Origin of the sequence: Paenibacillus sp. FSL R5-0490, assembly GCF_001956215.1 — a bacterium.
GTDB lineage: Bacteria > Bacillota > Bacilli > Bacillales > Cytobacillaceae > Cytobacillus.
On the sequence record NZ_MRTQ01000019.1, the window covers coordinates 57,672 to 108,569 of the forward strand.

Genomic DNA, 50,898 nt, shown 5'->3' on the forward strand with positions numbered 1-50,898 from the left:
TACAAAACCACTTGAACACTGCCTTCATTTTTCTTAAATAATTCTTTGAGCAAACGAAGATTTTCCGTTGTCTCCCGATCCTCAGTAATCCTTAAATACAATACGGGATCTTTATTTTGCATTTTTTCAACGGCTTCCTTCACATCATCCAGGTGCTGTACAATCAGCTGCTTTTTTCCGTCCCGTTCCTCCAGCTTTCCCTCCGCTAAGACGATGTTTCCCTGAGAGCAGAGCATGGAAAACCGGTTAAACACCTTTGGAAATACAACTGCCTCCATATCCCCCGTCTGATCGCTCAAGGAAAGAAACGCCATTGGTTCGCCTTTTTTCGTACGGATTTTTTTCACTTCGGATAAATAAGCAACTGTCTTTGCCTTTTTAACCGTTTTTTCGAGTTCAGTCAGCGGACAGGCTTCCAGCAGGGAAAAATAGGATTCGTAAATTGAAACAGGATGATCTGATAAATATAGGCCGAGCACCTCTTTTTCAAATCTCAGCTTGTCCTCGGAACGGATCGGATCTACTTCTGTATATTTAGGCTTAGGAAAAAATTCATCATCTTCAAAGAAATCAGCTTGATCATCTTCCGGCAAAACAAGCTGGGCATGCTCCGCAGCTACATCCAGGCTTGCCAGAAGAACAGCTCTATCTTCTCCAAATTCATCAAAGCTGCCTGAATGTACCAGCGATTCAAGGATTTTGCGATTTACTGCTTTTGTTGAAACCCTTATGCAAAAATCAAACAGATCTTCAAAGCGCTTGTTTTTTCTCGCCTGAAAAATATCTCTTAAAGCTGCAGCACCAATTCCTTTTATAGCAGCCAGGCTATATCTGATAGAATTTTTCTCTGCCAGAAAGGAGTAGCCGCTTTTATTAATGGAAGGCGGGCTGAGCGTTAAGCCCATCTGCCTCAGTTCTCCGATATATTGGGCAATCCTGCCTTCATTTCCGATAGCAGAAGTCAGCAGGGAAGCCATAAAGTGAAGAGGATAATGAGTTTTCAAATAAGCCAGCTGATAGGCTATGAAGCTATATGCAACAGCATGGCTCCGGTTGAATCCATAATTTGCGAACCGGACGATTAAGTCATATATATCATGAGCGGTTTGCTCATTATAGCCTTTATTGACTGCTCCCCCAACGAAATGGACACGCTCACGGTCAAGCACTTCTTTTTGCTTCTTGCTGACCGCTCTCCGAAGCAAATCTGCTTCACCCAATGAAAATCCGGCCATTTTTGCAGCGATTTGCATAATTTGTTCCTGATACACGATGACTCCATACGTATTTTCAAGAATAGGCTTCAAGTCAGGATGAGGATATATGATTGGCTTCCTTCCGTGCTTCCTGTCAATAAAAAGAGGGATATTTTCCATTGGGCCTGGGCGATAAAGAGCATTGACAGCCACTATATCCTCAAACCGCGTTGGCTGAAGCCTTGTCAGGACACTGCGCATCCCATCAGATTCAAGCTGGAAAATACCTGTTGTATCTCCTCTTCCCAATAGACTGTATACATCCTCATCATCCAGGGGAATTTGTTTTATATCAATCTGTGTGCCTGTCTTTCTCTGTATAGAGCTTAGGATATTCTCAATTAATGTCAGGTTTCTAAGACCGAGAAAATCCATTTTTAAAAGGCCGACATCCTCGAGATGCTCCATTGAATATTGGGTCAAATAAACATTTTCATGCCCTTTTTGTATAGGAATGGCCTCAACAAGCGGATGTTCGCTGATGACAACCCCGGCTGCATGGGTCGATGTATGTCTTGGGAGTCCTTCCAGTTTGACAGCTGTTTCAAATAGTCTCCTATTTAAATCGGATTCCTGGGTAAATCTTCTTAAAGGCTCAGATTCTTTGTAGGCCTCTTTGAGAGTGATGCCTAATTTGGAAGGTATTTTTTTTGAAAGCATGTCCAGCTCTTTAGGATTAAGGCCAAATGCCCTGCCGACATCCCGGAGTGCCGCTTTGGCAGCAAGGGTCCCAAATGTAAGAATTTGTGCCACATGCAGTTCTCCATATTTTTGGGATACATACCGAATTACCTCATCCCTTCTGTGATCCGGGAAATCGATATCAATATCAGGCATGGAGATTCTTTCCGGGTTAAGGAACCGCTCAAATAGGAGTTGATGCTCAATGGGATCCACATCTGTTATGTAGAGGACATAAGCAACCATCGAACCGGCTGCAGATCCCCGTCCCGGACCTGTTAAAATGCCATTTTCCCTCGAGAATTTCATAAAATCCCAAACGATTAGAAAATAATCACTGAATTTCATGTTCCTGATTATGTTCAGCTCATACCGCAGCCGATCCTTATGCTCATCATTGCCATCCGGATATCTGTCAGCAAAGCCCTGCCGGCACACTTCTTCCAACAGCTCATCGGCACTCATTCCTCCTGCAGCAGGGTACTTAGGGAGATTCTGTTTATCCAGCTCAAGCATTACATTGCATTGCTCAGCAATCATAATCGTATTCTCTAATGCATCCGGATACTCTGATAACAGTTCCGCCATTTCCCCGGATGACTTTAAGTAATACTCATTGCTCTTCAGCCGTTCTCTTTCTTCATCCTGGAGCTTTTCACCATTTTTAATGGCCAGCAGACACTCATGGGCAAAAGCTTCCTCTTTTTTTATGTAACAGACACCATTTGAAGCCGCCAGGCCAATCCCGGCTTCTTCTGAAAGCTTAACCAGAGTGTCGTGGATTTTTTTTTCATCATGCAGCCCATGATCCTGTAAAGCGAAGAAGAAAGAATTTGGCCCGAAAATGCTGCCGAAAAGGTCAGCTGTTCTTTTTGCCTGGCCGTATTCACCTGCCACAAGAGATTGTTCGATCTCCCCATCCAAGCCTGGAGTTAAAGCAAACAATCCTCCGGCATAGTGTTTAAGCCATTTAACAGGAATGCCTCCAGGCGATTTTGTCTGGACCGTGCTCGTGATTTTTAATAGATTCTGAAACCCCTGCCGGTTTTTAGCCAGGAGGACCAATGGATAAGCTTCGCCTTCAGATTTCTCGCTTAGTACATCCACAGTGAGTCCCAGGATCGGCTTTATGGACTGCTTAAGACATTCTTTATAAAAGGCGACTGCCCCGTACATGACATTTCGGTCCGTCAGAGCCAGGGCAGGAAACCTATTTTCCCTTGCGCCCGTCACAAGCTGCTCTATTCTTGCCGTGCTCGACAGCAGGCTATACGCGCTATATACATGAAGGTGAATAAATGACATGTTTCTCACACCCTTAATTTCTGCTATTTTCATTATAGAACGCCCGTTTCCAAAAAGAAAATATGTTCTCTTTTTAACAGCACCTAAAAAACATATTTTATTAAGTTTGTCCATATGATGAAGTATCAAGATAATTCTGGCAGGACCATTCCTGCAGCGAGGATGGATGATATGAATACCCAGCCCTTTTTCTCCACTTTAATTGAGAGCTATTTCATTGCGTTCGGTGTTTTAATTGGAGGTTCAATCATTGGCGGCATGGCTGCTTTTCTGACAGGAAAGCCTCCTTTAAATCAAATCTTCCAGATTTCCAGTATGATTCGCATTTGGGCCATCATTGCAGCGATAGGGGGGACCTTTGATACAGTTTACAGCTTTGAAAGAGGCGTTATGGACGGACAGACTAAGGACATCTTCAAGCAATTTATGCTGATTCTTTCTGCTCTCGGAGGGGCCCAGACCGGCGCCATGCTCATTAACTGGCTGACTCAGGAGAACATTTCGGCATGAGGATACCGCCTTACTACCGATTGCCATCCTGGCAGCGTTTTTTTGCAGGAATGGCGCTGGGAGGCATCATCAGCTGGTTTATTTTTTTATTTATCTTTGGGCAATGGCAGGAGAGATACAGCAAAGAAATCAAGCTTCAGCAGGATGCTATTTATGAATTGGAAAAAGATAAAGAAATCTGGCAGGAGGAATTTAAAAAATTAAATAAAGAAAACCAGAAAAAACTGACTGTCCAGGATATTTCCATTAAAATTGTCAACGGCGACAAATATAAACTGGATTCCTTCAGTGTTTTCCAGCTGGAAGATAAAATAAAAGAGGATATCAGCATGATGATTGCCAAAGACATGGATACTGTATATAAAAGCAGTGAACTGATCAAAAAAATCATAGAGAATAAGACACATCGCGTAAACGAAAAAAGGTACCGGGTGGAAGTTAAAGAATTGGTCATCTATACCACTGTCTCAATTGAATTGAATATAATGCTGGATTAATGCCCGGCTTTTTTTGCCGGGCATTATATGTCAGTTGTCTCTGCAGACAGCCTCAAGGTCACTTACAACGGTTTCCATCTCATCCCATGAATAAATGGAAGCTCCGGCAGCAAGGGGGTGTCCTCCGCCTTTATACTTCCTTGCAATTTCATTAATTATTGGACCCTTAGAACGGAACCGTACACGGATTTGATCGCTTTCCTCGATAAAGAAAACCCATGCTTTTATTCCCTTCACATCGCCAAGAGTGCTTACGAGCAGGGATGCTTTGGAAGGCACCGCCTGAAATTCTTCGAGCAATTCCTTTTTCAGGATCATGACAGCAGCCCCGCTGGATCTCATCTCAAAATTCTGCAGCACATATCCCTTCAGTTTAACAATATTTGCGTCCAGCTCGTACATCTTATCAAACAGTTCCGGACGTGAAAAATTATAATGAATCAGTTCACCTGCAAAGGCAAACGTCTTTTCTGTTGTGCTGGGATAAAGGAAACGGCCGGTGTCGCCAACTATTCCAGCAAATAAAAGCCTGGCCGCCTCATCAGACATTTTTAGTCCCTGTTCTTTGCCGAAAAGATAAAACTCATAAATCATTTCACTTGTAGAGCTTGCATCTGTATCCACCCACATTAAATCCCCATACGGATCCATATTAGGGTGATGATCAATTTTAATCAGCTTGCTGCCCGTTCCATATCTGCCATCACATATCCGCTCTGCATTTGCTGTATCACAGACAATGACCAGCGCACCTTTATATGTATCATCAGATATTTCATCAAGCCTTCTCATATAATGAAGTGTTTCTTCTTCCTGCCCGACAGTAAAGATCGCTTTCTCCGGAAATGAAGCCTTAAGGATTTCAGCAAGGCCCCCCTGTGAACCATACGCATCCGGGTCCGGACGGACATGCCTATGAATAATGATTGTTTCATATTTTATTATTTCATCTAATATCTTCTGTTTCATGGCGCGCTCCTTTTATTCTGAATACTATATTTTTACCATACCACCATGAAAAGAAAAAGAAAACACTGCACGCTTATGGCATTTTTTTAATAATGAAGGTAGAATAATAAGAGATTGTCGAAACTTGGAGGTTATGAAATGCCTATATTTGTTATCCTGATTATACTCTCTTTTTCTTTCTATATTTTCTACAAAGTAAAGTTCTTCAGAAGCAGACAGCCGGCTGAAAGACAATGGATATCAGCCAAGTCCAGAATTGCCCTGGGTTCATTTGTTGCCATATTTGGCCTTAATCAGCTGTTTTTATACGACACAACAACTGCTCTCATTGTGGCGATTGTGTTTATTCTTATTGGCGGTCTAAGCATATGGGGCGGCATAAAAGCATATAAATTTTACACGCCTCATGCTGTGAAAGAAGCTGAAGCAGCAAGGAAAAATTAAATACCCGGCTCTTCAGAAAGGGCCCTGCAAAAAAAAGCCGTTCATTTTTGAGCGGCTTTTTATCATTTCTCTATTAATGTCTATCAATCAGCTGGCACATCATCATGGCTTTGCCAACAAGGACACCTTCGTTAAAAACTTCAACATCCACTTTACCAAACTTCCGCCCTACTTCCAGGACTTTGGGATTGATTTCAAGCATGCTGTCAATCTGAACAGGTTTTATAAAGTAGACAGTCATATTTTCAACTACGAGATCTCCCTTTTTATAGCTTCTTAACACTCTGTTTGCCGCTTCCGATACAATGGTTGTAAAGACTCCATAGGAAATCGTTCCAAGGTGGTTCGTCATCTGCGGAGTAACCTCGCAGCGATAGACGTCATCCCCTTTTGTTTTCCCCCGTGTCATAACCAGCTGGCTGGTGACAATATCGTCAATTGTTTCACCCACCTGCGGCTGCCTTTGTATCATCTGCAAAGCTTTCAGCACATCCTGTCGGCTTACAATGCCTTCGAGTTTATTCGCTTCATCCACGACTGGAAGCAATTCAATTCCTTCCCACACCATCATATGCGAGGAAGAAGCAACGCTCGTTTTCCCGCCAACTGTCATTGGGTTTTTAGTCATGATTTTTTCGATAAGCGTTTCCTTGTCATGTCCCATGATATCCTTGGAAGTAACTACTCCCTGCACCTTGAGATTATTATCGACAACCGGGAATCGGCTGTGGCCGGTTTCGCGGTTATATGTCATCCAATCTGCGATTGTATCGGTTGTTTTCAGGAAAATTGCCTCTTGCAGAGGAGTAAGGATATCTTCAACAAGTACAATCTCTTTTTTAATCAGCTGGTCATAAATAGCCCGATTGATCATAGTCGCCACTGTGAAGGTATCATAACTGCTTGAGATCACAGGCATCTGCAAATCGTCGGCCAGCTTTTTGACATGGTCTTCGGTATCAAATCCCCCGGTAATTAATACAGCAGCGCCAGCCTTCAAAGCTAATTCGTGTGCCTGTGTCCGGTTTCCGACGATCAGCAGATTTCCGGCATCTGTGTATCTCATCATTGCTTCAAGCTTCATCGCCCCAATAACAAATTTGTTCAATGTTTTATGAAGCCCTGCTCTTCCACCGAGCACCTGGCCGTCAACGATATTAACAACTTCTGCAAAAGTAAGCTTCTCAATATTCTCTTTCTTTTTCCGCTCGATTCTTATGGTCCCAACACGTTCTATTGTACTGACATATCCCTTATTTTCAGCATCCTTAATCGCTCTGTATGCCGTCCCTTCACTCACAGCGAGCGCCTTGGCGATCTGTCTGACCGATATCTTTTCTCCAATTGGCAGTTCATCAATATATTGTAATATTTGCTCATGCTTAGTAGCCAAGACTTTCACCCTCTACAAATTATTCCTTATTTTCATTATAAGGGTAAAGAGGCCTTGATACAATTGACTCCGGCAATCTTCATTACCTGCCTAAGGAGTGCGCCCGCTTCCTGTCTGCCAATTTGCGCACCTGCTTCCCCGAAACAGCCGCTTTTTTCGGCGCATAGAGCAATGCAGTCAGGTTTCCGGCAATGACAAAAAGGGCAAGTGCCAGCCAGCTGATGGCAAAGATCCCTTCCGTCCCTCCATTAAATACGCCCATTCTTGGAGCTGCATAATAAAGCATCAAGCCGCAAAGCAGCAAGCATAGCAAATATCGGTTTTTGTTCACTTTCGCTTCCTCCTTTATCCTGTCCTCCCTAAAATGTATGCGGACAGGCCGGGATTTAGTTATAAAAAAACAAACGCAGCCTCCATCAGAAGCTGCGTTTTCATATTACAATTCGATTGATTCCCCTGCTTCGAGAACCTGCCCGACTCCACCTTCGAGCATGCTGATGAATTTATGCGGATCCTGCCTGATTGGCGAAAATGTGTTGAAGTGAATGGGAACAACCTTCTTGGCGCCCAGAAGTTCTGCTGCATATGCTGCATCATCCGGCCCCATTGTAAAATTGTCTCCAATCGGCAGAAATGCCAAATCGATCGGATGACGGTCGCCAATTAACTTCATATCAGAGAAAAGCCCTGTATCCCCTGCATGATAAATGGTTTTTCCTTCTAATGTGATGAGCACACCTGCAGGCATTCCCAGGTAGATGATTTCCTGGTTTTCCGTCTCGAGACCTGTCCCATGAAATGCAGGTGTCAGCTTCACTCTTCCAAAGTCAAAATTATATCCGCCGCCGATCGACATTCCATGCGCTTTTACTCCCTGCCACTCAAGATAGGTGGCAAGCTCAAAGTTGGCAATGACAAGAGAATCATTGCGTTTTGCCAGCTCAATCGTGTCCCCGAGATGGTCACCATGTCCATGGGTAACAATGATGACGTCCGGCTTCTGATCCTCAGCTTTTAAGTCTGTCGAACCATTTCCGGTAATAAAGGGGTCTATTAAAATGGTTTTTCCCTGTGATTCGATTTTTACTACTGAATGGCCATGAAATGATACTTTCAATTTGATGCTCCTCTCCTATTTTCACTTATGTAAGTTACTTCAACGAAAAATAAATTATTCCTGCTTCCTTTTTATATATACCCGAATTGGCAATCTTTAAAAAGTTTACAATATCTAAGGTTAAAGGTATATTTCTGAAGTTAGATGACTGTCTAGCGCAAGCCGCCTACCCCCTCGAGGTCACAAGCCTGTCTTGTTTCGGCTCCTAGGGACTCGCGACATAAACCAATCCCTTCCAGAAGGAAAGAACACCTTCTTGCAGGGCTCGTCTTATGCTTGTCGTCCCTGGGCAGTCGCCTCCACATTTCGGGCAACCCTCCCAAAAAGGCAAAGAACGCCTTTCCGGGAGGCTCGTCCTGTGCTTGAGGCCCCCAGGACAAGGAAGGCTTCGTCAGCATAAACATCGCACGACCGAAAGCGACAGCTTTTGGGAGGATGGGAGTCATGCAGACGTTGCCACAGGACGTGGCGCTTTTAGTCTGCGTTCAATCGTGACCAAGGCGCTTGCGCTTTTCGTTTTTAGTTGCTACTCTCAAAGTATGAATATATAAGGAGGTTCACAATGAATAACAGATTGCAGAAACTGTCACAGTGGATGAAGGACAATGATATACAAGTCACTTTTGTCACATCACCGGATAATGTATTTTATTTAAGCGGCTTTTTAAGCGACCCTCATGAACGCTTGCTTGGACTGGCTGTTTTCCAGGAAGAGGAGCCATTCCTCGTATGTCCGGCTATGGAAACAGAAGATGCCAAAAATGCCGGCTGGAGCCATGAAATTATTGGGTACAGCGATATTCAAAACCCTTGGGAATTTATCCAGACATCCATACATAAAAGAATCGGAACAGTAAATAAAACAGCAATTGAAAAAGAGCATATGAATGTGGAGCGTTATGAAGCCATTTCCGGCCTGTTCAGCGGTGCTTCATTCGTTTCGGCTGAAGCAAAGCTGCGTCAGCTTCGTATGGTTAAGGATGAAAAAGAATTGGAAATCATCCGCGAAGCATGTGCACTGGCTGATTTTGCGATTGAAACAGGCTGTGCCGAGATCCAGGAAGGAAAAACAGAACTGGATGTTCTGGCTGCCGTAGAGTACGCATTAAAGAAAAAAGGCGTTAATGAAATGTCCTTTTCTACCATGGTCCTGACGGGGGCTAACGGAGCTTCCCCTCATGGCACACCAGGAATGACCAAGATTCAAAAAGGGGACTTAGTCCTGTTTGACCTCGGAGTTGTCTGGAATGGCTACTGCTCAGATATTACAAGAACTGTAGCTTACGGTGATATCAATGATAAACAGAAAGAAATTTATGATACAGTCTTAAAAGCTCAGCTTGCAGCTGTGGAAGCGAGCAAACCGGGAGTCACTTGCGCAGATATTGACCTGACAGCAAGAAACCTGATAGCAGAAGCCGGATACGGCGACTATTTCCCGCATCGATTAGGCCATGGGCTGGGTGTGAGCGTGCATGAGTACCCTTCATTAACAGAAACAAACCCGCTTTTGCTTGAAGAAGGTATGGTCTTCACCATCGAACCGGGTATCTATGTTCCAGGTGTTGCCGGAGTGAGGATTGAAGATGACCTTGCTGTAACAGCAGACGGAGTAGAAATTTTGACCAAATTCCCGAAAGAACTTCAAATTATTAAATAGAGAGTTGAACAAATTCCACAGAAAATCCGGGGCTAATCAGCCCCGGATTTTTTATATAAATTCTGTATTAGATCAATATCATCAATAAACGGGCGCCTTCAGCTTTTTCTATTGCTGCTCCAATTGTGTTCTCGCATCTGAGTAGTCAAGACTATGGGCCTCAGCTACCGCCTTGTATGTCACGTAGCCATTTAATGTATTGACTCCCTTTAATAAAGCTTCATTATCCAGACATGCCTGTTTGCAGCCTTTATTTGCTATTTGAACTGCATAGGGAACCGTCACGTTTGTCAGTGCCATTGTTGATGTTCTCGGAACTGCCCCCGGCATATTAGCTACCGCATAATGAACGACGCCATGTTTTTCATATGTGGGATGGTCATGGGTAGTAATTCGATCAGTTGTTTCAAAAATCCCTCCCTGATCAATGGCGATATCCACAATAACAGAACCCGGGCTCATCGTTTTGATCATTTCCTCCGTCACAAGCTTAGGAGCTTTAGCACCCGGAATCAGTACAGCTCCAATGACGAGGTCTGAATCCTTAACAGCTTCAGCGATATTATAAGGATTTGAGATTAAAGTTGTTACTTCTCTTCCAAAGATATCATCAAGCTGCCGAAGGCGATCTGGATTCAAATCGATCATAGTCACCTTGGCACCAAGACCAATTGCCATCTTTGCCGCATTAGTTCCAGCAACACCGCCGCCGATTATTGTAACTTTCCCACGCTGTACACCCGGGACCCCCGATAGAAGAATTCCTTTCCCGCCATGTATTTTTTCAAGGAACTGTGCGCCTACCTGAGCTGCCATTCTTCCCGCTACTTCACTCATTGGAGTCAATAGAGGCAAAGTCCGGCTGGGAAGCTGGACTGTTTCATAAGCAATGCCTGCAACCTTTTTATTTATTAAAGCATTTGTCAAATCAGGTTCAGCAGCCAAATGCAAATATGTAAAGAGAATTAACCCTTCCCGAAAATACACATATTCGCTCTGTATCGGCTCCTTTACCTTCATGACCATATCCATGGCCCATGCCTCTTCCGCAGACTGAACAATATGTGCACCTGCACTCATATAGTCGCTGTCAGAAAAGCCCGATCCGATCCCGGCACCCGATTCTATATAGACTTCATGGCCAAATTGGATAAGATTCATAACACCGGCAGGAGTCATGGCAACCCTGTTTTCATTGTTTTTTACTTCCTTTGGAACTCCGATACGCATTCTGCATACCTCCGTATTTTTAATGATACCGCTATTAACTTTATATGGCTATTTTAGGGAAAAGTATACAATTCCATCGCCTATTTTTCTCTTCCCAAACAAGCATATAAAAAGCCCTCATGTATTTATGAGAGCTTTGCTTTTCTTATTGCAGATTGCCTTCATTCCGTTCGTGAGCTTCCATGTCAAACTCGGCATTTGGCTGATCAATAACACCGCTGTTATAAGCATTCATGATTTGTGCGCTAACCTCATTTGTACCCTGCTCATCAAAAAAATATCCGGATTCTGCTTTTGGTTCTCTCTTTTCCATCTTCATCTGCTCCTCTTCATAAAATTTTTATCAGCCTTACTATTGTTCGATTTTCTGTTACAGATATTCAGTTTTTATAGATGTATAATATAGGTAAAGGAGGAGATTCAAATGGGCATGAAGTATAAAAACATATTAGTCGCTGTAGATGGTTCAACTGAAGCAGAATGGGCTTTTAAAAAGGCAATTGAAATTGCCAAGCGCAATAACGCTTCTCTGATATTGGCGCATATCATTGATACCCGCACGTTTGCCACTGTTGAAGCCTATGACCGTACAATAGCTGAAAGGGCTGACCGTTTCGCAACAGAATTAATGGAAAAATACAAAAGAACGGCTATGGATGCAGGCATCGAGAATGTAACATATGAAGTTGACTATGGTTCTCCTAAAGTGAAGGTTCCAAAGGATATTGCCAGAAAGCACAATGTTGACCTGATCATTTGCGGAGCAACAGGCATGAACGCGGTTGAACGTTTCATCATCGGCAGTGTTTCTGAACATATTACCCGCTATGCCCGCTGTGATGTCCTCGTAGTCAGAACGGATAAAGAAGAAGAGTAGAAAAAATGGCGCTGCCTGATGCAGCGCCATTTTTCACTATTTATTGGCAACCTCTTTAGTGCCGGCGACGTATTCCTTCGCTTTTTCAATCGCGATGCTTACTTGTTTGAATCCTGTTCCGCCTGCACTATTTCTTCTTTTGACAGCTGTATATGGATCCAGCACTTCATAAATATCTTCTTCGAACAATGGATGGGCACTCTTAAAATCATCAAGCGGCAAATCTCCAAGGAAGCATCCCTTTTGTACACAGACAAGGACCAGTTTCCCGACAATCTCATGTGCTTCTCTGAATGGAATGCCTTTATCAGACAGATAATCCGCCAGTTCAGTAGCATTAGAAAAGTCATTTTTAGTCGCTTTTTCCATCTGCCCGGTTTTAACCTTAATGGTGCGGATCATCCCGGCAAAGATTTTAAGTGATCCTGTGACTGTCTTTACAGTATCAAACATCCCTTCCTTATCTTCCTGCATATCTTTGTTATAGGCAAGAGGCAGACCTTTCAATACTGTCAGGAGACCCATGAGGTTTCCGTAGACACGTCCTGTTTTACCGCGTATGAGCTCCGCCATGTCGGGGTTCTTCTTCTGCGGCATGATGCTTGAGCCTGTTGCAAAGCTGTCATCGAGTTCAATGAATTGAAATTCCTGGCTTGACCAAAGGATGAATTCTTCACTTAAACGCGACAGATGCATCATCAGGATGGAGCTTGAAGACAGGAACTCCAAAATAAAGTCTCTGTCGCTGACAGCATCCAGGCTGTTCTCATAAATGCCTTCAAAACCGAGAAGCTCAGCCGTATACTCACGGTCAATCGGGAAAGTTGTGCCAGCCAGCGCCCCAGCTCCAAGAGGTGATACGTTAATTCTCTTTAGACTTTCAGCAAAGCGCTCTTTGTCCCTCTCAAGCATCCAGAAATAAGCCATCAAATGGTGGCCGAAAGAGACCGGCTGTGCCCGCTGCAAATGAGTATAGCCCGGCATGATGGTTTCCACATTCTTTTCAGCCTGGATGATTAACTCCTCCTGCATTTCCTGGATCAATTCAACAATTTGCTCCACCTGCTTGCGGAGATATAAATGCATGTCTGTTGCCACCTGGTCATTTCGGCTTCTTGCTGTATGAAGTTTGCCGCCGACAGGTCCCGTCAGTTCAGTCAAATGGCTCTCTAGATTTAAATGAATATCTTCAAGCTTTACTGAGTAATCCAGTTCATCCTTGGCAGCCTTCTCTTTTAGCTGCTGAAGGCCTGTTTTGATTTTTTCTGCTTCTTTCTCAGTAATAATTCCTGTATTAGAAAGCATGGAAACGTGGGCCATGCTTCCTTCGATATCTTCCATAACCAATTCCTGGTCAAACGAAATCGATGCTCCGAATTCATCTACCCATTCTTCAGCAGATTTTGTGAATCTGCCTCCCCATAGTTTTTTCACACTGTCACCTTCTTGCTGTTTTGAACAATGCTCTGCACTTTTGTCGGCAGCCCCCATAGCTTAATAAAGCCAACTGCCGCATTATGGTCAAATTCATCATCTGAAGTATATGTTGCTAACTTTTCGTCGTACAGGGAATAAGGGGATTTTCTTCCTTCAACAATTGCATGGCCTTTAAAGAGCTTTACTCTGACTGTTCCTGTTACAAATGTTTGTGTTTCTTTCAGGAAAGCCGATAACGCATTGTTAAGCTGAGAGAACCACAATCCTTCATATATAAGTTCAGCCACTTTTTTCTCAATAACCGGTTTAAAGTGGGCCATTTCTTTAACCATTGTTAAGTCCTCAAGCTCTTTATGGGCTTTCAGAAGTGTCATCGCACCCGGGCACTCGTATACTTCACGGGATTTGATGCCGACTAGGCGATTTTCCACATGGTCGATACGCCCAACTCCATGCTTGCCTGCCAGCTCATTCAGGTCGGCAATAAGTTCGGAAAGCTTCATGCTATTGCCATTCAAGCTGACTGGCACACCCTTTTCAAAACCGATTTCAACCGTATCAGGTGTATCAGGAGCTTTTTCAAGAGAAACGGTAAGATCGTATGCATCTTCCGGAGGAGCAGCCCATGGATCTTCCAGTACACCACACTCATTGCTTCTTCCCCATAAGTTTTGATCAATGCTGTATGGAGAATCCAGGTTGATTGGGATAGGTATATTATTTTGTTTTGCATATTCAATTTCTTCCTCACGTGACCAGCTCCATTCACGAACCGGAGCTAATACCTGAAGATCAGGGTTAAGAGCCTGAATTGCCACTTCAAAACGAACCTGGTCATTTCCTTTGCCGGTACATCCATGCGCGACTGCTACAGCACCTTCTTTTTCTGCTACTTCAACAAGCTTTTTGGCGATCAGCGGGCGTGAAAGTGCAGAAATCAATGGATACTTGTTTTCATATAAAGCATGTGCCTGAAGTGCAATTAATGCATATTCATTAGCAAATTCCTCTTTTGCATCAATCACATAAGATTGGACTGCTCCAACAGTTAAAGCTTTTTTCTGGATAAAGTTCAGATCTTTTCCTTCCCCAACGTCAAGGCAGCAGGCAACAACAGCATAACCTTGATCCTGCAGCCATTTAACCGCAACTGATGTATCCAGACCGCCTGAGTATGCAAGAACAACTTTATTTTGTGACATTTATATTTCCTCCTTAGAATATACGTATAAATATACATTTAAATTATGTTTTTATTCATTTATTATTCTCTTACTTTAACAACCTTTTATTTAAAAATCAATACTTATTCGTAAAAATGTATAAAAATAAATACAATTTTTCCATTAAAAAAAGGCAAAAGCCCTGTATTTAGCTTTTGCCTTCAGTATAGGTTAATGTTTTAATGCTTCATATACCGCCGATATTACACTTCCATATTGACTGATACTGTATGTGTCACCCTGAAACTTATGCGGATCTTTTAATGGATCGATGACAGGAGAATGTTTTTTATTTGTCAGGAGAGCGATTGCTAAATTATTTTCTCTGTCTATAACCGTTACTGTTCCTGTCCAGCCGGTATGCCCAAATACTTCTTTCCCGGCATACTCGCTGAACATCCACTCCATACTTGAATCTCCGTTCAAACGCCATCCTAACCCATATGTAGGATTAATATCATAAGGTTCTACAAATTTATCTATTGTTTTTTTATCAAATAACTTTATATTTCCATAGCCCCCATCATTAAGCATTACCTGCATCAGAACAGCAAGATCTGAAGTCGTGGAAAAAAGACCTGCATGCCCTGATATTCCATCCATTGAATAAAAGGACTTCTCATCATGAACCTCTCCCTGGAGAGTATAAGTCCTGATATTCGGAAAGGAAATGACGCCATCCCTGGTGTTGCCGTGCAGTTCAGTTGCAGCGAAATCCTTTTCTTTAAATCCCTTGCGGAGAGGATTAAATAAAGTATGCTTTAACCCTAAAGGCTTATAAATATGGTTCTCAGTATAACGGTCAAGCTGCTCTCCAGTAATTTTTTCAATAATAAATCCCAGCAGCATATAGTCAATATCACTGTAAACCTGTTTGGTGCCAGGTTCATACTGAAGGGGAGTTTTTAAAATCATGGAAAGCGTTTTACTGCGTTCCTGGGAATACAATTCTCCCGCTTTTTCAGGATTATGATAATGGACGCTTGAAGGAAATCCGGCTGTATGATGAAGCAAGTCGATGATCCGGAGTTCACCTTTCCCTTTTATCTCATCGTCCGCTGAATCTTTAAATTCAGGAAAATAATGCTGAATTTTTTCTTCAAGATTGATCTTTCCTTCACTGACAAGATGCTGCAGTGAAAAATTAACGGCATACATTTTCGTATTTGATGCTAAATCAAACATGGTTTTTGTTTTCATTTTCTGCGGGTGATTTAAAGGATCAGATTCATCAAAGACTTTGGCTGAACCATATGCAGAATTTTTAACAATCTTGCCATCTTTAATAACGACTAATGCCGCTCCTGGAAAACCATTTTCGATTTCCTCCTCGATCAGCTTATCAACCTCTTTGAGCTTTTTGGAAGAAAAGCCTGCATCCTCGGGGCGCTTTGCTTTTGACAAGGTTGGATATTCTAAAGCTTTTTTATGCTTAAATACTTGCTCTGCCGGGCTGTTTCCTGTTCTGCCCAATTCTTCTCCCAGGGCTGCAGCGGGGTAAGGCAATAGCAAACCCAGCACCAGACCTAAAACTGTTAAGTGCCCTAAAAATCTTTTCATATTCTCCCCCAATTATTTGTTTTAATATTCTTAATAGTCAATATACTATCGATATCTATTAAAGCTGTAAACCAATACCTTAGCCTTTCTATTAAATCAGTACTTGTGAACCAGGTTCATTTATCTTCATATTAGTTCCATAGTAGTATCTGCAGAAAACGATTGAATACTAAAACATCCATGCACCGGAAACATCTTTATAGTAAAATAAAAACAAGATTATTGTTTGGGGGATTCATAATGGAGGAGCATTTTTCACATAATGGCCGTCTTGGCATTCCTATACCTGCCTTTGATCGGGAATGGGATGAATATTCACCAAAAACACAGCAGATGATCCTGTTTCAATGGGAAAAAATAAGAGGCAGGATTCCTGACCGCATTGCCGAGCTTGAAGCGGATATTAACAGAAAACAGGCTGAGCTGTCAGATGAAGGCAATTTCGAAAGGTCATGCAGACTCAACAGTGAAATTTCAGAGCTGGCTTCCGTCATAAATGATTTGTGGCTATGGTATCGAACGAATCAGGATATTTCAGGGAAGATGCATTCATAAGAAAAACCTTTCCGCAGCGGAAAGGTTTTTGTCCTTTATAAATCTTTTCTTAGTTCCCTGACGATATGTCCGAGTTCAGGCAGAATCAGCTTATTCATTGCCAGGCGGACTGCCCCGGATGATCCTGGTGTTGAGAAAACTGCTTTGTTTTGCACTGTGCCTGCAGCAGCCCGTGAAAGAATGGCCGCAGACCCGATATCTTCAGTGTAGCTCAGCATCCTGAACAATTCACCGAATCCGTCAATTTCTTTATCAAATAATTCTCTAACCGTTTCGATCGTTACGTCCCGGAGGGCTATACCTGTGCCTCCATTCGTAAGTACAGCGTCAACCCCGGGGTTTTCGCAGCCTTTTAATACGGCCTGTCGAATGAGAGTTTTTTCATCCTTGACGATTTCATAATCAACAATAATATGCCCTGCCTCTTCAAGCAGCTGAATCATCAGCTTTCCGCTTTTATCCGTTTCTTCATCTCTCGTATCACTCACGGTGATCACTTTGCATCTTACTTCTTTTGGCGCTTCTTTTTTATGCTCTAATGTACTCATTTTGGCACCACCTCTACTTAAAGATCCTATTTATCCTTGAGTTCACTGCTGATCATTCTTTCTATGCAGATATCTCATCTGATAATATTTATGGGCAAATTCAGTTACTTTTCTTGTCAGCTGGTAATTGGCCCCTGCTCCAATAGCCATGCTGATGAAAGGAATTCCCTGAATCGATTTTCTTCGGAAAAAGAAAATAGCCATTCCTTTAAAAAGCTGCTTCATTGGCTGCTCAATCCAGGTGATATCAGTCAACTCTTCTTTTCCTTCATAAAAGTAGAATTCTTCCTGATTCTTCAGCTCGTTCATTAATTCTTCCCAAGCACTGCCCTGCATGCGGGGCGGCAGTGTGGCTGCGTGAAAAACCTTAAGAGAGCTCATCATTTCGAATGGAGTATTAACCTCAAAACCATAGGTCATGGCAATCAGCTGTACGGCACGAAGATTAATAACTGCCATTGCAGGAATATCTGCCCCCAGCATGAGAGAGCTGCCTGACCCGGAAATGCCGCCCTGTGCAAAAGAATAAAGACGATGCCGGGCAATTTGCTGATGAGCTATGTATTGAAGCTGGTCGATATTTAATTGTTTTAGATCTTCGATCGTCTCGATATCAGAATGAAATACACGCCCTGCCGTCAAAATTCGCTCTTTCGCATCCATTTGAAGCTGTGAACCTTGAATAAGCGCATGAAGATGAAACAGCCAGCTATCCATTGCCGAAAAAAATTGTTGCTGAACTTCTTCTGGCAACAGTGAAAAAGACCCCTCTAATGACTTATCATAAACCATTTCCAAATCATTGGGCTCATAACTCAACAGCTTGTTTTCCCACTCCTGAATACCTGCCAAAACGCTTTCTTCCCGTTCGTTCAATGGCACCGCAATTCCTCCCAAAAACATTTTTTCTTGGACTCAGTATAGCATAAGTTGGATGGGGAATTCTCCTTCAGCCTGATTGTGCCATATTCCCGATACAATAAAAAAGACAAGAGCTATTAAGCCCTTGCCTTACTATGAGTCTTATTTAGCTAATCTCACAACATCACGTGCAATCATAACTTCCTCATTTGTCGGGATAATCATGACTTTAACTGGTGAATGAGGGTAGTTGATGAATGCTTCTTCACCGCGCACTTTGTTTAATGCTGGATCCCAGTATACGCCCATGAATTCCAGTCCCTGAAGAACACGTTCACGGATGACATCACTGTTTTCACCGATTCCGGCTGTAAAAATGATAGCATCTACGCCATACATGCGGGAAGCATAAGATCCGATATATTTATGGATTCTATTTGCAAATACTTCAAGAGCCAATTCTGCTCTTTCATTTCCTTCGACAGCTTGAATTTCAATGTCGCGAAGATCACTCGAGAAGCCGGAAACACCTAGCATACCGCTCTTTTTATTAAGAACGTCAAGAACTTCATCTGCATTCAAGCCTGTCTTTTCCATAATGAATGGTATAAGAGCAGGGTCCAGATTACCTGATCGCGTACCCATTGTAACACCCGCTAATGGAGTGAATCCCATTGATGTATCGATTGATTTTCCGCCTTCAATAGCTGTAATGCTTGCTCCATTTCCTAAGTGACAGGAGATGAGGCGAAGCTGGTCAAGCGGACGGCCAAGCATTTCTGCTGCACGCTCTGAAACATATTTATGTGAAGTTCCATGGAAGCCATACTTGCGAATGCCATATTTTTCATAATACTCATATGGCAAGCTATATAGGAAAGAGCTTTCAGGCATCGTCTGATGGAACGCAGTATCGAATACTGCCACTGCAGGGACATTTGGAAGAACCTGCTGGAACGCCTTTATTCCTGTAATGTTAGCCGGGTTGTGAAGAGGTGCAAGCTCAGATAGTTCATCTATTTTTGCAAGCACTTCATCCGTAATAACAACTGAATCATTGAAAGCTTCGCCGCCGTGAACAACACGATGGCCCATGCCCTCGATTTCATCAAGCGATTTAATGATCCCCAGATTTGTTAATTTGTCCAGAAGAATTTTAACTGCTACTGCATGATCTGGAATATCTGTTACTTCCTTGATTTTTTCACCATTTACAGAAATATTGAAGACTGCGTTATCCAGCCCAATACGCTCGATTAAACCTTTAGTAATAACTTCTTCACTCGGCATGTCAAATAATTGAAATTTTAATGAAGAACTTCCGGCGTTAATTGCAATGATTTTTGCCATAAAGCTACCGCTCCTTTAGAATGTTCAAAGGGACTGATCTGTCACTTTAAACTCATACTTTTATATAATAATGTGTGATACGGCGAAATAAAGTCATACAACTTTATTTTGTGCATCGGCCACAATTAATATCTCTCAATTTTCCATTTAAACACTGTATGCCAAACATTTCAAGAATCACCTTGCAATGATATCGTTTACATGTTAAATTAAATATTTTCTGATACTTCCTTATATTTATTCATTTAAAAAGAAGCCGGCAAATGCACAGCTTCTTTTTCGTTTATCCTTATTTGTTTTCTTTAAACCAGACATCAATTTTCTTGAGGATTTTTTCTGCTTCTGCTGTTTTGGACAAGCTTGGCAAGTTGACCAGGAGCGCCTGCTTAGGGGGATTGACTCCTTCCCCTTTCTTCTGAAGGATGAATATGCTTTTGGCTGCTTTTTCATTTTTGAACATAGTGAGCGGCAGCTGTATCAATCCCTGAATGTAGGCATTTTCCTTGATGAACTCATGAAGCTTTGGAGCCTGATCACTTTCGAACATCCCATTAGGAATGATAAAAAATAAATAGCCGCCAGATCTCACATGATTCATACTCTGCTCAATAAATAAGTGATGAGAATAGGAATGCCCCTCATCTGATTTTAGCTTATACTCTGCCGAACGGACATCATTCGGATAATACCCGACAGGCAGATCACTTACTGCAGCATCAGCAGATTCGATAAACAGCGGTTCAAGACTATCCTGATTGAAGAATTGAATGGGGTGCTCCTGTAAATTGGCATTGATATAAGCAAGCTTAATCAATAAGTCATCAATTTCAATCCCTGTTGCCTCAATCACTTTACCGCTTTGGTGATTCATAACAGTGGTCAATAAATTTCCTGTTCCTACCGCAGGATCAAGCAGGCGGTAGCTTTTATCCTGAATGAACTTTTCCACAAGATACCCCATCAGCATTCCGACTGCGTCAGGAGTCATTTGATGATTGGGCTGCACATTTTCTTTCATGCCTTTTAATATAGCAAGCTGAAAGGATTTTCTGATTTCTTCTTTTGTGCAGCTGCTTAAGTCAATGGATTCATAACTCTTCCTGAGCCTTTTAACTGTTAATTCACTGAGCCCATCCTGAAGAATACTTTCATGAAATAAATTCTCTCCTGTTTCAGCAAGAGCTTCTAAGTATGTACAATGCAGTTCTTCCTGCATAATTACAGCCGTTTCGTTTAAAATCGTAAATAAATCCTCAACCGGAGTTATTTTCACAGCATATTCCTCCCGTCCTTATTCTTTTTCCTATTTTAACGGGCTTTTGGTTCATTCACAAGTTTCGTGCTGAGGAACAAAAAAAAATTAAAGCCCCGGAACGGATCCGGAGCTTCCAATTTTCTATATTATTTCGCTTGTTTAGCAGCTTCCACTGCTGCTTCATAGTTTGGATGATCCGTTGCTTCACTGACATATTCCGCATATGTCACAGTGTCGTTCGAATCGACTACAAAAACGGCACGAGCCAGTAGACGAAGTTCCTGAATGGCTACCCCATAAGCTTCTCCGAAAGACAGGTCGCGGTGATCGGAAACAGTTTGAACATTTTCAATTCCTGCTGCTGCACACCAGCGCTTTTGAGCAAACGGAAGATCTACGCTTACAGTAAGAATTTTAACATTATCAAGCTTGGAAGCTTCTTCGTTGAAACGGCGTGTCTGTGCATCACAAACACCAGTGTCGATAGAAGGAACTACGCTGATTAGACGTACTTGCCCTTTTGAATCAGCAAGTGTAACTTCAGAAAGGTCATTTGCCAGAACCTTGAATTCAGGAGCTTTATCTCCTGCTTTTACTTCATTGCCAAGCAATGTTACTGGATTTCCTTTGAACGTAATAGATGCCATTTAAATCGTCCCCCTTAATCACTTATGTACAGTGTAAATCATATCTTTTCAGAATCTTTTTTGCAATTATTAAGGATACATTCCAAGAAAAAAGTTAACTTTCCATCGGAAAGTTAACTTCCTTCTTCTCTTAGAGATCAAGATCCTGCTTAGGTCCGTTGTACTCATCACTGTTTTCGTGCTGATTCTGGCCTTGATGGCTGCCGGACCCGCTGTCTTTTTTATTAAACATCTGCTGAATTTTATCGACTGCCTGCGGGGCAAGATCCAAAATTTTCTCATATAAATGAGTGCTTTCATCAAGATGAACCATTTTCACCCCGTGGGAATTGACAATCAAAAAAGCGATTGGCGTGATGGAGACACCGCCTCCACTGCCGCCGCCAAACGGGTGGCCCTTTTCCTCGCCTGATTGTCCATCAAGCATAAATTCGCTTCCTCCAGCGGCAAAGCCAAACCCAACCTTTGAAACGGTTAAAATTACACTGCCATCAGGGGTTTCTACTGGATCCCCAATTATCGTGTTAACGTCAATCATCTCTTTCAGGTTTTCCATGGCAGTTGTCATAAGCCCTTGAATAGGATGGTCAGACATTCATTGCTCCTCCTCTATTAGACAGTTTTAGTACCATCATCAGATAAGGCAGAAAGCGGCTTAGTTCTGAAATCCGGCCGTCCGCCTTTCCAATATTTGATCAGTTTAATTCCTGCTAACATAGCATGCCCGACCCGAAAATGAATCATACATGAAATGGCTGTTTGTGAAACGGAAAATTGAAAATGGGGAGTAACAGTGATAACGGGAGGCGTTTTCAGTTTCATATAATGACTTATTAATCCAAGAATGCTCCCTTTTATCGCCCAGAGAGCCCCGGTGATCATCCCTGTGTGAGCTGCATCCCCAAGACCTGCAAAAGTATGCCATTCCAGATTCCGGATGGTTACACGCTTTAGAAATTTCCTAATTATTTTGTGGAGAGAAACGATATGATTAATCATAGCTTTCGTGTCATGCAAACTATTCATTAAATCAGTCGCGGAGAATTGCTTAGTATCTTTGCCAGTTGTATTCTCATGTGGCCCTGCTGCTGTCTTTTCCTTTACGACAATGGTTGGCGAGTCATCATCCACTTTTATCAGCGGGACTTCTATTTTGTATCTGATCAGCCCGAACCAGGCTTTCACTTGGATTTTTAAATGATCATTATCATTTCCATGATAAAAATGAAAATATATCTTTAGTTTTGTTATCATAACTAGTATTAAAAGAAGTATGAGGGCAATTACGGCAATCAGGAGCCACTTCACTTTTTTCACACCCTTTCAGCTTTGTATTATGCCCAACTAAATAAAAATAAACCTGCCACCAGGCGGTGACAGGCTTCCATCTCTCCATTAAATGACTTGTTCATTTTGCCTTTCGTGAACCACTGAAGTGTCTGCAAAAAGATCATGCAATCCCTGTTTCTTCGGCAGGAAAGCTACAATGACATAGCCGATAAAAATGCTCACTGATATAAAACGGCCGATCCATTCACGGAACAAAATTGTGCCCCATGTCAGCTTTTCTCCTTTAAGATCTACTACTCTTAAACCAAATACCATTTTCCCGAGCGTCTGTCCAAAAAACTTTGTCATCAGCACAAAATAAGCGTAAAACGTAATGGCAGTTGCTATGGAAATCGGTGCAAACAAACTGCTTTCATGCAAAGGAATATCCAATGCTCTAAAAATTGGATTGATCAATATCCGGTCTACACTGCCAACCACAGCCAAATCTAAAAGATACGCCCAAAATCTCATCCAGAAACCAGCAAACCTGATGGGTGCCGAAGCTTTTTGAATAGGGAGGGTTTCTGTCTGTATGACCGTTTCCTTACGAGCAGGATCTGCTTCATCAAAGGCTGACTCGATCCCGCCTTCATCCTGCTTTAACTCAGAATGGGCAAGCTCTCTTTCATTCGGATCATTTGAAGTCATCTTTTCTCCCCCTTCCTATTCAGCATAAAGATACATTAAACGCGGTGAGTTTGGCTGTGATAACAACTTCATTACGCCTGCCATTTCCAGGTCATCACCCATGATTTTTCGTGCTCCCATGCTGAACATGGAGCCGAACCCGAAATTCTCAGTATACTTTACTACCTGCGCACCATTTAATTTATGATCTTTCTTTAATTGTTCAATAACATCATCGTCATAGCCAAAACCATCAATCAGATTCAGTTCTTTCGCCTGCCGCCCGTCATAAATTCGGCCGTCCGCAATTTCCTTCACCTGTGCCTCAGTTAATCCTCGGCCTTCCGAAATAACTTTAACAAACCCCTCATAGGAATTATTAATCATGGATTGAAGAATTTTTCTTTCCTCATCCGTCATCTCCCTGGTAGGGCTCATAATATCTTTATATGGACCGCTCTTAATCGTAACGAACTCGACACCATATTTTTCAGCAAGCCCCGCATAATTATAGCCCTGCATGATAACACCCAGAGAACCGGTCAATGTCTCGGGGCTGGCAAAAATCTTGTCAGCTGGAGCAGAAATATAATAGCCTCCTGATGCAGCCATTGATCCCATTGATATGTATACCGGCTTCTTTGCTTCTTCTTGGATTTCAATAATCTTATCATGTATTTCGGCGCTTTCCACTACCCCTCCGCCTGGGGAATTAACCTTAATGACTATCGCCTTTACTGTACTGTCTTCTTTTACATAGTCAAGATTATCCATAAATGCTTTGTGATTATATCCCGGACTTGCAAATAAAGAGGCTGCATCACCAGTATCCTGGATCACTCCATTCACGTCCAGCACAGCAATCTTTTTCTGTGCATTTCCCTCTTCAATAACTTCTTCCAAAAATGCTTCATTGCCTCCTGCAAACAGTTCATTTACCGAGCTTTCAAGATCTGTAAATGCAAATGCAGTCACAAAATTCATCACAACGGAAAATACAAACAAACCTGCTGCTATTCCCAGTGCAGCCCAACGTTTTCCATTCATTAAGAAATCCTCCTTTTAAAATGCCCTCTCCTAACATAATCAGCCGCCTTGTTAGACTGATTATGATTCCCAGAAAACCTATTTGTCACATATTCTTCATACGTATAAAACTTTAAAAATGTTTCAAAAAAAGGTAAACTGAATTCAACAACCATAATCATAGCAAAATTTGAATTATTTGGGAAAGACTTTCTTACTGCTTGGAGGAATGAATATGCCTGAAAGACGCAATATATACTTCTATCACAAAAAAGATGAAGAAACGATGGAAAAAGTAGCTCCTCTATACAGCCTGGCAGAGGAGCATGCCTTTACAATCGTCAATGACTTCAAAAAAGCCAATATCATTGTAAGTATAGGGGGAGACGGTACGTTTTTGCAGGCTGTCCGGAAAACCGGCTATAGAGATGACTGTTTGTATGCCGGAATTTCGACGACCGGAAGCCTTAGCCTGTACTGTGATTTCCATCTTGATGATACAGACAAGATGGTGGAGGCAATGACAAATGAACAAGTAGAGGTAAGACGCTATCCCACTATTGATGTTACAGTTGATGACCAGACATCCTTTCAGTGCTTAAATGAATTCAGCATCCGCTCTGCCATAATTAAAACATTTGTAATCGATGTCTTTATCGATGATTTCCATTTTGAAACTTTCCGCGGGGACGGAATGATTGTTGCCACTCCAACCGGAAGCACAGCTTATAATAAGTCAGTAAATGGAGCAGTTGTTGACCCGCTGCTGCCATGCATGCAGGTGAGCGAACTAGCTTCACTGAATAACAACCGCTATCGTACACTGGGATCCTCCTTTATCCTGAGCGGAGACCGCAAGCTGACCCTCAAAGTCGTTCAAGATGGCAATGACCATCCTACAATGGGAATGGACAATGAAGCCCTAAGCATTCAGCATGTTGAAAAAATTGATATAAAACTGAGCAGCAAAATCATTAAAACCGTAAAACTGAAAGACAATTCCTTCTGGGAAAAAGTGAAGAGGACATTTTTATAAAAAAAAGAGTTTCGCATGTTCGTGCGAAACTCTTTTTTCTAAATACCAATACCTTTTCCGCGCTTTAATTTTGTTTCCCGATGGGCAAAAAGCTTTGTCCTCGAAACAGAGTAAATCGTTAAAGCCAGCCAGATAAACATAAAGGAAAGCATGTGAAGTTTTGTAAAGTGCTCATGATAAACGAAAATTCCCAGAATCAGCGTAATTGTCGGCGCAATATACTGCAGAAAGCCAAGCATGGACATCGGTATCTTCTGAGCTCCTTTGGCAAAGTACAAGAGAGGCACTGCTGTGGCTGCACCTGCCCCAATAAGAAGCAAATCGGTGCTTAGCGAAACATGCAGAAAAGCCTGCTTATCATTCATAAAAAGCATCACCATATAAATAAATGCGATCGGAGTCACTACTAATGTTTCCAGCGTTAAGCCAACAGCCGAATCTACTTTTATAAGCTTTTTGGCCAGCCCGTAAAGGCCAAATGATAATGCAAGAACAATGGCTATCCAGGGGAAACGCCCATAGCTGACAGTCAAAATCATAACTCCGGCAAACGCAAATCCAAAAGATACATATTGCGCAGGTGACAGTTTCTCTTTAAAAACCAGCATGCCCAGAATCACACTTACAAGAGGATTAATATAATAGCCGAGACTGGCCTCAATCATCTGATCGGTATTGACCGCCCAAATATATAAAAACCAGTTTGTGCTGATCAGAATGGAAGCAATCACAAGGGCGAAAAGCTGCTTCTTGTGAGTTTTAAACCCTTTAAGTGTTGCAGAGAAAGCACTCCACTTTTTTGAGACCAGCAAAATAATCAGCATAAAGAAGAATGACCAAAAAATCCGGTTAGCCAAAATTTCATCAGCCTGCACGTGGTCCACTAACTTCCAATATACGGGCAAAATGCCCCATAAAAAGTAAGCAAACCCTGCGTATAAAGCTCCCATTTGCACTTCATTGTTTTTCATTTCATTTCCTCAATTCTTTCCAGTATCGAAATATTTATATTATAAGGCTGCCAGAAAAATGTTTGCAATCATTTTTTCCTGCCAAAAAGAATGTCAGGCACCTATTGGATAGGCACCTGACATTTTCATTTATCTTTCGTATACTATTTTTCCATCAATAACGGTTTTGTTTACGGTAACGGATGCAATTTGCCCTATTGGCATTTTAAAAATATCTTCATTTAAAATAGTGAAATCTGCCAGATACCCTTCTTGTATGACGCCTCTATCATTTTCATGGGAAGCAGCATATGCACTGCCCTTTGTGAATAAACATACTGCTTCATACACAGATAATGCCTCACTTGGATAATAGACTGTGTTATGCGGATCATCTATGTTTGTTCTCGTAACAGCTGCATGAATACCAAGAAATGGATTGGCCGGCTCAATCGGTGCGTCAGAGCCTCCTGCACAATGTACTCCTTCTTTCAGCAGTGTCTTCCATGCGTAGCAATACTCCATATTTTCTTCACCAATACGGTCGATCACCCAAGGAAAGTCGGAGGCTGTAAATCTCGGCTGGATATCAAGGATTAAAGGCAGTTTTTTAGCCCTTTCAATAAGGTCCTTTCGCAATATTTGAGCATGAATCAGTCTGTCTCGCCCCAGACCTTCTAACGGATGCTTTTCTATTGCATTTAATGCCATTTCAAATGCCAAATCTCCAATCGTATGGATGGCAACCGGCATTTCATGGTTGCGGGCTTTCTCCACTAAGGCATCGAGCTGCTCCTGTGAAAAAATAGCAACTCCCGAAGTGGACGGATCATCTGCATAGGGATGGCTTAACAAAGCCGTCCTTCCCCCTAAAGCCCCATCGGCAAATATCTTCATAGCACCAAACTCTATATGTTTACTTCCCGCTAAAAATCCTCCGCCTGATTCCTTCATTTCATCAGCAACTTCATGATGAACCAGCAGATGTGCCCGGAAAGAAAGACCTTCCTCCTCAATTACCTGCCTGAAAGCCTGATAGGTCTGGGTGAACCCTCCATAATAATTGAGATCCTCCGTATGCCCTCCTGTCAATCCAAGCTTATAGGCGTCATTAATGGCAGCATGAAGCGCCTTCCTTAAATAGCCTTCTGAGACAGCTGGCATCACATTGTATAAAAGCTCCTGGGCCTGATCCTTCAAAAGTCCATTGAGTTTTCCCAGTTCATCTTTTTCAATTACTCCTCCTGGAGGACATTCAGTATCTTCAGTAATATTTGCTTTAGATAATCCAAGAGAATTGACTGCAAGAGCATGTCTGCACACACGTTTCAGCATAACAGGGTGATTGGGAACATATTGGTCCAGTTCTGAAGCATATATAGGCTCCGGCTGATCCCATAAATTTTCATTCCAGCCTTCCCCAATGACCCATTCTCCCTCCTCTATTGTCTCTGAAAATTGCTTAACAGCCAGAAGTACTTCCTGCTTTGACGTGTGCTCAGATAAGTCGAGTCTTATCAGCCTTTCACCATGCCCGATGAGATGCATATGGCTATCCACAAATCCCGGAAGCATGGTGCTTCCCTGCAGATCAATCTCCTTTTGAATCTCTCCTTTATACTTATCCCTTAAATCTTCCAGGGAGCCAATTTCAATAATTTGGCTGCCTTCTGTAAAAACGGCCTCTATCTGATGGCCTTCCTGTTGAAGGGTATATATTGGCCCCCCGTGCCATAGCGTTCCCATATAATCTTTTCTCCTTTAATAAGTAAAAGTTCACATTTACCATAGTATAACAAAAATACAAGCGGAATTCCGCCTGTATTTTTCAAAGCATTCAGTTTTGAGCTGAAGCAGTTTCCGCTTCTTTCTTCCGCAATTCCACACGCATTATTTTTCCTGAAGTCGTTTTTGGCAGCTCAGATAAAAATTCAATTTTCCGAGGATATTTATAAGGAGCTGTCAGCTCTTTTACATGCTCCTGGAGCTCTGAAACAAGGTTAGGATTATTTTGATCGACACCCTCCCTTAAAACAACAAATGCTTTAACGATCAATCCGCGAACTTCATCAGGACTTCCTACAACTGCACATTCGGCTACATATGGGTGCTTTACGAGTGCGTCTTCCACCTCAAATGGTCCAATCGTATAGCCTGAGCTGATAATAATATCATCACCGCGGCCTTCAAACCAGAAATAGCCATCTTCATCCTTCTTTGCCTTATCTCCGGTAATATAGTAATCACCTCGGAATTGCATAGCAGTTCTTTCCGGGTCTTTATAATAATTTTTAAAGAGTGCAGGAGTTTCTACATGGACAGCGATATCTCCTGTCTCACCCACAGCACATACTTCACCGTCTTCATTTATTATTTCGACTCTGTTGCCTGGAGTCGGTTTGCCCATTGAGCCTGCCTTTAGCTCCATTTCCTTTGTAATGCCGACAAGCAGGGTATTTTCAGTCTGTCCATACCCATCACGGACATTCACGTTAAAATGCTTCTTAAATGTATCAATTACTTCCCGGTTAAGCGGTTCACCCGCCGAAACAGCACTATGAAGGGCCGGCAGCTTGTATTCATGAATATTGTCAGCCTTTGCCATCAGCCTGTATTCAGTCGGTGTGCAGCAAAGAACATTGACCTGGTAATCCTCTAATAGCTGCAAATATTTTTTCGGCTCAAACTTTCCATTGTAGACAACTCCCGTGGCACCAGAACCCAGAACGGAAAGGAACGGGCTCCAAATCCACTTTTGCCAGCCGGGACCTGCCGTTGCCCATACTGTATCACCTTCGTTAATGCATAACCAGTTAGGTGCTGCTGTTTTTAGGTGAGCAAATGCCCAGCCATGTGTATGTACGACACCTTTAGGATTTCCTGTTGTTCCTGATGTATAGGAAAGGAATGCCATGTCATCCCTGGAGGTATCAGCCAATGATAGTTCCGGCGAAGCCTGTTTCATTTCCTCGTCCAGACCGATCCATCCATCTGCGTTCCCGCCTATCACAAATTTCGGCAGGGCTTCTGCTTCCTTAATATCTTTAAATTGGTCAACATATGGATAATAACTTACGATCGCTTTAACATCGCCATGATTAATGCGGTATCGCAGATCTTTCGAACGAAGCATTTCGGAACTTGGTATAACAACAATTCCCGCTTTTAGTGATGCAATGTAAACCTGATACGCTTCAATCAGTCTTGGAACAATGATAAGAATAACATCCCCTTTATTCAAACCATTTTCTAAGAAAACGTTTCCAATTCTGTTCGCATTGTGAATCAGGTCACTGTATGTAATCTCTTTCTTTTCTCCATGCTCATTTTCCCACTTAAGTGCAAGGTTGTCCTTATCCCCGGCAAACCGCTCCATTTCTGATACGAGGTTGTACTTTTCCGGTGCGATTAAGTCTTCCCGTTTCATCAAATCTCCCCCTGACCATTTCTTTTGCTGTTGCTAGAACTTGGATGCTTGTTCTATAGAATTATTATACTAAATTATTATAAAATTTAAAATTATTTATTATTTAAAAAGTTTTTTGCACAAAAATAAGGAGCAGGAATGATTCCTGCTCCTTGTAGCCATATTATTTAATTATCTTTGGAAACCGCCTAATTGCTGTTCAGCCATTTGAACTAAACGCTTAGTGATTTCTCCACCTACAGAACCGTTAGCGCGAGAAGTAGTTTCAGCACCAAGGTTTACACCGAATTCAGTAGCGATTTCGTACTTCATTTGGTCAAGAGCCTGTTGTACTCCAGGAACTAGAAGTTGGTTTGAGCTGTTGTTGTTTGCCATGTGATTTTCACCTCCTTGTGAGTATAGAATGTGTAGAATCACATGGCCATATACACTATTTAATTGGTAATTGTTGTATTATTTTTTAAAGTTAAATTTAACAATTAATCTGCATTTAAGATCAAAATAACTCCCCAAAAGACTCTTCATTGTGCGATTGAGGTTTAATAACCATCTTTTCGGTATCATTAACTGCTTTTGCAATAAGCGGCTCGAAGTCTACAAAGCTTTCGAAGCGGCGGACTTTGTCGCGTTTTGGTTTTGTTTTGGGTGATGATGGAACAAAAACGGTACAGCAATCTTCGAACGGCCTGATGGATATGTCGTGGGTATCGATGGTTTGGGCAATGTCGATGATATCTGATTTATCCATTGTGATCAGCGGCCGCAGGATAGGTGTTGTCGTGACATCGTTAATGGCAAACATGCTCTCAAGCGTCTGGCTTGCTACCTGTCCAAGGCTTTCCCCTGTGATAATGGCCAGGCCATCGTTTTTATCGCGGATTTCATCAGTGATCCGCAGCATTAATCGTCTTGTTGCTGTCATCGTATAATTAGACGGAACCTGCTGATGGATCAGCTGCTGGATTTCTGTAAACGGGACAATATGGAGAACAACGTTTCCAGCAATATTCGCAAGTTTTTCTGTCAAATCAATTACTTTTTGCTTTGCACGCTCACTCGTGAAAGGCGGGCTGTGAAAATGGACAGCTTCAATTTCCAATCCTCTCTTCATGGATAAGTAGCCTGCTACCGGGCTGTCAATTCCTCCGGAGAGCATAAGCATGGCTTTACCGCTCGAGCCTGCAGGAAGTCCGCCGGCTCCCTCAATGGTTTCGCATGATAAGTAAGCCGCTTCTTCGCGAACTTCAATCTGCAGATTGATATCCGGTTTTTTCACATTCACTTTTAGATCCGGCACATTTTTCAAGAGGTGTCCGCCAAATTCATGATTAAGTTCGTCAGTATTTAAAGGGAAGCTTTTATCGGCTCTCTTAGCCGTAATCTTGAAAGTCTTTCCTTCTTCAAAATGTTTTAAAAATAACGCCAACGCTGCAGCTTTCATTTCTTCGATATCTTTATTGACTTTCACAGCAGGACTGAATGACTGAATGCCAAAGATCCCTTTAAGGCGATCAGCAACCTCTCCGCCATCTGCACCATTCAAAACAACGTACATTCGGTCTCTTGTAGATTCTATCTTGATGCCGGGAAATTCATTCAGCACATCGTATATGCTTCTTCTTAATTTATCGACAAACATATTGCGGTTTCTGCCTTTTGTGGAGATTTCTCCATATCGTATAAGTATACGGTCATAATTTATCATGATTTCATAACCTCTCTTAGCTTAATAACGGTCTCTTTTACTGCTTGTATAAAAATTTCTGCCTCTTCCTTCGTATTATCATAAGACAAGCTGACCCGGACTGCACTTTTCGCATCCTTTTCAGGAATTCCCATAGCCATCAGGGTACTGCTGGCAGCAGATTTCTTCGAAGAGCAGGCACTTGTAGTTGAAATAAAAATTCCGCGCTCTTCTAAAGCGTGGACAAATACCTCCGCTTTGAATCCTTTTATGGAGAAATTGACGATGTGGGGAGCAGAATCTTTTTCAGGGGTATGAACTGTAATGCCCTCAATTCTTCCCGCTTCCTCCATAAGATAGGTTTTGATGGATGTAAGCCGGCTTAAGTGCCTTTCCATATTATTCATCGTAAGCCTTAGTGCCTTTGCCATAGCTACAATGCCAGCTACATTTTCCGTACCGCTTCTCATTCTCCATTCCTGATTGCCCCCGGATAGCAGCGGCGAAAGACGAAGTCCATCACGAATGAACAAAACCCCATTTCCCTTCAAACCGTGAAATTTATGAGCCGAAATCGTACACAGATCCACGCGGGCCTGATAAAGGTCAAGGGGCACCTTGCCGATTCCCTGAACATTGTCTACATGGAAAATGACCCGCGCATGCTTCTTCAGCATCTCTCCTATTTCATTAATTGGCTGAATGGAACCAATTTCATTATTTACGTGCATAACAGAGACTAAAACAGTTTCATGTGTAATTTCCTTTTCAATGTCTTCAGCATGGACAATACCCTTACTATCCGGTTCAATTACGGTTATGCGGTAGCCCAATTCCTTCAGCTGATCAGCAGTTTCCCTTACAGATGCATGCTCCAGCCCGGTGGTGATAATATGGGTCCCTCTTTTTCTATGCATTAATGCAGTTCCTTTTATAGCAAGATTATTGCTCTCTGTCCCTCCGGATGTGAAAAACACTTCATTGCTCTTAACATTCAGCAATTGGGAACTTTGCTCACGCGCCTGCATGAGCAGTCTCTCTGCCTTACCTCCAAATTCGTGCAGGGAAGAGGGATTCCCAAAGTATTCTGAAGAAACCTTCATAAAAGAATCAAGCGCTTCTTTATATGGTTTAGTTGTTGCACTGTTATCTAAATAAATCACGGTCTTCTCCTTTCCGTTCCGATAACCCTTTAGCCAACTTTAAATCTTATCATAATTAGTGAAGAATGGAAATTGTAATTGAAGCATTAGATTCAACTATCCAAATCTATACTATTTAAATTAATCAAGTTTGAGCAGTTTAACCAAATGAATGGATAAATTCTTACGTGGAGAGGCTGATATTATTGTAATTTGAGCAAAGCACATTTCGAATTTACTATTACAAAATACTAAATATTAAGACTTCGTATTTTTTCGACATTTTTTTTAGTTCTTATGCTAATATGAAAATGTTCTAAACATTATGATATAGAACTCTTTCAGGAGGATATATATGGAGAATAAAACACTGTCAACCAAACAAATTCTTGCCGTCGGACTCATGTTATTTGCTCTATTCTTTGGGGCAGGAAATATGATTTTCCCTCCCTTCCTGGGACAAGCTGCCGGCACAAGTGTATGGACTGCTATTATTGGATTTTTAATTACAGGGGTTGGATTGCCGCTATTGGGAATTATCGCCATTGCTAAAAATGGTGATTTACAAACAATTGCAAGCCGCGTACACCCTTTATACGGAATGATTTTTACTATTATTATGTACTTAGCTATTGGACCATTTTTCGGAATCCCGCGTACCGGGACAGTTGCTTATGAAATTGGGGTTACTCCGTTCTTATCTGAAACCGCTTCCAATAGTGCTTTTTCGTTATTGGTTTATACCATTGCCTTTTTTGGCATCACAGCCTGGCTTTCTCTCAATCCATCGAAATTAGTGGATAGAATCGGCAATATTTTTACACCTGCCTTGCTCATTATTCTTGCTGTACTGGTTATAAAAAGCATCATTACTCCTATGGGCGAATTGAAGGCGCCAGTGGGTGCATATGCAGAGGGGCCGTTCTTTAAGGGCTTCATTGAAGGCTACCTGACGATGGATACAATTGCAGCTCTGGTATTCGGTATTATCGTTATCAGCTCCATACAGGGTATGGGTGTGTCAAATAAACATTCACTAATGAAAATTTGCATTACTGCCGGACTGATAGCTGCTGCCGGCCTTGCGGCAGTATATTTATCTCTTGCATACATCGGTGCAACAAGTACAGATGCAATAGGTGAATTCGATAATGGCGGCGCTATCCTATCTGCCGCTTCTCATTATCTATTTGGATCTGCGGGAGCAGTGATCCTTGGGCTGGCTATAACGGTTGCATGCATGACAACCTCAATCGGACTCGTTTCCGCTTGTGCGCAATACTTTCATAAACTGCTCCCAAAAATATCCTATAAAACCATTGTAATCATCCTTTCACTGTTCAGTATGGTGGTTGCAAACATTGGGTTAACTCAGTTGATTCAGCTTTCATTGCCAATTTTGATCATCATTTATCCTCTGGCCATCGTGCTGATACTTCTATCGTTTATGCACAATGCCTTTAATGGCTACTCAGTGGTATATATTGGGGCATTAATTCCAACAGGATTAATTAGTTTTGTGGATGGCTTGAATACAGCAGGTATGGACGTATCCTTCATCACAGACTCACTTCAATTCCTCCCATTCTTTGCTGAGGGTATTGGCTGGATTGTGCCTGCCATTGCTGGAGCTGTTATAGGCTACTTTCTGGCAATTGCTGTTGGGGAGCCGAAAAAAATAATTGCTGGCAACGAAAAATAAAGTGAAACTTCAATCAGCAGGGAGTGCTTTTCTCCCTGCTGATTTTTAGTTGAGGCCCACAGGAGGTGGGTCACAAAGACGTTGCCACAGGATGTGGCGTTTTTAGTCTTTGACCTTATTTCGGGCCTTTGCGGGCAGTTTGACCCCCGCTTATTCTCGAGGATACCGCTGACTCTTGAAGTGGGGGTGTAACTGCCCGTTAGAGCGATAAAGAAGCTCTTGGCGCACGCTTATCGCAGGAGCCAGACAGATTCCTTTTAAAAAAACAGATCCGATAATCGGATCTGTTTTTTTATTGTTCAGTTATTAATTCTTCAATTCTCTTGATCGCACCCGGCTCAACTTCTTCAATTGAAGAGGCAGCCTGCTCCAATGCTTTTTTATATTCATAGCTTCTGAATGAGGCCTCTGCTTCCCTTAATCCATTATCAATAGATGGATAACTGCTTCTGTATCGGTTGCCATATTGGATGACCTTCTCAGCTAGAAGGATCGTCTCAATCATATCACTCACAGAATCAGCAGCCTTATCAACAGTCAGCACCGCAACTTCAAGATATTGCTGGACCGAGGGAATATTCAATGGTTTTTCATCGAGCTTAGCCAGCACATTATCTATGCTTTCTTTCGCATCCTGGATCAAATATTTATATTCCTGGGAGACTCCGGGCACGTTGTTTTTGGAAATAAGCCTTATTGTTTCTGCCACTTTCTTGCTTAATTCTTTTACTTTTTCCCTTGCAGACATTTCGTCTTTTCGTAAGGCCTGAAGCTTTTCGGCAAAGGCTGTCTGCTCATCTGAAATCTCCTCAATGTGTTCCTTGACTTCAGCCAGCTCTTCTCTCAGAAGTGTATGAGGAGTATTTTGGCTGTTAATCTTATGCTCCAGCACTTCGAATTTTTTGAACAGCTGGCTTATTTTTTTCTCCAGGTGGATTTGAATTTCAAGATCCTTTTCTGGAACATGATAGCTATTCCGGACAGCAGCTATCTCTGTCTTTAGCTGGTTGTTCATATCACGGTTATTATATAGCATGGTTCTTGTTGCCTCATCCTGCTGACTTAAGTAATGTCTGGCATGTACTTCCTTTTCGAGCAGGTCGTATAAATGTTCAATATTATCTTTAATCTCTTCGACCCCTGTTTGAACTTCTTCGATTTGTGCCTGATCAATGGAGCCTGCATATACATTTACTTGTTCTTCAAGCCTCTCAATTTCTTTATCAATCTGCAGATGATCAAGCAGATATCCCTGCTCCAGCATTTCCTTATATCCGTCTCTCAACTCTTCCAGCTCGGAAGGGATCTTGGATTGACAGTCAACCATCAGGCTTGGGATAGCTTCCATTTTGGCTTGAGAATCCTCTATCAGCGCTTTGATTATAAGAAGGATTTCACGTGCTTCAAGGTAATTGCCCTTTTCGGTTTTGTCATCGAATTCTTCAAATTTTGCCAAAGCTTCATCCAGCTGTTCTTCAAGAATTTTTTCAGATTTGCCGAATGTATGGCGGTGTGCAAGGAGAGACTTTTTGCATTGGCGGTACATTTCCTTCAATTCTTCAATTTCCGCTCTATTTTTCTCTTCACTGCCCACCAGTTCATTCAATTCAGCAAGCAGGTTTTTGATGTTTTCTTCTATCTCAGTTAATCTTTTTTCTATTCTCTGCTGAATTTCCTGGGAATTTTTAAAGCGGTACTTATCTATGCTCTCTTCAGCATCAAATAACAATTCTTCCACATCCGGAAGCTGCGATGTAACTATTTCATCCCATTCATTTCTCCAGCGTTCAAATAATTCCTCTGTCTGCCCTGTCATATTCAGCTTTTTAACTCTAGACATTTCATCTAGAACAGGGCGGTCCGTTATATCCATTTTCCATGTTTCCAGCCTGTCAATTTCTTTGTAATGTTTTTTCTTTAAAAAATATCCGGTGAGATATAGGCCTAAAAGAATGACTATAGCTCCAATTATGTATTCCATTTTAAAGCCCCCTGTTCTGTTCCCGAGCCAGTATGTATATGTAAAGTTTTTATTTAATAGTGTGAGGCGTTTCTTTATTTCACATGTTATTTTCAATGCTTTTATGATACCATGTAAACGACATTTTTTGACTATTTATTTCATTTTTTTATGAATTTCTTCTTTTATATCTCATCTAAAATGCTATTTTCGAAAAATAACTATAGCATCTATAATTTTTTTAATGTTTCTTTCAAGGCTCTTTTCGTATAAATTGTTGTTTTTGCCTTTCAATGTTGTCCGTTGATTTCCGCTCCAGGCTGCTCGCTGCAATCAACTCAGTAATTAATATATAATATGCAACAGTAAACCGCCTTTTTAATTGAACAATATGAACTGTTCAAATACAAACAATTCGCTTTTTATAAAAGATATCCTTCTTTATTTAGGAGATATGTTAAAAAGAGACTTGAGTACTGCATCCATTAAACCATTTCAGAAAGGAAGCTCTTCATATGCTAAAAGACGGCCACATTCACACACCCTATTGCCCGCACGGGACAAAGGATTCATTGGAAAATTATGTTGAAAAAGCAATAAGTCTGGGTTTTAAGGAGATTTCTTTTACTGAACATGCTCCGCTCCCTGATGGCTTTGAGGACCCGGCACCTGCCCGGGACAGTGCGATGCGCAAGGAGAATCTTGAAAAATATTTTACTGATATTTCAAGAATAAAAGCAGATTATCAAGGAAAAATCAGGATTAATGCGGGACTTGAAGTGGATTACATTGAAGGCTTTGAACGGGAGATTAAAGAATTCCTCGATAAAAATGGAAAATACATGGATGATTCTATTTTATCTGTACATTTTCTAAAACATGGCAGCCGCTACGAATGCGTGGACTACAGCCCGGATGTTTTTGCAAAGATGATCGAAGAATATGGTTCTATTGATGCAGTTTATATGAATTATTTCCGCACCTTGCTTTTATCTATAAAAGCAGATTTGGGACCGTTTAAACCAAAAAGAATTGGGCATATCACCCTGGTGAAAAAATTTCAAAAAAAATATCCCGCTGATCGGGAATTTAGAGAGGAAATAAACCAAATACTTGATGAGGTTCATACCCATGGCTATGAACTCGACTATAATGGAGCCGGTTTCGCCAAGCCTTTATGCAAGGATTCCTATCCTCCGGACTGGGCTGCTGCAGCAGCGGCCCAAAAAGGCATTACACTGGTATATGGATCCGATTCTCATCAGGCAAAGGAAATGGGTCAGGGCCTTGATAGAATGAAACACCTTTAGAGTACAGCAGCATATGATTTTCCGGCATGATTGCACAGGACTCCATCAACCCAGTTGAAGATCTCTTTCGTATATTTGTCAGCGAAATATTTTTCATGAGGAAATACATGCAGAACTTCAGACATATAATGTGTGTTCAGAAATGGCATGGACAGGAGTCCTTTCAGCTGGATAATCATATAATTGGCTGAATGGTTACGGAACTCTTTTGTTTTCATGCCCCTTTCGAGCACCTTGCCAAAATAAAACTTTTCCTTTGCTAAATAAGTGGACATGATTTCTCTTACCACCTGTGAATCTATTGAAATTTCCCTGAGTATCAATCTTGTTAAATGGCTATGCTCAAATTGATAAACCATGATGTTTTGCGCCATTTTTTTCAGGCTCAGAGCCGCTCCCTGCTCAAGAAATGAAAACCCCTTCTCTATCTCCTGAATATACCCTTCGAAAAAAGCAGTAAAGCAATATTCAAGCAGCCCGTGTTTGTTATCGAAATAGTATGCGATATTCGCTGGATTCGTCTGAGCTTTGCCTGCAATATCACGGATGGAAGTCCCAGAAAAACCCTTCGTATTAAATAAGGAGATAGCGGCAGACACAATTGCCTCTTTTGAATTTTTCTTCAAAGTTCCCGCCTCACTTTCTTTTGTAAAGTTTCTGTCCAAACACGCGAATTCATAAACGGATTTGTTGTGATAATTAAACATTCTTGCTAAAATCGTCTTATCCTTTATAAAGTTCTCGACAATGTCCTTCTAATTTCCTGTTCATCTTCCAGGAAATTCATATATCTTTGAGAAAGCAAGGTGATTTGTGATGTTTAGTGTCGAATCATACAAGGGAACCCGTGAAGAAAATTATCAATTATTGATTAAACAGCTCTCTGCTCTTCTTGAAGGAGAAACGAACAGCATTGCCAATTTAAGTAACGCATCAGCACTTCTAAATCAATTTCTGGAACGTACAAACTGGGTAGGGTTTTATCTGATGGAAGAAGGCGAGCTTGTTCTCGGGCCATTTCAGGGTCTGCCTGCATGTGTGAGAATCCCCCTTGGCAAGGGCGTGTGCGGAACAGCCGCGAAGCAATTGGTAACTGTCCGTGTTGAAGATGTCCAACAATTCCCTGGACATATCGCCTGTGACGCTGCTTCACTGTCCGAAATCGTTATTCCGCTTATCAAAGATGGCAAGCTTCTCGGTGTGCTGGATATTGATTCCCCGGAAAAAAACCGTTTTGATGAACTTGACCAAAAATACCTGGAACAATTCTCAGAGGTACTTGTATCCTTCCTGTAAAAGATTTCAAAAAAGAGATGGCCATTTAAAAACGGCCATCTCTTTTTTATCAGACTTCTTCAAGAGCCTGGGACAGATCATCCCTGATATCTTCCCATGATTCGAGGCCGACTGAAAGCCTCAGCAGTGTATCTTCAATGCCCATTTTCTCACGGAATTCTTTTGGAACAACTGCATGCGTCATAGTTGCAGGGTGCTGAATTAATGTCTCTGCATCTCCAAGGCTCACGGCAATTTTTATTAGATTCAGCCTGTTCATAAATTCCTGAGCAGTCTCTTTATCTCCTTTTAGAGTAAAGGAAATCATACCACCCGGCTTCCTCATTTGTTTTTGTGCTATTTCAAAATCTGCATTACTGCTGTCTCCTGGAAAATAAACTTTTTCCACTTTTGGATGCGCCAATAAGTATGATGCAAGCTGTTCGGCATTATCACAGTGCCTGTCAAGTCTGACTGCAAGTGTTTTCAATCCGCGGAGCAGCAGCCAGGCATCAAAAGGTGAAATAATGCCCCCAATGTCTTTTTGTGTAGTCATCCTTACTTCATTCAAGAATTCCTTGCTGCCAATAACAAGGCCGGCAATTACGTCACCATGACCCCCGATGTATTTTGTCGCACTATGAATGACAATATCGCATCCCAGCTCAATCGGATTCTGTAAATATGGAGAACAGAAAGTATTATCAACCACAACTGGAATTCCTTTCTCCCTTCCTACTTCTGCAACCATCTTCAAATCCACCAATTTCATTGTTGGATTTATCGGGGTTTCAACATATATACAGACAGTCTCAGGCTTTATTTGATCAAGCAGCTGCTGCTTTGATTCCATAGCTGAATAATCATGGCTGATTTTATATTTTTCCTCCATCATCTCCAGAAGTCCAAATGTACAACCATACACTCCCTGGGAACATAAGATATGATCACCTGTTTTCGTTAAAGCAAACAGAACAGCTGAAACCGCGGCCATGCCCGAACCAAAAGCAAGGGCAGCTTCTCCCTTTTCGAGAGCGGCCATTCTTTCTTCCAGCATCTTTACTGTTGGATTGCCCAGACGGGAATAAATATAGCCTTCTTCTTCACCGGCAAAACGCTTTTCCCCTTGCTGTGCTGTCTCAAAAGTAAAAGTTGACGTCTGAAAAATAGGCGGCGCCAGGCTTCCCTTGAAGCTTTCTGCATCGTATCCTTCATGGATGACCTGCGTCTCGAAGTTAAACCGATGATTTCTATCCATTATAACTCTCCCCTTCGCTGAAAACGCTTACATTATTTGCTATAATAAGCTCCTCTTTCAGCATATGATAATTGCATATTTTTTGAAAGTAATTTGTTTTGGAAAAATATTAATAAAGACTGCCTCTTAATAAGGCAGTCCCCTATATAAATGAATCTGCTGCCGACTCAAGTACCACTTTATTTTTACCTGTATTCTTGGCAGTATATAAAGCCCTGTCAGCCCGCTTAAAAAGCGCAGCATATGAATCTTTATTTCCCCTGCTCCAATGCGAAACTCCGCAAGAAATAGTTACTTTGGGATCTGTAATCTGGCATACCTTTCTGACAAGCCGCTCAGCAATAAGCGCACCCGCTGACAATGATACACCGGGCAGGTAAAGAGCCAGCTCCTCACCGCCCCATCTTGCTCCTATATCAGTGCCGCGAATATTGCTGTTAATTAAATTGGCGACTTGAATAATGATTTCATCGCCTACCTGATGTCCGTATGTATCATTTATCAATTTAAAATCATCTATATCAACCAGCATAAAGGTTCCTTCATGATCTTCATTCATGGACTGATGTATGCGATCATCCAGATAGCTTCGTGAATAAAGCTTTGTTAAGTGATCCGTTACAACCATCTTTTCGAGCTCTTCTCTTAGCATTGAATTGGTAAAGGCAAGGGTGGAATGATGAATCAATGATTGCAGCAGCTTGAATGTTTCAAATGAAAAATGATAAGGAGAACTGTGCAGGACAAGCGCAAATCCCTTTAATACTCCAGACTGGGTCATCGGTACCGCCATAATGGATTTAAAGCAGCCCGCCGCACCCTCGGACTGTAAAGAAAAATCTCCAATAAAAAGAGACTCTTTCTCCCTGATGATCTTTTCCTTCATATACTGGATATAGCTTTCTGCCTCTTTTGTATGAAAAAACTCAGTACTGCCCTGAATAATATTCACATCAGAAGCATCAGCAGATATCAGGATGAAACCGGCTTCTTCAGCATCAAAGGACTGCATAATCTGATCTGACATAAAGTTCATCGTTTCTGTAAGGCGCAAATTCGAGTTCAGGCGATGGGATGTTTCATTAATTAATTGAAGATCCGCTATAAGCCGCTTGGATTGCTGGTAAAGCTGTGCATTCTCCAGGGCACTGCCTGCAGTATTGGCCAGAAGAGTTATAAATTCAATTTCATTTTTAGGGAATATGATGGTATTAGGTGCAATAACCTGAAGCACGCCATAAACCCCCTGTTTCCCTTTTAAGGGAGCATACAGAATAGAGCGAACCTCCTGCAGGGAATCTTCAAATTGAACAGCCCCCGTGACATAAGCCTGCATGGCCGCGATGTTTTCGCTGTCATATTCAAGATCTCTAATAGGCAGATCACCATGATTATTATTATCCTGGGACAGCAGAAGATAATAGGTAAAAGTGGGGTACATTTCCTGGAGAGTAAAGATAATTTCCCCCAGCACCATATCCATATCCATTGAAGAATGGAATTTCTCAGTAACGCGGTACAGCTGTTTGTAGCGTTTCTCTTCAGAAGCAATTTTGGCCATACCCTGAGCTTTATCAAGAAATTGCCCGCATTCTTCGCTAAGTTCCTGAAAAACTTTTTCTGGATAAGTGTGAAAACAGCCTGATGACCCTGTTAGAATCATACAGCCCAGCAGCTGGTTTCCTTTTACAAGAGGAATCATGATTTGTTCCTCCGTAACCTCCGTGTCTAACCTTTGGAACTCTCTGTTTGTTTTAGCCCATCTTTTTAAATCACCTGAAAACCGACGTGAATCCAAAGCATCCGGATTTGTGGAAGCTTCTGCAAAAAACTCCTGCTTCCATTTATTAAAAACGCAGAGGGTTATTTCATCCGCTTCGGTAAGGGCCTGAATGGCAGAAAGCATTTCATTCAGTAATTTTTCATAATGAAAGAAACCGTTCTCCGTATCGATAATATCAAAAAAGCGGCTTTTTATATTAAGTATGATTTGACGTTCAAGTGTATCCATCTTCTTATCACCCATCAAATGTCTCAGATCATGAATCTTTAAACCAATAAGGTATATTATAACGGACCAAAATTAATAATCCCGGTAAAAATGTGGCTATTTCGTTTCAATTCGGTTTTTAGCAGGATAGTAATCTGCCAAATTTTTCTTTATTATATCACAGTTTCGAAGAGACTCCTGCAAGTTTTGTGAAATATGGTTTAGAAAAAAACTTTGCCATATAATGAGTACATGTTTTAAATCAAAAGAAGTAAAAAATAAAGATAACCTTGACTTTTATCCTCTGAAAATTATATAATACTCCTTGTGTAAAATATTGCAGCCTATGTGAGCACCTTGATGTACTCATTTTGTTCCTCAACCAGCTTCAGTCGCCTTTGGTGACTTATATGTTTCTGGGGATGGGGTACTGTGTAACCCTCTGCTGCTAGGGCGAAGGTACATGAAAACAAAATGAACATGATTGTTGTGCGCATCTGTTTCTGTTTTTATTTTACCCAAATAAAAACACAAAAGGAGGAGTCTTAAATGGCTCGTTATACTGGTCCAAGCTGGAAATTATCCCGTCGTCTTGGAATCTCTCTAAGCGGTACTGGAAAAGAATTAGAAAAGCGTCCTTACGCTCCTGGACAACATGGTCCAAACCAGCGCAAAAAAATCTCTGAATACGGATTACAATTGCAGGAGAAGCAAAAGCTTCGTCACATGTACGGAGTAAATGAGCGTCAATTCCGCAATTTATTCGATAAAGCCGGCAAAATGCCTGGTAAGCACGGTGAAAACTTCATGATTCTTCTTGAATCACGTCTTGATAACGTTGTTTACCGTTTGGGTCTTGCACGCACTCGCCGTCAAGCTCGCCAGCTAGTTAACCACGGTCACATCATGGTTGATGGATCTCGTGTTGATATCCCATCATACCGCGTAGCACCTGGTCAAACAATTACACTTCGCGAAAAATCTCGCAGCCTTGACATCGTTAAAGAAGCAATCGAAGTTAACAACTTCGTACCTGACTTCGTATCTTTCGATGCAGACAAGCTAGAAGGAACTTTCACTCGTATGCCTGAGCGTTCTGAACTTCCAGCTGAAATCAACGAATCTCTAATCGTTGAATTCTACTCTCGTTAATAATATTAAAACTGCCGATGCATTTCGGCAGTTTTTTTGTTATATCTCTGGATTAACTAACTACCTTTTTCCTCCCTCAACCCTTATTTTTCCATTAATCAACAGGATCAGCTATCTGTCCCCTATTTTTGATTCAATTCTGTATAAATAAAGCCCTCCTTCACAGGAGGACTTTTGATTTTTAGTATTTAATCAGGAAATATTTTTTCTTTCCACGGCGAATGACAGTAAATTGACCTTCAATCTTGTCTTTATCAGTAAGAGTGTAATCAAGCTCTGTTACACGTTCTCCGTTTACTGAAACAGCGCCATTCGTCACATCTTCACGCGCCTGGCGTTTGGATGGAGAAATTTTGGCAGCAACAAGCAGCTCAACTATGCCCAATTCCTCTCCTTCTGAATGCTCATAAGATGGAACATCTTTAAAGCCTTGTTTAATCTCTGAGGCCGAAAGGTTTTTTATATCTCCGCTAAAGAGGGCAGCTGTAATTTTGATAGCCTGTTCTAATGCTTCATTTCCATGAATCAGACGCGTCATTTCTTCAGCAAGTGCTTTTTGGGCTTTGCGGAGATGCGGTTCTTCCTGAACAGCTTTTTCAAGATTTTCAATTTCTTCACGGGATAAGAAGGTAAAGAATTTAAGGTATTTAATTACATCGGCATCTGCTGTGTTAATCCAGAATTGGTAAAACTCATAAGGAGATGTTTTCTCAGGATCAAGCCAGATTGCGCCGCTTTCCGTTTTGCCGAACTTTGTTCCATCCGCTTTCGTTACAAGAGGAATTGTCAGGCCGTAAGCCTTAGAACCTTCAGGCGCCATTTTTCGGATAAGCTCAAGTCCGGTTGTTATATTTCCCCACTGGTCGCTTCCGCCAATTTGCATTTTACAGTTATGGTTCTCATATAAATGAAGGAAATCCATTGCCTGCAGGATGGTATAAGTGAATTCCGTAAAGGATATCCCTGTTTCCAGCCTGGAAGAAATGGTGTCTTTAGCGAGCATGTAATTGACTCCGACATGTTTCCCGTAATCACGCAGGAACGTAACGATATCCATGGATCCTGCCCAATCGTAGTTGTTAACCATGATTGCACCATTTTCACTTTCAAAATCAAAAATTCTTTTCAGCTGTCCCTTTATGCAGTCCACATTATGCTGTACTGTTTCAAGAGTCTGCAGCTTCCGTTCCTCGCTTTTGCCGCTTGGATCACCAATAAGTCCAGTGGCTCCGCCAACAAGTACAATTGGACGGTGGCCTTCTTTTTGAAAACGTCTTAATGTTAAAAATGGAAGCAGGTGTCCGATATGCATGCTGTCAGCAGTAGGGTCAACACCGCAGTATAAAGAAATTTTCTCTTTCTCGAGAGTATTTTGGATACCCTCTTCATCTGTCTGCTGATAAACAATTCCTCTCCATTGCAGATCTTCAAGTAAGCTCATCTTATATCCTCCTAATCAACAGTTATTTTCAAGGCATTGAAGGTTTTAACCATACAAAAAGCGCCCCTGCAATTATGCAGGGACGCATGATCATTTGCGCGGTACCACCCAGATTGAGGACAAATGTCCTCCACTCTTTCAGAATAACGGATAATTCCGTCCACTGCTATAACTGCTGTGCAGGTTGACAGTGAAAGCTCAGGGAGGTAATTCATCCTTCTATTTGTACCGGCTCGCAGCAAACGCCGGCTTTCTGAAACAGGGATAGAAGCATTACTGGATTCCCATCAATGCCTGTAAAATATTTAACGTCTAAGATAGAATATTTTTATCATATAAATGAGCCAAATGTCAAATCCCTGTGCAAAAAAGGAAATTTCAGATAAATGGCGAACCATGTCATATTGAGCTGTCACGTTGTGCTATAATATAGGTGATTTTAGGGGGATTGATACGATGAAAGAAAAGTTTCAAATGTTAATGGATAAATTGAGGCAGAATCCGGGCCTTTTTGGTAATAAGAAAGCCGCTAAAGGCGCAAGTATTACATACCAGGTCATATGGAATCTTACTTTGCTTTTTATCATCCTGGCTGTCATTGGCGGTGCATTTGCCGGTGGACTCGGAGCCGGTTATTTCGCTTCGCTTGTAAAGGATGAACCCATTCGATCCTATGCCAGCATGAAAAAGGATATTTATGACTATGAAGAAACATCCGAACTATACTTTGCAAACAATGTATATCTCGGAAAGCTCCGAACAGACCTTGAACGTGAGGAAGTTAAGCTTGATGACGTTTCGGAGCACTTAATTAATGCAGTGGTAGCTACTGAAGATGAGTATTTCTACGAGCATGATGGGGTGGTGCCAAAAGCGATCATGCGCGCACTGTTCCAGGAAGTTACAAATTCATCTGTTCAATCCGGCGGAAGTACGCTGACACAGCAGCTGATAAAGAACCAAATCTTAACGAATGAAGTTTCTTTCGAGCGGAAAGCAAAAGAAATTCTCCTTGCTTTGCGGCTGGAGAAATTCTTTGATAAAAAAGAAATATTGGAAGCATATCTCAATGTTTCCACCTTTGGAAGAAATGCGTCCGGACGTAATATTGCCGGAGTTGAAGCAGCTGCCAAAGGTATATTTGGGGTGAGTGCAAAAGAATTAACATTGCCTCAGGCCGCTTTCATTGCAGGTCTCCCTCAGAGTCCATTCGGCTACACTCCTTTTACAAGGGAGGGAACGGTCAAAGAGAATCTGGAACCAGGTTTTTCTAGGATGAAAACAGTTCTGAAAAGAATGTATGATGACGGAAAGATTGACCAGAAGCAATATGAGGAAGCTATTGCCTACGACCTGACAAAGGATTTTACCACAGCTTCAGAGAGCCCTTTGGAAAAGTATCCATATTTAACGTATGAAATAGAAGAACGCGCAGTAGACATCATGACTAAAATTCTCGCAAAAAATGATGGATACGAAGAGAAGGACTTAAAAGAAGATGACGAGGTCCGGGAGGAATACAGGACTCTTGCAGACCGGACGATCCGTCAAAATGGCTTCCAGATCCATACGACGATAAATAAAGATATTTATGATAAGATGCAGCAGGTCAAAGATAACTACCCTTATTACGGGCCGGACAAACCTGAGACCGTGAAGGATCCGGAAACTGGTGAAAACAAGCAAATCATGGAGCCTGTAGAAGTTGGTGCGATCCTAATTGAAAATAAAACCGGTAAAATTATCAGCTTTGTCGGCGGACGCGATCACAAACGCGAGCAGCTGAACCATGCTACAAGCGCTCTAAGGCAAAATGGTTCAACCATGAAGCCGCTTTTAGTCTATGCTCCGGCAATAGAACTTGGAAAAGCAGCGCCGGGCACCATTCTGCCTGATGTGCCGCTGCACCTTGCTCCGGGACTAAACAGACCTTGGCCAAAGAACTATACAAATACCTATAGCGGGCTCGTTTCGGCCAGACATGCACTTAAGCATTCCTACAATGTCCCTGCTGTAAAGCTCTATAAGGATATAGTCGGACAGCGGCCTGCTGCTTACCTGGAAAAAATGGGCTTTACTTCTCTTATCGGCCCTGACTATACAAACTTGTCTACATCCATCGGATCACTGGAATACGGTGTAACTGTAGAAGAAAATACGAACGCATTTACTACGTTTGCTAATGGCGGGAAATTTATTGACGCCTATATGATTGAAAAAATTACAGATAAAGACGGGAACGTCATATTCCAGCATAAGTCCGAGCCTGTTGATGTATTTAGCCCGCAGACAGCGTACCTTACAATCGATATGATGAGAGACGTTATTAACAGTGGAACTGCCACATCGATTAAGAGCAGATTAAAGTTCGGTTCTGACTGGGCGGGAAAAACAGGTACTGGTACTGAATTCATAGATGCCTGGTTTGTGGCAACCAACCCGAATGTCACCTTCGGCATCTGGTCTGGTTATGATACGCCTAAATCATTGAAGGCTCCTGGCCCATTAAGCTATAGCCTGAGAAATAATTATCTGTGGGCTGACCTGATGAATGCAGCATATGATGTTGCCCCTGACCTTGTGGACCCAAGCGAAAGCTTTAAAATGCCGGGCGGGATCGTAAGACGTTCATTCTGTGCTATTTCCGGCCTGCTCCCTTCAGAGGCATGTTCAAAAGCTGGCCTGGTCGAGACTGATTTATTTAATGCCAAATTTGTTCCTACAAAAGTGGATGACAGCCTCGGCAATGGAAAACTTGTACGAATTGGCGATAAAAAATATATGGCACTTGATTCAACACCTGAAGAGTTTACTGAACCTGGAATGGTTGTGAATCCGGAATATATTCAAAAGCTGTTCGGCATCAAAGCAAATTTAAGTACTCTAATTCCGAATAAAGAACGCTGGAAGAGCATCCTGACTAGCGCTGACCAGCTTAAAGACAACGGTAAATCCCCGGCAGCTCCAGGCATAAAAGCTTCGGGTGAAAGCATTACATGGGGCGCACACCCCGAAAAAGATGTGATAGGTTACCGTGTCTATAACGGAGGCAAAAAAGTCGGTACCATAAAAGCCGGCTCCTCCCTTAGCTTTAAAGCTGGAAGCGGCTCAATCCATGTAACAGCCGTTGACATTGCCGGCAGAGAGTCTGCTCCATCCAATGCAGTGGAAATCGGCAAAAAGCCGGAAGAAGAGAAACCTAAGGAAGATAAACCAAAAGAAGAAAAGCCTAAGGAAGAAAAACCGAAAGATCCGCCAGCCGAAGAAAAGCCCAAGGAAGAAAAACCAGCAGAATCTGGTGAAGATGGAGAGACATCAGCTGAAAATGGTTAAAAAGAAAAGCAGAGATCCATTGATTGGATGTCTGCTTTTCCCGTTTTATACTTTCATAAGCACATGAAGGCCGCTGTTTTTGAACAGCGGCCTTCAACTTTCTTAATCTTCCATTGTAGACAAATCACCGGTTGGGAGATCCAGTTCCCATGCCTTAAGCACACGGCGCATGATTTTGCCGCTGCGGGTTTTTGGAAGCTTGTCGCGGAATTCGATTTCACGCGGAGCAGCGTGGGCAGCAAGGCCTTTCTTAACGAATTGGCGAATTTCTTCCACTAATTCCTCAGTAGGTTCATGCCCATCCCGTAAAGCAACAAACGCTTTAATAATTTCGCCGCGGACAGGATCCGGCTTGCCGATAACCCCGGCTTCTGCAACCGCAGGATGTTCGATCAGTTTACTCTCTACTTCAAACGGCCCTACACGTTCGCCAGATGTCATGATAACATCATCTACACGGCCCTGGAACCAGAAGTATCCATCTTCATCCATATAAGCGGAATCTCCGGAAACATACCAATCACCCGGCATAAAATAAGATTCATATTTTTGCTCGTTATTCCAGATGGTATGCATCATCGAAGGCCAGCCTTTTTTAATCGCAAGGTTGCCCATACGGTTAGGCGGCAGTTCATTTCCCTGATCATCGACAATGGCTGCTTTTACACCCGGAATCGGCTTACCCATGGATCCCGGCTTTATTTCCATGCAAGGATAATTGCAGATGAGCTGTGCACCTGTTTCAGTCATCCACCATGTATCATGGATGCGCATGTTAAAGACTTTTGTACCCCATCTGACAACTTCAGGATTTAGCGGTTCACCCACACTGAGGACATGGCGAAGGGAGCTTAAATCAAATTTTTTCACAACTTCATCACCCGCTCCCATCAGCATGCGGAATGCAGTCGGAGCACTATACCAAACTGTAACGCCATACTCCTCAATCATTTTATACCAAGTCTCCGGATTGAACCTGCCTCCGACCACAAGATTTGAAGTCCCTGTCAGCCACGGGCCGAAAATACCATATGAAGTACCGGTTACCCATCCTGGATCAGCAGTGCACCAATATACATCTTCTTCTTTTAAGTCCAGCACCCATTTAGCTGTCTGGTAATGCTGAATCATTGCATTATGTACATGCAGCACCCCTTTTGGCTTGCCTGTTGAACCGGAAGTATAATGTAAAATAAGCCCATCGTTTCCGTCAACCCATTCAATTGGGAGCTTCCTGCTGGATTCAGCCATTCTTTTATTAAAATTAACATATGGTCCGGTTTCCTCTATATTTTCCCCAACTAGGAATACATGCTTTAAAGCAGGCAGCTGGTCAACAGGCACCCGTTCCAACAGCTCAGGTGTTGTAATCAGGACTTTTGCTTCACTGTCAGCAAGCCTGTCACGGACAGCACCTTCCATGAAAGCTTCAAATAGAGGACCCACAATAGCCCCCAGCTTAACAGCCCCCAATACGGCAAAATAGAGCTCAGGAGAACGCGGCATAAAGATGAACACCCGGTCGCCTTTTTCAACATCGCCATATGCTTTTAATGCATTTCCCGCTTTATTGGATAGTTCCTTCAATTCTTTAAAAGTATATTTCTCATTTCTCTCCCCATCGCGATAATAAAGGGCAACCTTATTTTTTCTAAAAGATTCCGCATGACGGTCAATAGCCTCATAGGCCATATTCATGCGGCCGGTTTCTTTCCAGGAAAATTCTTTTTCAACATCAGCCCAGTTGAAATTTGCATAAAGTTCATCATAATTTTTTAAATTGAAGTCCCCTTGTGTTACTGGCAGCGCTTCCACTTTCATAAATCATTCTCCCCCTTATTTAGATTTGATATTATTATAGTATAAACATTATATTTTCTCAATTTTTAAAATTTTAAAGAAGAAAAAAGTAGTTATGACAAGACTCGTAAATTGTCACAAACTTTTATAAATTACACAGAAAATTATGTGAAAGCGCTTTATCATCCGCGTTTTTATGTATAATAGAAGATACATTGATCATGCTACCTGGGTGGTGAATACATGGAACATAAAAAAACGTATAATGCAAAGGAATTAAAAACAGCCAATGGAAAACTAATCATTGAGGGGCCAATTACACTCGAAAAATTGGCAGATTATGAGTTTCATAAAGATCTTGTCGCTTTCAGGCCGCCGGCACAGCAGCATAAAGCCCTGGTTGAAATTGCGGGATTGCCTGAGGGCAGAATAATAGTGGCCCGAGACAGACATACCATCGTCGGCTATGTCACTTACTTATATCCGGATCCTCTTGAACGCTGGTCGGAAGGTAAGATGGATAATTTAATTGAATTGGGCGCTATAGAAGTGATTCCTGCTTTCCGGGGTTCAGGAACAGGCAAGAGCCTCCTGAAAGTATCTATGATGGATGATGCTATGGAGGATTATATTGTTATAACTACAGAGTATTATTGGCATTGGGATTTAAAAGGAACTGGCCTGAATGTATGGGAATATCGAAAAATCATGGAAAAGATGATGAATGCAGGCGGTCTTGAATGGTACGCCACAGATGACCCGGAAATCAGTTCTCACCCTGCAAACTGCCTGATGGCCCGAATCGGAAAAAGAGTAGACCAGGATTCTGTGCAGCAATTTGACCGCCTGCGCTTTATGAATCGCTTTATGTATTAATAGAAGTGTAAATACATAGTTCATGCTATAATTTTTCCTGCATGAGTGTATCTCCATATATTTTATCGCAGTCTAACGGGCAGTAAGACCCCCACTTCAAGACTCAGAGGAATCAAAGGAGTATAAGTGGGGGGCAAACTGCCCGATCTAGCTGCGGCTCCTAGGGGCTCGAGGTCATAAGCCAATCAGCTGATGGGAAGAA

At 42.0% G+C, this 50,898-nt stretch carries 44 protein-coding genes and 1 other annotated feature (1 of these 45 cut by a window edge); of the genes, 13 read left to right on the forward strand and 31 right to left on the reverse strand.

What is annotated here, in order from left to right; all coding sequences use genetic code 11:
* Positions 1-3,242: the 5' portion of a DNA polymerase III subunit alpha gene (gene dnaE, locus BK139_RS16145; protein WP_076260815.1), read on the reverse strand. It extends 118 nt beyond the left edge of the window; only the first 3,242 of its 3,360 coding nucleotides appear in the window; it begins with the start codon at positions 3,240-3,242; its stop codon lies off the left edge, out of view.
* A gap of 114 nt (positions 3,243-3,356) precedes the next feature.
* On the opposite strand from dnaE, the gene ytrH reads away from it, so the two are divergent.
* Both ytrH and ytrI read left to right on the forward strand, forming a co-directional pair.
* On the forward strand, positions 3,357-3,752 hold the full coding sequence (gene ytrH / locus BK139_RS16150) for a sporulation membrane protein YtrH (RefSeq protein WP_335690840.1): 396 nt from the start codon (positions 3,357-3,359) through the stop codon (positions 3,750-3,752).
* Positions 3,749-4,249: a sporulation membrane protein YtrI gene (gene ytrI / locus BK139_RS16155; protein ID WP_076260716.1), complete on the forward strand. Its 501-nt coding sequence runs from the start codon at positions 3,749-3,751 to the stop codon at positions 4,247-4,249. Before ytrH ends, ytrI begins: the two co-directional genes overlap by 4 nt.
* Positions 4,250-4,279: 30 nt before the next feature.
* Here ytrI and BK139_RS16160 read toward each other — a convergent pair whose 3' ends face one another.
* On the reverse strand, positions 4,280-5,218 hold the full coding sequence (locus BK139_RS16160) for a DHH family phosphoesterase (protein ID WP_076260719.1): 939 nt from the start codon (positions 5,216-5,218) through the stop codon (positions 4,280-4,282).
* A 138-nt stretch (positions 5,219-5,356) separates the two neighbouring features.
* On the opposite strand from BK139_RS16160, the gene BK139_RS16165 reads away from it, so the two are divergent.
* Positions 5,357-5,662, forward strand: coding sequence for a YtpI family protein (locus BK139_RS16165; RefSeq protein WP_035330304.1), 306 nt, complete (start codon positions 5,357-5,359; stop codon positions 5,660-5,662).
* A gap of 73 nt (positions 5,663-5,735) precedes the next feature.
* Here the strand turns inward: BK139_RS16165 and BK139_RS16170 are convergent, their stop codons facing one another.
* The 3 genes from BK139_RS16170 to BK139_RS16180 form a co-directional block, all read right to left on the reverse strand.
* Positions 5,736-7,055: a CBS domain-containing protein gene (locus tag BK139_RS16170; RefSeq protein WP_076260721.1), complete on the reverse strand. Its 1,320-nt coding sequence runs from the start codon at positions 7,053-7,055 to the stop codon at positions 5,736-5,738.
* Between the two features lie 82 nt (positions 7,056-7,137).
* The gene (locus BK139_RS16175) at positions 7,138-7,386 is read right to left on the reverse strand and encodes a hypothetical protein (RefSeq protein WP_048008355.1); all 249 of its coding nucleotides are present in this window, start codon (positions 7,384-7,386) and stop codon (positions 7,138-7,140) included.
* A gap of 105 nt (positions 7,387-7,491) precedes the next feature.
* The gene (locus tag BK139_RS16180) at positions 7,492-8,172 is read right to left on the reverse strand and encodes a metal-dependent hydrolase (protein ID WP_076260723.1); all 681 of its coding nucleotides are present in this window, start codon (positions 8,170-8,172) and stop codon (positions 7,492-7,494) included.
* Positions 8,173-8,734: 562 nt separating this feature from the next.
* On the opposite strand from BK139_RS16180, the gene BK139_RS16190 reads away from it, so the two are divergent.
* Entirely contained in the window at positions 8,735-9,832 is a 1,098-nt protein-coding gene (locus tag BK139_RS16190) for a M24 family metallopeptidase (protein WP_076260732.1), read from the forward strand.
* 108 nt (positions 9,833-9,940) lie between these two features.
* On the opposite strand, the gene ald is transcribed toward BK139_RS16190, so the two are convergent.
* Both ald and BK139_RS24065 read right to left on the reverse strand, forming a co-directional pair.
* The gene (gene ald, locus BK139_RS16195) at positions 9,941-11,062 is read right to left on the reverse strand and encodes an alanine dehydrogenase (RefSeq protein WP_076260734.1); all 1,122 of its coding nucleotides are present in this window, start codon (positions 11,060-11,062) and stop codon (positions 9,941-9,943) included.
* 145 nt (positions 11,063-11,207) lie between these two features.
* Positions 11,208-11,375 (reverse strand): hypothetical protein, encoded by a 168-nt coding sequence (locus BK139_RS24065; RefSeq protein ID WP_175609141.1) that lies wholly within the window; start codon positions 11,373-11,375, stop codon positions 11,208-11,210.
* Between the two features lie 111 nt (positions 11,376-11,486).
* Here BK139_RS24065 and BK139_RS16200 point away from each other — a divergent pair, with 111 nt between their 5' ends.
* Positions 11,487-11,939: a universal stress protein gene (locus BK139_RS16200; RefSeq protein ID WP_076260737.1), complete on the forward strand. Its 453-nt coding sequence runs from the start codon at positions 11,487-11,489 to the stop codon at positions 11,937-11,939.
* Positions 11,940-11,975: 36 nt separating this feature from the next.
* On the opposite strand, the gene argH is transcribed toward BK139_RS16200, so the two are convergent.
* From argH to pbp4b, 3 genes are all read right to left on the reverse strand, one after another.
* The gene (gene argH / locus BK139_RS16205) at positions 11,976-13,373 is read right to left on the reverse strand and encodes an argininosuccinate lyase (RefSeq protein ID WP_076260739.1); all 1,398 of its coding nucleotides are present in this window, start codon (positions 13,371-13,373) and stop codon (positions 11,976-11,978) included.
* Complete coding sequence (locus BK139_RS16210; protein ID WP_076260741.1) at positions 13,370-14,578, reverse strand: argininosuccinate synthase; 1,209 nt, start codon at positions 14,576-14,578, stop codon at positions 13,370-13,372. The genes argH and BK139_RS16210 overlap by 4 nt, the downstream gene beginning before the upstream one ends.
* 192 nt (positions 14,579-14,770) lie before the next feature.
* A complete protein-coding gene (gene pbp4b / locus BK139_RS16215; protein WP_076260744.1) occupies positions 14,771-16,159 on the reverse strand; it encodes a penicillin binding protein PBP4B in 1,389 nt (462 codons plus the stop codon).
* A 240-nt stretch (positions 16,160-16,399) separates the two neighbouring features.
* Here pbp4b and BK139_RS16220 point away from each other — a divergent pair, with 240 nt between their 5' ends.
* Complete coding sequence (locus BK139_RS16220; RefSeq protein WP_048008347.1) at positions 16,400-16,714, forward strand: hypothetical protein; 315 nt, start codon at positions 16,400-16,402, stop codon at positions 16,712-16,714.
* Positions 16,715-16,749: 35 nt separating this feature from the next.
* Here the strand turns inward: BK139_RS16220 and BK139_RS16225 are convergent, their stop codons facing one another.
* The 9 genes from BK139_RS16225 to sppA form a co-directional block, all read right to left on the reverse strand.
* Positions 16,750-17,262, reverse strand: a complete 513-nt coding sequence (locus BK139_RS16225; RefSeq protein WP_076260747.1) for a MogA/MoaB family molybdenum cofactor biosynthesis protein — start codon at positions 17,260-17,262, stop codon at positions 16,750-16,752.
* A gap of 42 nt (positions 17,263-17,304) precedes the next feature.
* Positions 17,305-18,144, reverse strand: coding sequence for an EcsC family protein (locus BK139_RS16230; RefSeq protein ID WP_076260750.1), 840 nt, complete (start codon positions 18,142-18,144; stop codon positions 17,305-17,307).
* 141 nt (positions 18,145-18,285) lie between these two features.
* Entirely contained in the window at positions 18,286-19,473 is a 1,188-nt protein-coding gene (locus BK139_RS16235) for an acetate kinase (RefSeq protein WP_076260753.1), read from the reverse strand.
* 289 nt (positions 19,474-19,762) lie between these two features.
* Positions 19,763-20,746: a class I SAM-dependent methyltransferase gene (locus BK139_RS16240; RefSeq protein ID WP_076260756.1), complete on the reverse strand. Its 984-nt coding sequence runs from the start codon at positions 20,744-20,746 to the stop codon at positions 19,763-19,765.
* Between the two features lie 128 nt (positions 20,747-20,874).
* Positions 20,875-21,375, reverse strand: a complete 501-nt coding sequence (gene tpx / locus BK139_RS16245; RefSeq protein ID WP_076260759.1) for a thiol peroxidase — start codon at positions 21,373-21,375, stop codon at positions 20,875-20,877.
* A 130-nt stretch (positions 21,376-21,505) separates the two neighbouring features.
* A complete protein-coding gene (ytfJ, locus tag BK139_RS16250) occupies positions 21,506-21,970 on the reverse strand; it encodes a GerW family sporulation protein (protein ID WP_076260761.1) in 465 nt (154 codons plus the stop codon).
* Between the two features lie 17 nt (positions 21,971-21,987).
* Positions 21,988-22,683 (reverse strand): DUF2953 domain-containing protein, encoded by a 696-nt coding sequence (locus BK139_RS16255; protein ID WP_076260763.1) that lies wholly within the window; start codon positions 22,681-22,683, stop codon positions 21,988-21,990.
* Between the two features lie 87 nt (positions 22,684-22,770).
* Positions 22,771-23,355 carry an RDD family protein gene (locus tag BK139_RS16260; RefSeq protein WP_076260765.1) on the reverse strand — a complete coding sequence of 195 codons (585 nt, stop codon included), beginning with the start codon at positions 23,353-23,355 and terminating at the stop codon, positions 22,771-22,773.
* 15 nt (positions 23,356-23,370) lie between these two features.
* Positions 23,371-24,381, reverse strand: a complete 1,011-nt coding sequence (gene sppA / locus BK139_RS16265; RefSeq protein ID WP_076260768.1) for a signal peptide peptidase SppA — start codon at positions 24,379-24,381, stop codon at positions 23,371-23,373.
* A gap of 214 nt (positions 24,382-24,595) precedes the next feature.
* Here sppA and BK139_RS16270 point away from each other — a divergent pair, with 214 nt between their 5' ends.
* Entirely contained in the window at positions 24,596-25,396 is an 801-nt protein-coding gene (locus tag BK139_RS16270; RefSeq protein WP_076260770.1) for an NAD kinase, read from the forward strand.
* Between the two features lie 38 nt (positions 25,397-25,434).
* Here the strand turns inward: BK139_RS16270 and rarD are convergent, their stop codons facing one another.
* The 6 genes from rarD to BK139_RS16300 all read right to left on the reverse strand — a co-directional run bounded on the left by rarD (position 25,435) and on the right by BK139_RS16300 (position 32,620).
* Positions 25,435-26,367: an EamA family transporter RarD gene (gene rarD, locus BK139_RS16275; RefSeq protein ID WP_076260772.1), complete on the reverse strand. Its 933-nt coding sequence runs from the start codon at positions 26,365-26,367 to the stop codon at positions 25,435-25,437.
* A 129-nt stretch (positions 26,368-26,496) separates the two neighbouring features.
* Positions 26,497-28,092: an amidohydrolase gene (locus BK139_RS16280; RefSeq protein WP_076260774.1), complete on the reverse strand. Its 1,596-nt coding sequence runs from the start codon at positions 28,090-28,092 to the stop codon at positions 26,497-26,499.
* 91 nt (positions 28,093-28,183) lie between these two features.
* A complete protein-coding gene (gene mbcS, locus BK139_RS16285; protein WP_076260777.1) occupies positions 28,184-29,773 on the reverse strand; it encodes an acyl-CoA synthetase MbcS in 1,590 nt (529 codons plus the stop codon).
* Positions 29,774-29,944: 171 nt separating this feature from the next.
* Positions 29,945-30,148 (reverse strand): alpha/beta-type small acid-soluble spore protein, encoded by a 204-nt coding sequence (locus BK139_RS16290; RefSeq protein WP_035330326.1) that lies wholly within the window; start codon positions 30,146-30,148, stop codon positions 29,945-29,947.
* 121 nt (positions 30,149-30,269) lie between these two features.
* Positions 30,270-31,478 carry a tRNA uracil 4-sulfurtransferase ThiI gene (gene thiI, locus BK139_RS16295; protein ID WP_076260780.1) on the reverse strand — a complete coding sequence of 403 codons (1,209 nt, stop codon included), beginning with the start codon at positions 31,476-31,478 and terminating at the stop codon, positions 30,270-30,272.
* Positions 31,475-32,620 (reverse strand): cysteine desulfurase family protein, encoded by a 1,146-nt coding sequence (locus BK139_RS16300; RefSeq protein WP_076260782.1) that lies wholly within the window; start codon positions 32,618-32,620, stop codon positions 31,475-31,477. Before BK139_RS16300 ends, thiI begins: the two co-directional genes overlap by 4 nt.
* A gap of 334 nt (positions 32,621-32,954) precedes the next feature.
* Here BK139_RS16300 and brnQ point away from each other — a divergent pair, with 334 nt between their 5' ends.
* Positions 32,955-34,301, forward strand: a complete 1,347-nt coding sequence (brnQ, locus tag BK139_RS16305) for a branched-chain amino acid transport system II carrier protein (protein WP_076260784.1) — start codon at positions 32,955-32,957, stop codon at positions 34,299-34,301.
* A 292-nt stretch (positions 34,302-34,593) separates the two neighbouring features.
* Here the strand turns inward: brnQ and ezrA are convergent, their stop codons facing one another.
* A complete protein-coding gene (gene ezrA / locus BK139_RS16310; RefSeq protein ID WP_076260786.1) occupies positions 34,594-36,282 on the reverse strand; it encodes a septation ring formation regulator EzrA in 1,689 nt (562 codons plus the stop codon).
* 494 nt (positions 36,283-36,776) lie between these two features.
* On the opposite strand from ezrA, the gene hisJ reads away from it, so the two are divergent.
* Positions 36,777-37,571 carry a histidinol-phosphatase HisJ gene (gene hisJ / locus BK139_RS16315; protein ID WP_076260788.1) on the forward strand — a complete coding sequence of 265 codons (795 nt, stop codon included), beginning with the start codon at positions 36,777-36,779 and terminating at the stop codon, positions 37,569-37,571.
* Here hisJ and refZ read toward each other — a convergent pair.
* The gene (gene refZ / locus BK139_RS16320) at positions 37,568-38,197 is read right to left on the reverse strand and encodes a forespore capture DNA-binding protein RefZ (protein ID WP_076260791.1); all 630 of its coding nucleotides are present in this window, start codon (positions 38,195-38,197) and stop codon (positions 37,568-37,570) included. The genes hisJ and refZ overlap by 4 nt on opposite strands.
* 190 nt (positions 38,198-38,387) lie before the next feature.
* Here refZ and BK139_RS16325 point away from each other — a divergent pair, with 190 nt between their 5' ends.
* On the forward strand, positions 38,388-38,867 hold the full coding sequence (locus BK139_RS16325) for a GAF domain-containing protein (RefSeq protein ID WP_076260794.1): 480 nt from the start codon (positions 38,388-38,390) through the stop codon (positions 38,865-38,867).
* Positions 38,868-38,916: 49 nt separating this feature from the next.
* Here the strand turns inward: BK139_RS16325 and megL are convergent, their stop codons facing one another.
* Together megL and BK139_RS16335 are read right to left on the reverse strand one after the other, a co-directional pair.
* Entirely contained in the window at positions 38,917-40,104 is a 1,188-nt protein-coding gene (megL, locus tag BK139_RS16330) for a methionine gamma-lyase (RefSeq protein WP_076260796.1), read from the reverse strand.
* Positions 40,105-40,246: 142 nt separating this feature from the next.
* A complete protein-coding gene (locus BK139_RS16335; protein WP_076260798.1) occupies positions 40,247-42,115 on the reverse strand; it encodes a sensor domain-containing diguanylate cyclase in 1,869 nt (622 codons plus the stop codon).
* 528 nt (positions 42,116-42,643) lie between these two features.
* Between BK139_RS16335 and rpsD the strand changes: the two genes are divergently transcribed.
* On the forward strand, positions 42,644-43,246 hold the full coding sequence (gene rpsD / locus BK139_RS16340) for a 30S ribosomal protein S4 (protein WP_035330337.1): 603 nt from the start codon (positions 42,644-42,646) through the stop codon (positions 43,244-43,246).
* 181 nt (positions 43,247-43,427) lie between these two features.
* Here the strand turns inward: rpsD and tyrS are convergent, their stop codons facing one another.
* Positions 43,428-44,687 carry a tyrosine--tRNA ligase gene (tyrS, locus tag BK139_RS16345; RefSeq protein WP_076260801.1) on the reverse strand — a complete coding sequence of 420 codons (1,260 nt, stop codon included), beginning with the start codon at positions 44,685-44,687 and terminating at the stop codon, positions 43,428-43,430.
* 75 nt (positions 44,688-44,762) lie between these two features.
* Positions 44,763-44,987: a binding site (T-box leader), on the reverse strand.
* 156 nt (positions 44,988-45,143) lie between these two features.
* Here tyrS and BK139_RS16350 point away from each other — a divergent pair.
* A complete protein-coding gene (locus tag BK139_RS16350) occupies positions 45,144-48,020 on the forward strand; it encodes a transglycosylase domain-containing protein (RefSeq protein WP_076260803.1) in 2,877 nt (958 codons plus the stop codon).
* Positions 48,021-48,122: 102 nt separating this feature from the next.
* Here the strand turns inward: BK139_RS16350 and acsA are convergent, their stop codons facing one another.
* Positions 48,123-49,841, reverse strand: a complete 1,719-nt coding sequence (gene acsA / locus BK139_RS16355; RefSeq protein ID WP_076260806.1) for an acetate--CoA ligase — start codon at positions 49,839-49,841, stop codon at positions 48,123-48,125.
* A gap of 222 nt (positions 49,842-50,063) precedes the next feature.
* On the opposite strand from acsA, the gene BK139_RS16360 reads away from it, so the two are divergent.
* Positions 50,064-50,696 carry a GNAT family N-acetyltransferase gene (locus BK139_RS16360; RefSeq protein WP_076260808.1) on the forward strand — a complete coding sequence of 211 codons (633 nt, stop codon included), beginning with the start codon at positions 50,064-50,066 and terminating at the stop codon, positions 50,694-50,696.
* The last annotated feature ends 202 nt before the right edge of the window (positions 50,697-50,898 follow it).

What these genes read in the sequence shown, in the direction of transcription:
- ytrH (WP_335690840.1), top strand. Translation starts at nt 3,357, where the DNA reads ATGATGAAGTATCAAGATAATTCTGGCAGGACCATTCCTGCAGCGAGG.
- ytrI (WP_076260716.1), top strand. Translation starts at nt 3,749, where the DNA reads ATGAGGATACCGCCTTACTACCGATTGCCATCCTGGCAGCGTTTTTTT.
- BK139_RS16160 (WP_076260719.1), bottom strand. Translation starts at nt 5,218, where the DNA reads ATGAAACAGAAGATATTAGATGAAATAATAAAATATGAAACAATCATT.
- BK139_RS16165 (WP_035330304.1), top strand. Translation starts at nt 5,357, where the DNA reads ATGCCTATATTTGTTATCCTGATTATACTCTCTTTTTCTTTCTATATT.
- BK139_RS16190 (WP_076260732.1), top strand. Translation starts at nt 8,735, where the DNA reads ATGAATAACAGATTGCAGAAACTGTCACAGTGGATGAAGGACAATGAT.
- ald (WP_076260734.1), bottom strand. Translation starts at nt 11,062, where the DNA reads ATGCGTATCGGAGTTCCAAAGGAAGTAAAAAACAATGAAAACAGGGTT.
- BK139_RS24065 (WP_175609141.1), bottom strand. Translation starts at nt 11,375, where the DNA reads ATGGAAAAGAGAGAACCAAAAGCAGAATCCGGATATTTTTTTGATGAG.
- BK139_RS16200 (WP_076260737.1), top strand. Translation starts at nt 11,487, where the DNA reads ATGGGCATGAAGTATAAAAACATATTAGTCGCTGTAGATGGTTCAACT.
- BK139_RS16210 (WP_076260741.1), bottom strand. Translation starts at nt 14,578, where the DNA reads ATGTCACAAAATAAAGTTGTTCTTGCATACTCAGGCGGTCTGGATACA.
- pbp4b (WP_076260744.1), bottom strand. Translation starts at nt 16,159, where the DNA reads ATGAAAAGATTTTTAGGGCACTTAACAGTTTTAGGTCTGGTGCTGGGT.
- BK139_RS16220 (WP_048008347.1), top strand. Translation starts at nt 16,400, where the DNA reads ATGGAGGAGCATTTTTCACATAATGGCCGTCTTGGCATTCCTATACCT.
- BK139_RS16225 (WP_076260747.1), bottom strand. Translation starts at nt 17,262, where the DNA reads ATGAGTACATTAGAGCATAAAAAAGAAGCGCCAAAAGAAGTAAGATGC.
- BK139_RS16235 (WP_076260753.1), bottom strand. Translation starts at nt 19,473, where the DNA reads ATGGCAAAAATCATTGCAATTAACGCCGGAAGTTCTTCATTAAAATTT.
- tpx (WP_076260759.1), bottom strand. Translation starts at nt 21,375, where the DNA reads ATGGCATCTATTACGTTCAAAGGAAATCCAGTAACATTGCTTGGCAAT.
- ytfJ (WP_076260761.1), bottom strand. Translation starts at nt 21,970, where the DNA reads ATGTCTGACCATCCTATTCAAGGGCTTATGACAACTGCCATGGAAAAC.
- BK139_RS16260 (WP_076260765.1), bottom strand. Translation starts at nt 23,355, where the DNA reads ATGACTTCAAATGATCCGAATGAAAGAGAGCTTGCCCATTCTGAGTTA.
- sppA (WP_076260768.1), bottom strand. Translation starts at nt 24,381, where the DNA reads ATGAATGGAAAACGTTGGGCTGCACTGGGAATAGCAGCAGGTTTGTTT.
- BK139_RS16270 (WP_076260770.1), top strand. Translation starts at nt 24,596, where the DNA reads ATGCCTGAAAGACGCAATATATACTTCTATCACAAAAAAGATGAAGAA.
- rarD (WP_076260772.1), bottom strand. Translation starts at nt 26,367, where the DNA reads ATGAAAAACAATGAAGTGCAAATGGGAGCTTTATACGCAGGGTTTGCT.
- BK139_RS16280 (WP_076260774.1), bottom strand. Translation starts at nt 28,092, where the DNA reads ATGGGAACGCTATGGCACGGGGGGCCAATATATACCCTTCAACAGGAA.
- mbcS (WP_076260777.1), bottom strand. Translation starts at nt 29,773, where the DNA reads ATGAAACGGGAAGACTTAATCGCACCGGAAAAGTACAACCTCGTATCA.
- BK139_RS16290 (WP_035330326.1), bottom strand. Translation starts at nt 30,148, where the DNA reads ATGGCAAACAACAACAGCTCAAACCAACTTCTAGTTCCTGGAGTACAA.
- thiI (WP_076260780.1), bottom strand. Translation starts at nt 31,478, where the DNA reads ATGATAAATTATGACCGTATACTTATACGATATGGAGAAATCTCCACA.
- brnQ (WP_076260784.1), top strand. Translation starts at nt 32,955, where the DNA reads ATGGAGAATAAAACACTGTCAACCAAACAAATTCTTGCCGTCGGACTC.
- ezrA (WP_076260786.1), bottom strand. Translation starts at nt 36,282, where the DNA reads ATGGAATACATAATTGGAGCTATAGTCATTCTTTTAGGCCTATATCTC.
- hisJ (WP_076260788.1), top strand. Translation starts at nt 36,777, where the DNA reads ATGCTAAAAGACGGCCACATTCACACACCCTATTGCCCGCACGGGACA.
- BK139_RS16325 (WP_076260794.1), top strand. Translation starts at nt 38,388, where the DNA reads ATGTTTAGTGTCGAATCATACAAGGGAACCCGTGAAGAAAATTATCAA.
- megL (WP_076260796.1), bottom strand. Translation starts at nt 40,104, where the DNA reads ATGGATAGAAATCATCGGTTTAACTTCGAGACGCAGGTCATCCATGAA.
- BK139_RS16335 (WP_076260798.1), bottom strand. Translation starts at nt 42,115, where the DNA reads ATGGATACACTTGAACGTCAAATCATACTTAATATAAAAAGCCGCTTT.
- rpsD (WP_035330337.1), top strand. Translation starts at nt 42,644, where the DNA reads ATGGCTCGTTATACTGGTCCAAGCTGGAAATTATCCCGTCGTCTTGGA.
- tyrS (WP_076260801.1), bottom strand. Translation starts at nt 44,687, where the DNA reads ATGAGCTTACTTGAAGATCTGCAATGGAGAGGAATTGTTTATCAGCAG.
- BK139_RS16350 (WP_076260803.1), top strand. Translation starts at nt 45,144, where the DNA reads ATGAAAGAAAAGTTTCAAATGTTAATGGATAAATTGAGGCAGAATCCG.
- acsA (WP_076260806.1), bottom strand. Translation starts at nt 49,841, where the DNA reads ATGAAAGTGGAAGCGCTGCCAGTAACACAAGGGGACTTCAATTTAAAA.
- BK139_RS16360 (WP_076260808.1), top strand. Translation starts at nt 50,064, where the DNA reads ATGGAACATAAAAAAACGTATAATGCAAAGGAATTAAAAACAGCCAAT.